This window comes from Marisediminitalea alba, from assembly GCF_002993365.1.
Lineage (GTDB): Bacteria > Pseudomonadota > Gammaproteobacteria > Enterobacterales > Alteromonadaceae > Alteromonas > Alteromonas alba.
The window spans coordinates 1-57,671 of the sequence record NZ_PVNP01000033.1 but is presented as its reverse complement, the minus strand read 5'-3'; the positions used below and the strand labels follow the sequence as shown (position 1 = coordinate 57,671).

Annotated in this window: 54 protein-coding genes (1 of these 54 running past the window's edge); 1 reads left to right on the top strand and 53 read right to left on the bottom strand. The window is 49.0% G+C overall.

The annotated features are described in order from the left end of the window. The 45 genes from C6Y40_RS04470 to C6Y40_RS04250 all read right to left on the bottom strand — a co-directional run. A protein-coding gene (locus C6Y40_RS04470; RefSeq protein ID WP_105933543.1) for a DUF2802 domain-containing protein crosses the window boundary here: on the bottom strand, positions 1-166 show its 5' portion. Its footprint begins 251 nt before the window's first position; the window shows 166 of its 417 coding nt (coding positions 1-166); its start codon is at positions 164-166; the stop codon falls past the left edge of the window. Positions 167-190: 24 nt separating this feature from the next. Continuing rightward, positions 191-679: a chemotaxis protein CheW gene (locus C6Y40_RS04465; RefSeq protein WP_105933542.1), complete on the bottom strand. Its 489-nt coding sequence runs from the start codon at positions 677-679 to the stop codon at positions 191-193. 18 nt (positions 680-697) lie between these two features. Further along, the gene (locus C6Y40_RS04460) at positions 698-1,450 is read right to left on the bottom strand and encodes a chemotaxis protein CheW (RefSeq protein WP_105933541.1); all 753 of its coding nucleotides are present in this window, start codon (positions 1,448-1,450) and stop codon (positions 698-700) included. Between the two features lies 1 nt (position 1,451). Then, a complete protein-coding gene (locus tag C6Y40_RS04455) occupies positions 1,452-2,219 on the bottom strand; it encodes a ParA family protein (RefSeq protein WP_105933540.1) in 768 nt (255 codons plus the stop codon). A 31-nt stretch (positions 2,220-2,250) separates the two neighbouring features. Continuing rightward, on the bottom strand, positions 2,251-3,423 hold the full coding sequence (locus C6Y40_RS04450) for a protein-glutamate methylesterase/protein-glutamine glutaminase (protein WP_105933539.1): 1,173 nt from the start codon (positions 3,421-3,423) through the stop codon (positions 2,251-2,253). 27 nt (positions 3,424-3,450) lie between these two features. Then, entirely contained in the window at positions 3,451-5,706 is a 2,256-nt protein-coding gene (locus tag C6Y40_RS04445; protein ID WP_105933538.1) for a chemotaxis protein CheA, read from the bottom strand. A 12-nt stretch (positions 5,707-5,718) separates the two neighbouring features. After that, on the bottom strand, positions 5,719-6,468 hold the full coding sequence (locus C6Y40_RS04440) for a protein phosphatase CheZ (protein WP_105933537.1): 750 nt from the start codon (positions 6,466-6,468) through the stop codon (positions 5,719-5,721). 34 nt (positions 6,469-6,502) lie between these two features. Beyond that, entirely contained in the window at positions 6,503-6,886 is a 384-nt protein-coding gene (cheY, locus tag C6Y40_RS04435) for a chemotaxis response regulator CheY (RefSeq protein WP_105933536.1), read from the bottom strand. 44 nt (positions 6,887-6,930) lie between these two features. Further along, positions 6,931-7,659, bottom strand: a complete 729-nt coding sequence (locus C6Y40_RS04430) for an RNA polymerase sigma factor FliA (protein ID WP_105933535.1) — start codon at positions 7,657-7,659, stop codon at positions 6,931-6,933. Between the two features lies 1 nt (position 7,660). Next, positions 7,661-8,521 carry a MinD/ParA family protein gene (locus C6Y40_RS04425; protein ID WP_105933534.1) on the bottom strand — a complete coding sequence of 287 codons (861 nt, stop codon included), beginning with the start codon at positions 8,519-8,521 and terminating at the stop codon, positions 7,661-7,663. Beyond that, positions 8,518-9,873: a flagellar biosynthesis GTPase FlhF gene (flhF, locus tag C6Y40_RS04420; protein ID WP_105933533.1), complete on the bottom strand. Its 1,356-nt coding sequence runs from the start codon at positions 9,871-9,873 to the stop codon at positions 8,518-8,520. The genes C6Y40_RS04425 and flhF overlap by 4 nt, the downstream gene beginning before the upstream one ends. Before the next feature lie 33 nt (positions 9,874-9,906). Next, entirely contained in the window at positions 9,907-12,009 is a 2,103-nt protein-coding gene (flhA, locus tag C6Y40_RS04415; protein WP_105933532.1) for a flagellar biosynthesis protein FlhA, read from the bottom strand. A gap of 176 nt (positions 12,010-12,185) precedes the next feature. Continuing rightward, complete coding sequence (gene flhB, locus C6Y40_RS04410; protein ID WP_105933531.1) at positions 12,186-13,310, bottom strand: flagellar biosynthesis protein FlhB; 1,125 nt, start codon at positions 13,308-13,310, stop codon at positions 12,186-12,188. Positions 13,311-13,325: 15 nt separating this feature from the next. Next, positions 13,326-14,108 carry a flagellar biosynthetic protein FliR gene (fliR, locus tag C6Y40_RS04405; RefSeq protein ID WP_105933530.1) on the bottom strand — a complete coding sequence of 261 codons (783 nt, stop codon included), beginning with the start codon at positions 14,106-14,108 and terminating at the stop codon, positions 13,326-13,328. Then, the gene (fliQ, locus tag C6Y40_RS04400) at positions 14,109-14,378 is read right to left on the bottom strand and encodes a flagellar biosynthesis protein FliQ (RefSeq protein WP_105933529.1); all 270 of its coding nucleotides are present in this window, start codon (positions 14,376-14,378) and stop codon (positions 14,109-14,111) included. Positions 14,379-14,382: 4 nt separating this feature from the next. Continuing rightward, on the bottom strand, positions 14,383-15,132 hold the full coding sequence (gene fliP, locus C6Y40_RS04395; RefSeq protein ID WP_105933528.1) for a flagellar type III secretion system pore protein FliP: 750 nt from the start codon (positions 15,130-15,132) through the stop codon (positions 14,383-14,385). A gap of 1 nt (position 15,133) precedes the next feature. After that, entirely contained in the window at positions 15,134-15,625 is a 492-nt protein-coding gene (gene fliO, locus C6Y40_RS04390; RefSeq protein WP_105933527.1) for a flagellar biosynthetic protein FliO, read from the bottom strand. After that, positions 15,585-15,995 carry a flagellar motor switch protein FliN gene (fliN, locus tag C6Y40_RS04385; RefSeq protein WP_105933526.1) on the bottom strand — a complete coding sequence of 137 codons (411 nt, stop codon included), beginning with the start codon at positions 15,993-15,995 and terminating at the stop codon, positions 15,585-15,587. Before fliN ends, fliO begins: the two co-directional genes overlap by 41 nt. A 34-nt stretch (positions 15,996-16,029) precedes the next feature. Next, positions 16,030-17,088, bottom strand: coding sequence for a flagellar motor switch protein FliM (gene fliM, locus C6Y40_RS04380; RefSeq protein ID WP_105933525.1), 1,059 nt, complete (start codon positions 17,086-17,088; stop codon positions 16,030-16,032). A gap of 12 nt (positions 17,089-17,100) precedes the next feature. Continuing rightward, on the bottom strand, positions 17,101-17,631 hold the full coding sequence (gene fliL / locus C6Y40_RS04375) for a flagellar basal body-associated protein FliL (RefSeq protein ID WP_105933524.1): 531 nt from the start codon (positions 17,629-17,631) through the stop codon (positions 17,101-17,103). A gap of 82 nt (positions 17,632-17,713) precedes the next feature. Continuing rightward, on the bottom strand, positions 17,714-19,936 hold the full coding sequence (locus tag C6Y40_RS04370) for a flagellar hook-length control protein FliK (RefSeq protein WP_105933523.1): 2,223 nt from the start codon (positions 19,934-19,936) through the stop codon (positions 17,714-17,716). Between the two features lie 110 nt (positions 19,937-20,046). Further along, complete coding sequence (gene fliJ, locus C6Y40_RS04365; protein WP_105933522.1) at positions 20,047-20,511, bottom strand: flagellar export protein FliJ; 465 nt, start codon at positions 20,509-20,511, stop codon at positions 20,047-20,049. Positions 20,512-20,516: 5 nt separating this feature from the next. Then, positions 20,517-21,851: a flagellar protein export ATPase FliI gene (gene fliI / locus C6Y40_RS04360; RefSeq protein WP_105933521.1), complete on the bottom strand. Its 1,335-nt coding sequence runs from the start codon at positions 21,849-21,851 to the stop codon at positions 20,517-20,519. After that, complete coding sequence (fliH, locus tag C6Y40_RS04355) at positions 21,841-22,623, bottom strand: flagellar assembly protein FliH (RefSeq protein WP_105933520.1); 783 nt, start codon at positions 22,621-22,623, stop codon at positions 21,841-21,843. Before fliH ends, fliI begins: the two co-directional genes overlap by 11 nt. Before the next feature lie 11 nt (positions 22,624-22,634). Then, positions 22,635-23,675, bottom strand: coding sequence for a flagellar motor switch protein FliG (gene fliG / locus C6Y40_RS04350; protein WP_105933519.1), 1,041 nt, complete (start codon positions 23,673-23,675; stop codon positions 22,635-22,637). A gap of 15 nt (positions 23,676-23,690) precedes the next feature. After that, complete coding sequence (fliF, locus tag C6Y40_RS04345) at positions 23,691-25,379, bottom strand: flagellar basal-body MS-ring/collar protein FliF (protein ID WP_105933518.1); 1,689 nt, start codon at positions 25,377-25,379, stop codon at positions 23,691-23,693. A 14-nt stretch (positions 25,380-25,393) separates the two neighbouring features. Further along, the gene (gene fliE / locus C6Y40_RS04340) at positions 25,394-25,732 is read right to left on the bottom strand and encodes a flagellar hook-basal body complex protein FliE (protein ID WP_105933517.1); all 339 of its coding nucleotides are present in this window, start codon (positions 25,730-25,732) and stop codon (positions 25,394-25,396) included. Positions 25,733-25,973: 241 nt separating this feature from the next. Further along, positions 25,974-27,320, bottom strand: a complete 1,347-nt coding sequence (locus tag C6Y40_RS04335; RefSeq protein ID WP_105933516.1) for a sigma-54-dependent transcriptional regulator — start codon at positions 27,318-27,320, stop codon at positions 25,974-25,976. Positions 27,321-27,323: 3 nt separating this feature from the next. Then, entirely contained in the window at positions 27,324-28,478 is a 1,155-nt protein-coding gene (locus C6Y40_RS04330; protein ID WP_105933515.1) for a sensor histidine kinase, read from the bottom strand. Between the two features lie 205 nt (positions 28,479-28,683). After that, positions 28,684-30,117 (bottom strand): sigma-54 dependent transcriptional regulator, encoded by a 1,434-nt coding sequence (locus tag C6Y40_RS04325; protein WP_105933514.1) that lies wholly within the window; start codon positions 30,115-30,117, stop codon positions 28,684-28,686. 294 nt (positions 30,118-30,411) lie between these two features. Then, positions 30,412-31,212: a flagellin N-terminal helical domain-containing protein gene (locus C6Y40_RS04320; protein WP_105933513.1), complete on the bottom strand. Its 801-nt coding sequence runs from the start codon at positions 31,210-31,212 to the stop codon at positions 30,412-30,414. Positions 31,213-31,392: 180 nt separating this feature from the next. Then, entirely contained in the window at positions 31,393-31,863 is a 471-nt protein-coding gene (locus C6Y40_RS04315) for a GNAT family N-acetyltransferase (RefSeq protein ID WP_240621841.1), read from the bottom strand. A gap of 50 nt (positions 31,864-31,913) precedes the next feature. Continuing rightward, positions 31,914-32,939 (bottom strand): UDP-2,4-diacetamido-2,4,6-trideoxy-beta-L-altropyranose hydrolase, encoded by a 1,026-nt coding sequence (pseG, locus tag C6Y40_RS04310; protein WP_105933511.1) that lies wholly within the window; start codon positions 32,937-32,939, stop codon positions 31,914-31,916. Beyond that, positions 32,936-34,009 (bottom strand): pseudaminic acid synthase, encoded by a 1,074-nt coding sequence (gene pseI, locus C6Y40_RS04305; protein ID WP_105933510.1) that lies wholly within the window; start codon positions 34,007-34,009, stop codon positions 32,936-32,938. Before pseI ends, pseG begins: the two co-directional genes overlap by 4 nt. A gap of 4 nt (positions 34,010-34,013) precedes the next feature. Then, the gene (pseF, locus tag C6Y40_RS04300) at positions 34,014-34,715 is read right to left on the bottom strand and encodes a pseudaminic acid cytidylyltransferase (protein ID WP_105933509.1); all 702 of its coding nucleotides are present in this window, start codon (positions 34,713-34,715) and stop codon (positions 34,014-34,016) included. Further along, on the bottom strand, positions 34,712-35,857 hold the full coding sequence (gene pseC, locus C6Y40_RS04295; protein WP_105933508.1) for a UDP-4-amino-4,6-dideoxy-N-acetyl-beta-L-altrosamine transaminase: 1,146 nt from the start codon (positions 35,855-35,857) through the stop codon (positions 34,712-34,714). Before pseC ends, pseF begins: the two co-directional genes overlap by 4 nt. After that, entirely contained in the window at positions 35,854-36,858 is a 1,005-nt protein-coding gene (pseB, locus tag C6Y40_RS04290) for a UDP-N-acetylglucosamine 4,6-dehydratase (inverting) (RefSeq protein ID WP_105933507.1), read from the bottom strand. The genes pseC and pseB overlap by 4 nt, the downstream gene beginning before the upstream one ends. Beyond that, the gene (locus tag C6Y40_RS04285) at positions 36,858-40,259 is read right to left on the bottom strand and encodes a motility associated factor glycosyltransferase family protein (protein ID WP_105933506.1); all 3,402 of its coding nucleotides are present in this window, start codon (positions 40,257-40,259) and stop codon (positions 36,858-36,860) included. Before C6Y40_RS04285 ends, pseB begins: the two co-directional genes overlap by 1 nt. Beyond that, positions 40,260-40,580, bottom strand: coding sequence for a hypothetical protein (locus C6Y40_RS04280; protein WP_105933505.1), 321 nt, complete (start codon positions 40,578-40,580; stop codon positions 40,260-40,262). Next, the gene (gene fliS / locus C6Y40_RS04275; RefSeq protein ID WP_105933504.1) at positions 40,577-41,005 is read right to left on the bottom strand and encodes a flagellar export chaperone FliS; all 429 of its coding nucleotides are present in this window, start codon (positions 41,003-41,005) and stop codon (positions 40,577-40,579) included. The genes C6Y40_RS04280 and fliS overlap by 4 nt, the downstream gene beginning before the upstream one ends. Before the next feature lie 27 nt (positions 41,006-41,032). Continuing rightward, the gene (fliD, locus tag C6Y40_RS04270; RefSeq protein ID WP_105933503.1) at positions 41,033-42,493 is read right to left on the bottom strand and encodes a flagellar filament capping protein FliD; all 1,461 of its coding nucleotides are present in this window, start codon (positions 42,491-42,493) and stop codon (positions 41,033-41,035) included. An 8-nt stretch (positions 42,494-42,501) separates the two neighbouring features. Beyond that, positions 42,502-42,948, bottom strand: a complete 447-nt coding sequence (locus C6Y40_RS04265) for a flagellar protein FlaG (RefSeq protein ID WP_105933502.1) — start codon at positions 42,946-42,948, stop codon at positions 42,502-42,504. Between the two features lie 106 nt (positions 42,949-43,054). Further along, the gene (locus tag C6Y40_RS04260; protein ID WP_105933501.1) at positions 43,055-43,876 is read right to left on the bottom strand and encodes a flagellin N-terminal helical domain-containing protein; all 822 of its coding nucleotides are present in this window, start codon (positions 43,874-43,876) and stop codon (positions 43,055-43,057) included. 1,750 nt (positions 43,877-45,626) lie between these two features. Beyond that, positions 45,627-46,454, bottom strand: coding sequence for a flagellin N-terminal helical domain-containing protein (locus C6Y40_RS04255; protein WP_105933500.1), 828 nt, complete (start codon positions 46,452-46,454; stop codon positions 45,627-45,629). A 347-nt stretch (positions 46,455-46,801) separates the two neighbouring features. Next, positions 46,802-47,623, bottom strand: coding sequence for a flagellin N-terminal helical domain-containing protein (locus C6Y40_RS04250; RefSeq protein ID WP_105933499.1), 822 nt, complete (start codon positions 47,621-47,623; stop codon positions 46,802-46,804). A 236-nt stretch (positions 47,624-47,859) separates the two neighbouring features. Between C6Y40_RS04250 and C6Y40_RS04245 the strand changes: the two genes are divergently transcribed. Further along, positions 47,860-48,804, top strand: a complete 945-nt coding sequence (locus C6Y40_RS04245) for a hypothetical protein (protein WP_105933498.1) — start codon at positions 47,860-47,862, stop codon at positions 48,802-48,804. Here C6Y40_RS04245 and flgL read toward each other — a convergent pair. The 8 genes from flgL to ltrA form a co-directional block, all read right to left on the bottom strand. After that, complete coding sequence (gene flgL, locus C6Y40_RS04240; protein WP_105933497.1) at positions 48,792-50,015, bottom strand: flagellar hook-associated protein FlgL; 1,224 nt, start codon at positions 50,013-50,015, stop codon at positions 48,792-48,794. The two genes, C6Y40_RS04245 and flgL, sit on opposite strands and share 13 nt — an antisense overlap. Positions 50,016-50,020: 5 nt before the next feature. Then, a complete protein-coding gene (flgK, locus tag C6Y40_RS04235; RefSeq protein WP_105933496.1) occupies positions 50,021-52,063 on the bottom strand; it encodes a flagellar hook-associated protein FlgK in 2,043 nt (680 codons plus the stop codon). Between the two features lie 45 nt (positions 52,064-52,108). Next, the gene (gene flgJ / locus C6Y40_RS04230; protein WP_105933495.1) at positions 52,109-53,062 is read right to left on the bottom strand and encodes a flagellar assembly peptidoglycan hydrolase FlgJ; all 954 of its coding nucleotides are present in this window, start codon (positions 53,060-53,062) and stop codon (positions 52,109-52,111) included. After that, on the bottom strand, positions 53,062-54,171 hold the full coding sequence (locus tag C6Y40_RS04225; RefSeq protein ID WP_105933549.1) for a flagellar basal body P-ring protein FlgI: 1,110 nt from the start codon (positions 54,169-54,171) through the stop codon (positions 53,062-53,064). Before C6Y40_RS04225 ends, flgJ begins: the two co-directional genes overlap by 1 nt. Positions 54,172-54,182: 11 nt before the next feature. After that, entirely contained in the window at positions 54,183-54,866 is a 684-nt protein-coding gene (gene flgH, locus C6Y40_RS04220) for a flagellar basal body L-ring protein FlgH (protein ID WP_105933494.1), read from the bottom strand. Positions 54,867-54,882: 16 nt separating this feature from the next. Continuing rightward, entirely contained in the window at positions 54,883-55,671 is a 789-nt protein-coding gene (flgG, locus tag C6Y40_RS04215) for a flagellar basal-body rod protein FlgG (protein ID WP_105933493.1), read from the bottom strand. Between the two features lie 42 nt (positions 55,672-55,713). Beyond that, positions 55,714-56,457, bottom strand: a complete 744-nt coding sequence (gene flgF, locus C6Y40_RS04210) for a flagellar basal-body rod protein FlgF (protein ID WP_105933492.1) — start codon at positions 56,455-56,457, stop codon at positions 55,714-55,716. Between the two features lie 184 nt (positions 56,458-56,641). Next, positions 56,642-57,671, bottom strand: a 1,030-nt coding sequence (ltrA, locus tag C6Y40_RS04205) for a group II intron reverse transcriptase/maturase (RefSeq protein ID WP_105933439.1), incomplete at its 5' end; no start/stop codon positions are given.

Genomic DNA, 57,671 nt, shown 5'->3' with positions numbered 1-57,671 from the left:
TGATATGGAGTTGCTTTTTAAGGGCGCTGAGTTGCTGTTGTTGCTGAGCCAACGCTTCGGTCAGTCGTGCATTACTGCGACGACTGACAATCCAGAGGACGATGGTAAAGAGCACCGAAAGGCATAAAGCAGCAACGGCTATCAGTAAAGACAGATTAACTTCCATGTGAAGAAAGAACGGCCGTTATATTTACAGACTGCTTAGCTCGTCCCATTCCTCATCGCTGAGAAGTTTATTGAGATCAACCAAAATAAGCAGTTCACCGTCGCGATTACTGACACCCTGGATAAATTTAGCACTTTCTTCGGTACCGACATTTGGCGCGCTGTCGATTTCTGAAGACTTGAGATAAACCACTTCGGCAACACTGTCTACCAGAATGCCCACCACCTGTTCATCAGACTCAATTATGACCACACGGGTGTTATCGGTGACTTCTTCCGGCGGTAGCCCGAAGCGGGCGCGGGTATCAATAACGGTTACGACGTTACCACGCAGGTTAATAATACCTAACACGTAATCCGGGGCTCCAGGTACCGGAGCGATCTCAGAATAACGTAATACTTCCTGCACCTGCATTACATTAATGCCGTAGGTTTCATCGCCTAACCGATAGGTTACCCATTGCAATACCTGATCGTCGACATTGCCTGCGTTATTATTTCTGTCATCACTCATGCACTTGGCTCCACTTGACTATAGTACCTGGTCTTTACTGCCCAAGCCGTTATTCAGCATTGATATTAGTTCATCAACATCCAACAATGCACACATTTTATCTTTTACCATACCGGCGAGCCAGGGACGCTTTGCATTCGCCTGACGCCATTTTACGTCGTCCTTGTTTAAGGTCACCGTATTCACCAGTTTTTCGCTGGCTAACCCCCACGGACTATCACCTAACATAATGAGATACTGATAGTTTAGCTTATCCGCCAGAGTTTGGTCGTATTTTTCCGGCATAACCCAACGCGCGGTATCCACAACGCTTAATTTTTCTTCCCGATGCAGCATTACCCCCATAAACCAGGCTGGTTTACCAAATAACGGACCAATCTTAGCCAGGTTATGAATACCGCCCAGAGTGATCAGTGGCACAGCCAGCGTTAAGCCAGCCACTTCAAAAAACAGTGCCTGGAAAGCATTATCGAGACGCTCTTCAAGGGGTTTTAAAGGCACTCCCGGTGGCGGTACCGAGGCTTTCTCCTCAACGCTCGCTTTCACTTCAGCGATGACTTCTTCAGCCACAATTTCGTGTTCGGCTTCAACCGGCTCGGTTACTGATGGAGGAGCCGCTTCCGGTACTTCCGGCGTCAGCTCTACCGTTGCCTTTTCCAACAGTTTGGCGGTGCGCGCCGTTACGTCTGCCGGATCGTCGGCATCGCGTAACAAACTGCTGAGGTATTCTTCCATCACCTCTTCTTTAGCAAACGGTGTATCTTTGCTCATATTAGTCACTATCCAGGACGTTGAGTAGTTTCTCGTAAGCGAACACGCCACGGGCTTTGGGATACACTATGGACGCCGGCGCCTGTATCTGGCTGGCGTCGCGGAATCGGGTATCCACCGGTATCATACCTTTCCAAATCCGTTCTTTGTAGTCCAGCAGCAATTGCTTTTGGGCTGCTATAGCCGCGTTGATACGCCGATCGAACATGGTCGGCACTATGGTTGTATCAAAATCCCGGGACAGGGTTTTACCCATAATTTTTAGCGTATGCATCATTCTGTCGAGCCCTTTCAGCGCTAAAAACTCAGTTTGCACCGGCACAATCACTTTCTGACACGCCGCCAGCGCATTCACCATAAGGACACCGAGTACCGGCGGACAATCTATCAGCACGTAATCGAATTGCGACTCAATTTGTTGCAGTGCCTTTTTCAGTACCAGCCCCATACCAATCTGGTTGCCCAGCGACCGATCTAAGGTAGCCAGAGCCATGGTGGATGGCAAAATAAACAGGCTGTCTAGCTTACTGGGACATAAACAATCCAGTACCTTATCGTCACTTAAACCGGAAGGATTAGCAAAAATGTCATATACCGAGCTGGAAAGCTCTTCTGAATCAATACCAAAGTAATAACTAAGCGAAGCATGGGGATCCATATCTACCAGTAAAACGTTATAGCCACGTTTTGCCAGTATTCCTCCCAGAGTGACCGTCGTGGTTGTTTTACCGACGCCACCTTTCTGATTGGCTATGGTCCAAATTTTCAACGCTTTTCTCCCGCCTGCCAGTAATTATTGATCAGGACATTTCGGTTTTAATGCATTCACCAATGTCATTAATGTCAATATTCACTTCGGCAAGTCTGTCGACCGTTACCGCCTGTGGCATACCATACACCACGCTGCTGTCTTTATCCTGCGCCCAGACCTTCGCGCCGAGCGACTTGAGTGTCCGGCACCCTTCCCGGCCATCGGCCCCCATACCGGTCAGAATGACCGCCAGGGTATCGCCACCATAAATTTGTGACAGGCTGTTAAAGGTGATATCCACACTGGGCTTGTAACCAATATCCGAAGAGTTTACCTCTTTGATCACAATATAAGCATGACCGGCGCGCTTTTCGACTTCCATTTGCTTACCGCCCGGCGCCAGATAGGCACATCCCGCCTGCACTACCTCGCCGTGTTCAGCCTCTTTGACCTGAATCTGACAATGCTGATTCAAACGTTCTGCAAACGCATGGGTGAAGGTACCCGGCATATGCTGAACCAAAAAGATCGGAAAAGGAAACCTTGCAGGTAAATGGGTTAACACTTTTTGCAGTGCAACGGGGCCACCGGTTGAAGCACCAATTGCCAGACACCGATAGCGTTTGCCACTGCGTTGAACCTGCGATACCACAACCGGTTCAGCGGCATCCTGACTACCACTAAGCAGGGTAGAACTTCTGACAAAGATCGACTTGGGCGCATTAGACGGCATCGGTCGCGCCGGTTTAGCGGGTGCCGGCGGGGCTTTTTTCAGCAGACTGCCGGGGCGCGGCGTGGGCCGAGGTCGAAGCGATGCAACCGGAGCACGGCGCGCCAGCAAGCGCACTTTAGTTCTTAACAGCGTTGCCGCATCACTGCGATCTTTGGCGATATCCTCAAAACGCTTGGGCAGAAAATCCACCGCGCCGGCTTCCAGTGCGTCCAGCGTGGCTTTAGCACCTTCATGGGTCAGTGAAGAAAACATGATAATCGACACCGGACATTCGGCCATTATCCGCTTGACCGCTTCAATGCCATCCATCAACGGCATCTCTACGTCCATAGTGACCACATCCGGACGCAGCGATTTGACTTTTTCTACGGCTTCGCGCCCGTTGGCGGCTTCACCGACCACTTCCAGTGATCGGTCTTCGTTCAGAATATCTTTGACCCGACGGCGATAAAAGCTGGAATCGTCAACAACCAGGACTTTAAAAGCCATTCAATAACAATCCTCTTCTCTACGCCGTTACTTGATCGCTTTGCGGGCGTATCGCTTAAGCAGGCTCGGAATATCCAAAATCAGTGCAATACCACCGTCTGAGGTAATGGTTGCCCCGGCCATACCAGGCGTACCTTGCAGTAAGGCATCCAGCGGTTTAATCACCACCTCTTCCTGACCGATTAAGGCATCCACCACAAAGCCCACCTGCTTGGTACCCATTTGCACCACAACCACGTGACCTTTGTCGCGCTCAATATTTTTAGGGCCACGGATCAGCCATTCGCCAAGGAAAAACAAAGGGATCGCCTTAGAACGCACTATCATGGTTAACTGACCATCAACGGTATTAGTCTTTTTAATATCCATGTTAATGATTTCGCTAACTGCGCCCAGCGGTAACGCAAAGGTCTGTTTGCCTAAAACGATCATCAGTGTTGGCAGAATCGCCAGCGTCAGCGGTACCTTGATTTCAAGGCGGGTACCACGACCAAGCTGTGAATCAATATTCACGGTACCGTTGAGTTGGTTGATCTTGGTTTTCACCACGTCCATACCAACGCCACGGCCAGAGATGTCACTGATTTCCGTTTTGGTTGAAAACCCTGGCGCAAAGATCAGATTAAACGCTTCAACATCTGACATACGCGCTGCCGCATCGGCATCGAGCACGCCGCGGGAAATCGCAATGTCTTTGAGCTTGTCAGGGTCCATCCCCTTACCGTCGTCTTCGATGACCAGTAAGATATGATCCCCTTCCTGAGACGCTGACAACTTAACTTTACCCATGCGGGGTTTGCCGGCTGCCTGACGGTCATCGGGCATTTCGATACCGTGATCCACTGAGTTTCGCACCAGGTGAACCAACGGATCGGCCAGTGCCTCTACCAGGTTTTTATCCAGATCGGTTTCTTCGCCTTCCAGTTCAAGAGTAATTTCTTTCTTCAGGCTACGCGCCAAATCCCTTACCACCCGGGGGAAGCGACCAAATACTTTCTTGATTGGCTGCATGCGCGTTTGCATCACAGCACCCTGCAGGTCGCCGGTCACAACATCCAGATTAGCAATAGCCTTGGACATTGACTCATCGTTAATGCTAATGCCCAGGCTAATCAGTCGGTTACGCACTAGCACCAGCTCACCAACCATATTCATAATCTGGTCAAGGCGGCGGGTATCTACCCGTACTGTTGTTTCTGGCTGTGGCGCTGTAGGCGCGGCTTTTTTCTCTTCTTTTTTAGCGGCTGGTTCTGCCGCTTTAGCCGGTGTAGCCGGCTTACTTTCAGCTTTCGCTGGTGCAGGCGCTTTAGCGGCAGGTTTTGCCGCAGTCGCTTCTGCCTTAGCCGGTTCTGGTTTGGTGTTTTCGACTTTTACCCGAGGCTTCTCAGCCGGTTTGTCTTCTTTGGGTGCGCCGACACCCGGACCTTTACCCTGCCCATGTAATTGATCGAGTAAGGCTTCAAATTCGTCATCAGAGATTTCTTCATCGCCTGCCGACTCTGCGGCCGGAGCCGGACTGGCCGGTGGCGGGGTAGCAGGTGCAGCAGCTTCGCCGCCAAACTGGCCCTTACCGTGTAACTCATCGAGCAGCGCTTCAAACTCATCGTCGGTAATGTCTTCCTCACCGCCACTGCTGGCTGTAGGCGCAGGTGTTGGTGTAGGAGCCGGAGCTGGCGCTTTAGTGGCCGATGCGCCCGGTGCTCCACCGGTGCCATGCAGTTCATCCAGCAACGCTTCAAACTCATCTTCTGTGATGTCTTCAATCAGCTCTGCTGGGTCTTCTGTAGCAGCGGTATCTTCTTCCAGTTCGAACGTTTCTTCTTCTACAACAGGTTCGGGTTCGGCAACGGGCGCTTCTTCCTGAGTGTCGCCAAAGATATTTTCTCCGGGTGTTTCGGGATTACTGAGTTTATGCAGGGTTTCAACCAGCGTCGCATCAGCCGCTTCCAGCGGCTCGCGCATTTTGACCTTTTCAAACATATCAACCACGACATCAGTGGCCTGCAGGATGGTATCCATTAACTCTGGTGTTAACGAGCGCTGACCATTACGCATGACGTCAAAAACGTTTTCCGCACCGTGGCAAATCTCGACCAGTTCGGTCAGTGACAAAAATCCGGCACCACCTTTTACCGTGTGATAGCCCCGGAATATAGCATTGAGAAGGTCCTTATCCTCTGGATTGTTCTCCAGCTCGACTAACTGCTCCTGGAGTTGCTCAAGAATTTCTCCGGCTTCAACCAGAAAATCCTGCAATATATCTTCATCGACATCAAAAGACATGTATCCGCTCCCCTAAAAACCCAGGCTGGATAAAAGGTCATCCACATCATCCTGGCCAGACACCACATCGTCGCGCGATTCGGCATCAATAATTGGCCCTTCAGCAACAATTGCTTTTTCGACCTTCGGCTGCGATGTTTTGGCAGCTTTTGTCACTTCTGCTCCGCCGAACACAGTAAGCATGTGGACCAGACTGTCTTCTACTTCTTTAACCAGCTCTATTACGCGCCGGATAACCTGACCGGTTAAGTCCTGATACCCTTGCGCCATCAGCACTTCGGTGAGTAGCCCCATCATCTTATCGGCATCTGTCAACGAAGACTCAAGATGTTTATCCAGGTCAAGACACATGGATTTAAATTCGTCGAGTTCGATTTCGCGGTTCATTAATTTTTTCCACTCAGGCATCAGACTGTCTAATTGCCCTTTCATGGTTTCCACAATCGACATGCTCTGTTCAACAGCATCCATTGTAGTATTAGCCGCTTTTTCGGTTTCTTCAATAACGTAGGTTAATCGGGTTTGCGCATCCGGGATATCTTCGTTTGCCAAACCGGCAATCCGTTCATCCAATTGAAAATTATTTAATGAGTCGTGCAGCTGACGGGTAAGCTTACCCACCTCAGCGAATAATTCGACAGACTCTTTCATGGTGACAGCGTCAAGCAGGGCATTAGCAGAATCGGTATCACCTTCTTCCAGAAAGGTAACCAACTGCTTCGCTTCATCCAGCGTAATGGGGACTTTCTTATTTTCAGTCATCCAGTTGTCCTCGGCGGTTAAACACGTTACTGGATTAACCTAAACGTTCAAAAATCTTTTCTAGTTTTTCTTTTAGTGTAGCGGCAGTGAACGGTTTAACTACGTAGCCATTAACACCCGCCTGGGCGGCTGCTACGATTTGTTCCTTTTTCGCCTCGGCAGTCACCATCAGTACCGGTAGATGCTTCAGGCTATCGTCAGCACGAATCGCGCGCAGCAGGTCGATCCCCTGCATGCCAGGCATGTTCCAGTCGGTTACTACAAAGTCAAAGTCGCCCTGCTGCAGCATTGGCAGCGCAGTACTTCCATCATCGGCCTCCTGAATATTGGAAAAGCCGAGATCTTTGAGTAAGTTTTTGATAATACGTCTCATCGTAGAAAAATCATCTACCACGAGAATTTTCATATTCTTATCCAAAATTGCCTCCAGTGAGGATAGTCATATTGTTAGTATAGTTAATGTTACTCACCAGTCTGCCAGGACCGCATGCGCGCTTTAAGTTTTAACATCGCCTGGCTGTGAATTTGACTGACCCGTGATTCACTTACCTCGAGAACCTCGCCGATTTCCCGCAGGTTTAATTCTTCGTCATAATACAAGGATAGTACGATCGCTTCACGTTCTGGTAATGTAGTAATAGCATGCGCCAGCGCTTTTTGAAATGAACCTTGCATTAAATCTTCCAGCGGTGAATCCGTGCCCCGCGACTCATCCGTCGCTATCACGTCTTCAGACACGCCTAAGTCTTCAATACCAACCAGTTTGCCGGCATTGACCTCCGATAACATCTGGTGGTATTCGGGTAACGACACATTGAGTTTAGCAGCAATGTCGACATCCCGTGCATCCCGTCCGGTTTCGCGCTCTACCTGGGAAATCGCATCGGCAATGGCGCGACCATTTTTGTGCACTGACCGGGGCGTCCAGTCACCCTTGCGAATTTCGTCCAGCATGGCACCACGGATGCGAATTCCGGCAAACGTTTCGAAACTGGCTCCTTTACTGCCATCAAAGTTTTTCGCCGCCTCAAGCAGGCCAATCATACCGGCCTGGATCAGGTCATCAACAATTACACTGGCTGGCAGCCGCGCCATTAAATGGTGAGCAATACGTTTAACTAAAGAAGCATGTCGCTCAACCAGCTGCGCTTTATCGGTTTGTTGTTTGTACGCTGCAGCTTTGCTATTCACGCTATCTCCCTGCCACCTTCGACGCGATCAATTGCTCGACGAAGAACTCAAGGTGTCCGCCAGGCTGCGCCGGGATAGGCCAGGTCAGTGCTTTTGTAGCCAGTTGACCAATGGCGACCGATGCCGGAGATGATGGGAATGCATCAACAATGGCGGTTTGTTTACGAACCGCCCGGCGAATATTTTCATCAAAGGGGATAGTTGCCACTAATTCCAACGCCACGTCGAGGAAGCGACCGGTAACTTTCGACAACTTACTGAACAACTCCTGCCCCTCACGCACGTCCCTGACCATGTTAGCCACTATCTTAAAACGGAAAATGCCGTGATCGCGGTTAAGGATCTTGATAAGTGCGTAGGCATCAGTGAGTGAGGTGGGTTCGTCACATACCACTACCAGAATGTCCTGGGATGCTCTTGAAAAGCTCAGCACCATGTCAGAAATACCCGCGGCCGTATCGACAATAAGCACGTCGATTTGCGAACGCAGTTCACTGAATGCACGAATGAGCCCCGCATGCTGAGTGGGCGACAGCTCGGTCATCGACTGGGTACCGGAGGTCGCCGGGGCAATTTTGATCCCATGCGGACCGGTTACCAGTACTTCGTCAAGCGTGCATTCGCCGGACAACACATGAGACAGATTCTTCTCTACGCGTAATCCCAGCATCACGTCTACGTTGGCCAGGCCAAGGTCTGCATCCAGAACCATGACCTTTTTGCCCTGTTTTGCCATTGCAATAGCGGTGTTCAGAGTAACGTTGGTTTTCCCTACTCCGCCCTTTCCGCCAGTTACGGCTATTACCTTGATTAATCGTGATTGATTCATCTTTCGTAAGCTACTCGCCTGGTCTTCAATCATACTGCCTGTGCTGTGTTTACATCGGAACTGCTATTAGTATGATTCAAACCATACTTTTTATAAAGCTTTGCTGCTAAAGAGATTATAGATTTTGCATTAGCAACATGAATATCCTCAGGCACCTGTTGGCCATCGGCAACATAACTGACTGGCAACTGCGCTTCAATTACATTACTGATCACCTCACCTAAACTATAGCACTCATCCAGCTTAGTGATGATACATCCTTGCAAATCAATACTCTTATAGGCATTTATTATGTGCTTAAGTGTAGCCTGTTGCGTGTTACCCTGCACAACTAAATAGTTTTTTACCTGCTGACCGCTCACCTGGCCGAAGGTAGCCAACTGACTGATCAGGCGACTATCGCGCTGACTAAAGCCTGCGGTATCAATCAGTACCAGGCGTTTATTACGTAACTGGAACAGCAAATCGGCTAATTGTTCACCAGACTGCGCTTTACGAACCGGGCAGCCAATTATTTTGCCGTAGGTAGCTAACTGCTCATAGGCAGCAATGCGATAAGTATCAATTGTAATCAGAGCAACCTGGTCGGCACCGTACTTTTGTGCATAACGGGCAGCCAGCTTGGCAATGGTAGTGGTTTTGCCGGTACCGGTTGGCCCGACCAACGCCACCACACCCTGTTGGGTAAGAATATCATCGTTGTTAGTGGTCAGACGATTGGACAATAGTTTTAGCAGATACAACCAGGCTTCACGCTCGTTGCACTCGGCCGGGGTATAAGTGACAAGCTGAGCTGCCAGCGACTGACTGATGCCCATATCGCAAAGCTGCTGAAGCAGGTAACGCTGTTGCGGTTTAAGCCGCGAGTGTTGCTGTTGTTGCATATCAGCCAACTGGAACTGCAATACGTTACGTAGCGAGGCAATTTCGGCACGAATATCGGCCAGGCTGCCACCACCGCTAAGCTCGGCTTCTTCGTTTTCGGCATCAAATAGCGGGGTTTCCGGCTTAGCCGGGGCAACCTCAGGAGCGGGTTTGGCAGGCGCGCGTTTTTCTGCTTCCGCATTGGCTGCTTCAACGCGCTGGGCAACGGCGGCCTTCTGCTCAGCCTGCTTTTCCAGCAGAGCACGCAGGGTATCCGGACCATCATCACCAATAATTTCACTCAACGTCGGCAAACCACCTTCGCTTTGCTTAGCTACCGGCGCTTTGGGTTTAGGCGGTACCGATAATTTAGCGACCGGCTCTTTATCGTAGGCCGCTACCAGTTCGATGCCGTCGGCCACTTTGCGGTTTGACATGATCACCGCATCACTACCCAGTTCATTTTTTACCTGGCTTAATGCTTCACGCATGTCTTTGCCAAAAAATCGTCTAATTTTCATAATGACCTCTTAGGTATCAGGGTGCCTGTCAGATTACTGACCGACGGACGAAACAATGCGTACCTGCTTATCATCCGGGATTTCCTGGTACGACAATACATGCAAGCCACTCACTGCATTCTTTAAGAATCTCGACAATACCGGGCGTAACATGCCCGATGTTAATAATACGGCTGGCTCACCCGCCAGTTCCTGCTGCTGACCAGCCTGTTGCAACGACTGTTGCAGGCGCTCAGCCAGCCCCGGCTCGATACCGGCACCATCATCGCCGCCAGCCTGTAATGACTGATGTAACATCTGCTCTAATTCAGGCGCCAGGGTGATCACCGGCAGTTCTGCTCCACCGCTGTTAATTTCCTGCACGATTAAGCGTTTCAGGGCAATGCGAACGGCGGAGACCAATACGTCAGGATCCTGACTCTTCGGGGCATACTCAGTCAGCGTCTGTACGATAGTACGCATGTCACGAATAGGCACGCCCTCGTACAACAAGGTTTGCAGGACTTTTACCACGGTTGCCAGCGACAACAGATCCGGGATAAGCCCTTCAACCAGTTTTGGATTATGTTTGGCCAGCATATCCATTAGTTGCTGCACTTCTTCAAAGCCCAGCAGTTGATAAGCATTGTTGGTTAATAACTGGCTCAGATGGGTTGCAATCACAGTCGCCGCATCAACCACGGTATAACCCAGGGTTTGCGCATGCTCACGCTGCGCTGGCTTAATCCACACCGCATCCAGGCCGAAGGCTGGATCACGGGTAGCCCGTCCCTCGAGCTTGCCAAATACCTGGCCAGGGTTTATCGCGAGTTCTTCATCATGGCTGACTTCGGCATCGCCAATGGTCACACCGAGCATGGAAATGTTGTAAGCGTTAGGATCGAGATCGAGATTATCGCGGATGTGCACCGGCGGGATTAAAAAGCCCAGTTCCTGGGACAGTTTCTTACGCACCCCTTTAATCCGCGTCAGTAATTCGCCGCCCTGGGTTTTATCCACCAGCGGAATTAAACGGTAGCCGACTTCCAGACCAATGGTATCCACGTGCTGAACGTCATCCCAGCCCAGTTCTTTAATCTCTGCCGGTACATTGTCTTCAGGGTTATCGCTGACTACCGGAGGGGCTGGTTGCTCAGCCTTGCGTTTTTCAGCATAGCTTTGATAGTACGCATAGCCGCCGGCCAGCGCCGAAAAGCCGAGGAAGGCCAGATGAGGCATACCGGGGACAATACCCATAACAAACAGGATCCCGGAAGAAATATACAGCGCCTTTTTGTTACCCAACTGGGTGGTAATCTCGCTGCCCATTTCCTGGCTTTCATTTTCACGCGTCACAATAATGGCGGTGGCCACTGACAGCAGTAACGAGGGAATTTGCGCCACCAGACCGTCACCGATGGTCAGGATGGTGTAGACCTCCAGCGCATTGCCGAAAGACAGATCATGCTGAATCATACCGATAAACAGGCCGCCGACGATATTAATAAGCATAATGAACAGGCCGGCGATGGCATCGCCCTTTACAAATTTTGACGCACCGTCCATAGAACCGTAAAAGTCGGCTTCAGCGGTGATATCTTCGCGACGACGGCGAGCCTCGTCCTGATCGATATAGCCAGCGTTGAGGTCGGCATCGATAGCCATTTGTTTACCCGGCATGGCGTCGAGGGTAAAACGAGCCCCTACTTCGGAAATACGTCCGGCACCAGCGGTAACTACTTTAAAGTTAATAATCAGCAAGATAGCAAAGACAACCACACCCACAGCGTAGTTGCCGCCAATCACCACTTCACCAAATGCTTCGATAACTTTACCGGCAGCATCGCCCCCTTCGTGGCCATACAGCAAGACCACCCGGGTCGACGCGACATTGAGGGCAAGACGTAATACCGTTGCAATTAGCAGGACCAGCGGGAAGATACCAAAGTCCACCGGCCGGTTGGTCAGTACCGCAACCAGAATAATTACCAGTGACAGTGCGATGTTGAAGCTGAATAGTACGTCGAGCAAAATCGGCGGCATGGGCAAAATTACCATACCCATAATGGCCAGCAGAACCAGAGGTACGCCTAAGCCCTGACTTAACTGTTGAAGCCGGGTTTTATCAACACGCTGCAGATATTCTGTTAACACCATAACGAGACGTTCTCAATCACCGATTTTTGACACTAAAATTCGCTTACGGGGACTACTTCAATCCCCGTGCCAGCTTTTTGTGACCACGGTTTAAGTGCTCGAATTATCGTCAATTGCGATATTTGGGGCCAGACAGACTGCTCTGAACAGCCTGTCAGGGTATAAGATACCTGTAGTTAATAACGCATATCAGGTGGGATTGGCAGGTTACGCGACAGTGGCTTAGGCCGCTTGGCTTTACCTGCTTTGTATTTCTTAAGCTGGAATACGTAAGCCAAAACCTGGGCGACCGCCATAAACAGTTTGTGCGGGATTTCTTCATCCACTTCGGTGGTGTAGTAGATCGCCCGGGTCAGCATAGGCGAAGGAATGAGTGGCACATCATGAGCGGTGGCAATTTTTCGGATATGCATAGCCAGTTCGTCGGAGCCTTTAGCGATAACCACTGGTGCCCGCACGCCGTGTTCATCATATTTAAGCGCCACAGAATAATGCGTCGGGTTGGTAACAACTACATCAGCTTTAGGCACTTCCTGCATCATTCGCCGCGCTGCCGCCTGATATTGCAGTTTACGGATGCGCCCTTTTACCTGGGGATCCCCTTCTGAGTTTTTACGCTCATCCTTAACCTGCTGCTTAGTCATTTTCATTTGTTCATTGTGCTTATAGGACTGATACGGCACATCAAATAGCGCAATAGGCACCATGCCGAGGGTGAGCAGAAAAAAGGCCCACTCAATCATATCCAGCGCGTGGAAAATATTCAGCGGGTATATTTCCTGATCCAAGTGTAGCGCTTCATCCTGAAATAAAGACAGCGATATCAGCGCCATAGCGCCAATTACAATAAACTTGGCAAAGGCTTTTAACAGTTCCACCAGGCCGTTTACGCCAAACATCCGCTTCATACCACTTAGTGGATTAAGCTTGGAGAAGCGAGGCGCGGCAGAATACCAGGTAAAGTTATAGCCACCCAATGCGATAGAGCCATAGATACCGGCAATCATTGAAACAAACATAAATGAAAGTACCGGCGTACTGACTTCGGTGATAGCCACACCCCAGGCGGAAAACATGTGGGTGGGATCGTAGGTTTCGTCCCGCGACAGGGTAAACATCCGCCCAGAAATGGCAAACAGGGCTTCGGCGATAAAACTGCCAAACAGCAACAGCATCAGACTACTCGCCACCAGCACCAGTGTGGTGGAGAGCTCTCTGGAACGAGCAATCTGCCCCTTGCTGCGGGCATCCTGTATTCGTTTTCCCGTGGGGTCTTCTGTTTTTTCTGAAGAATCAGCCATCGTCGCTCAGCCTTATCAGCTTGGACAAATCAGTAGCAGCTCACACATAAACTGTTGAGCCCGTTGCCACTGATTAGCAAAGTGAGTAGAAAAATTATCCAGCGTTAACCAGATAATAATTAAGCCCATTATCTGCGCGATGGAAAAACCAATGCTGAAGATATTGAGCTGTGGCGCGGCTTTGGTCATAACCCCGAACGCCAGATTAACAATTAACAGCGAAACAATCGGAGCCAGAGACAAGGTTAATGCCGCCACAAACATCCAGCCAGCCCAGTGGGCAATATCACGGAGTTGTTCTGCGGCAAACCAGGCTTCGCCAATGGGAAATGCTTCAAAGCTCATCACGATCATTCTGATCATGGCCAGGTGTCCGTCCATGCCCCAGAACAACAGCGTAGCCAGGATCAGATAAAACTGGCCTACCGCCGGCACGTTAATACCATTTACCGGATCCACAATGCTGGCAAAACCAAGGCCGGTTTGCATTGCAATGACCTGCCCGGCCAGCACAAAGGTATTGAGCACCATCATTGATAAAAAGCCCACGGCAATGCCAATTAACAACTGCTGGATGCCAATTACGAATGTACCTAAATCAACCATTTGAGTGACAGGTGTAGGCGGTACCACCGGCATGATAACCAGTGTCATAAGCATCGCCAACAGCGCTTTTACCTGAGGCGGGATGGACTTGGCGCTCAGTCCAACCATCGCGGCAAACATCCCGCTGATACGCATAAATGGCAGCAATAAATCAGCCAGAAACTGATTAATGGCGGCTAGTTCGACTTCCATTTAGCCCACCACCTGCGGAATTTGCTCAACCATATGGAAGGTAAAATCCATCAGCTTCTGCACCAGCCAGTTTCCCCCCCAGCTCAGCGCCAGCAGCGTAACAATTAAACGGGGCAGGAAACTCATGGTTTGTTCGTTGATTGAGGTGGCCGCCTGGAAGACTGCCACCACCAGGCCAACAATCATGCTCGGTACGATCAATGCCGACACCAGCAGGATCACCATAAACATAGACTCACGCAGGATTTCAACAAAGACCTCTGGGCTCATCGGGTCAGACTCCCATTCCGAAACTGGTGGCCAGGGTGCCGAAAATCAGATTCCAGCCATCCACCAGTACAAATAACATCAGTTTAAAGGGCAATGACACGATCATCGGTGACAGCATCATCATCCCCATCGCCATCAGTATCGAGGCGACCACCAGATCGATAATCAAAAATGGAATAAACAGCATAAAACCAATCTGAAATGCCGTTTTTAATTCACTGGTGACAAAGGCCGGAATAAGGATGTTCAGCGGTACTTCAGTTGGATCGGCGTATTTATCTTCCTCACCGGCAATCGACACAAAGGTTTCTAAATCCTTGACCCGGGTTTGCGACAGCATAAAGGCACGCATGGGCCCTTTTGCCTGCTCAAAGGCCTCCATGGAGGTCATCTCTTCATCCAGATAAGGCTGTAATGCGCGAACGTTAATTTCATCAAACACCGGTGTCATGATGAACAGTGACAAAAACAGACTCACGCCAACCAGAATCTGGTTAGAGGGTGACTGCTGCAGACCAATAGCCTGACGCAAAATTGACAGTACCACGATGATCCGGGTAAACGAGGTCATCATCATGATAAATGCCGGGATCAGGCTCAGCGCGGTCATGATAAACAGCGCCTGAAGGGTCATGGTGTAATCCTGGGTACCATCGCCATTATTAGTAACGGTAACGGCCGGGATACCTTGCTGAGCAACGGCTGGTAGTGATAACAACAAACCGCCCAACAGGAGTATGACGATGGCTTTCATTCTATTTGTCATCGTTGTTGTCCTTCATACCCGGATTCATTTTTTGCGCCATGGCCTGCACCAGCTTTTGTTTAAAAGCCGCGCCACCACCGCTGCCAGCGGCATTGCCGGTCACGTTTTCCAGGGGCTGCTCGAGTTTGCTGAGGTGATTGATGTTTTGGGCGGTCACGCCAATCAGGTGTTGCTCATCGCCTACCTGTAACACCATAACCCGCTCGCGGGCACCGGCCGACAGGCTGGCAATGACTTTTAACTGACCGGAGCTGCCGGGAGTGACATTAAACCGTCGCATTACATATGCGAGGGAAAATATAATCGCGACAATCAGCAGCAATGATAGAAAAATTGACAGTACCGAGCTGGGATTGGTGATGGAGTTGGCGGCCTGCGCCTCAGCACAATACAGGGTTGAAACCAGGGAGACAAAGCATCCCCCTGTTTTGAAAGGAAATTTACCTGAGCTTTTTGATTCTCTCGATTTGACTAATAACATCCGTTAACCGAATCCCGAACTTGTCGTTGACCACTACTACTTCTCCATGAGCAATCAGCGTGCCATTTACAAGAACGTCTAACGGTTCACCTGCCACCCGGTCAAGCTCAACCACTGAGCCCTGGTTTAATTGCAACAGGTTACGGATACTGATCTGACTACGGCCGACTTCCATGGAAATGGTTACCGGGATATCCAGAATGGTATCGAGTTTCTTTTTCTCTTCCTGGGTGATGGGCGCGTCATCAGACAGTTCGTCAAGTTCAGCTACGCGGACGCCGTCGTCGTCACCCCCTTCGCTTTCGGACTCAGCATCGGCCTGTTCAGCCATGGCTGCAGCCCAATCGTCCATACCGTCTTCTTCACTCATGATCTCGCCTCTTATCTCTTAACTTGACTTGCGATTATAAATCTTCTTCCAGTACCTGCAGTTCGGCATCGTTATCGATGATCCGGCCACCACGGGTAAGTAACTGTAACTCAGACTTCACCGAAGTAGGTCTGGGTATCTTCTCGGCAATCTTCAGGGCCAGATTCTCCCTCGACCGACCCAGCTTGGCCCGGAAGGTGGGTAAATCTTCAATCAGCACTGTAATATGCTCGGGCATTTCAATGGGGATAATATCGCCGGGCTTGAAGTTCATGACATCCCGTAATGACACCTCAAAATCTAGCATGTGCGTGCTGAGTTCCACATGCACGTCCATAATTTCATCCCGCAGCGCTTTACTCCAGCGCAGATCCGTATCTTCCTTATCGCTCTGCACACCGGCATCGAGCAGTTCACGGATGGGTTCCAGCATTGAGTAAGGCAGTGACACGTGGAAGTCACCGCCACCGCCGTCCAGTTCAATATGGAACGAACTGATCACCACCACTTCCGTGGGGCTCACGATGTTAGCCATGGCAGGGTTAACTTCGGAGTCGAGATATTCAAACGACACATCCATGACCGGCGCCCAGGCTTCCTTGTAATCCTCGAAGATGATTTTCAGCAGCATCTGAATAATACGCCGCTCAGTGGGCGTAAACTCCCGCCCCTCAATTTTCGCGTGGTAACGGCCATCACCACCAAAGAAGTTATCCACCAGAATAAATACCAGGCGCGCTTCCATGGTTATCAGGCCAGTGCCTTTTAACGGTCTGAAACGCACCATGTTCAGGCTGGTTGGTACAAACAGGGTGTGAATGTACTCACCAAACTTAATCATCTGAATCCCGTTAATCGACACTTCCGCACTGCGGCGCATCATATTGAACAGACTCACCCTTAAGTGCCGGGCGAATCGCTCATTAACAATTTCCAGTGTTGGCATTCGGCCACGAACGATACGATCCTGTGATGAAAAGTCATACTCGAGCGCCGACGAGTCTCCCGGATCATGGGCGACTTCTTCTTCCTCGACGTCGTCTACCCCATGGAGCAGCGCATCAATTTCATCTTGTGATAATAAATCGCTCACAGCGAACTCCTGCTATTGCATAACGAAGTCGGTAAACAGAACCCGTTCAACCACTTCACCACCGGCAATGTCCTTCAGTGCGTTTTGCACCGCTTCCAGGGCATTGTCTCTTAACTCAATTTTACCCGGCTCTGTTACCAGGTCATCAGCGTTGCTGGCGCTGAAGGTTTGCAGCAAGGTACCTTCGATTAGAGGAATATGCGTTTTTGCCTTTTCCTCGTTATCGGTGCCACGCACCATTAACTGAACCTTAATCTGTACCAGTCTGTCACGGCCTGAGCCCGGCACATTAAATACAATCGGCCGTGGCATTGCCACATAAAGCGCTGTGCCCACACTGGCGTTAGCCTCTGGCATTGCGGCCGCCTGACCACCACCTTCGGCCGCCAGTTGCTCGGCTGCCGTTGGTTCGTCGCCGCCGGCAAATAAGAAGAAGTACGCTGCACCACCACCGCCAATCAGCACTACGGCGATAATGATGATCAGCATCAGCTTGCTTTTCTTACCACCGGTTTCTTCAATCTGTAACTCTTCTTCAGCCATTTTCCAACCACTCTCACCTACACAAATTAGGCGTATTATGTCTGCTCACCAATAAATGGCAACGGCAAACGTTATGTTTTCATTAAACATAGTCGTCAATCAGGCCGTTTGCAGGTCGGACAACGTGAGTTTCCTGACTTTTTGTCTCATCTTCAGCCGATTCACCAAAGCCACCGCCTTGCTGATCGGCAAATTCTCCGTCGCCGGCTTCACCACTGTTTTGCTGACTGACAAAGGACTCGCCTAAATCCAGCCCCTGCTCTGAAAACATATCCCGCAAACGCGGCATAGCTTCGTTCAGTGCTTCTTTAGCCTGCTGAGATTGCACCACAAAACTTACCGATGCGCTGTCGCCGGACACGTTCAGGCGAATTTGCATGCTGCCCATCTCGGGCGGATCCAGGCGTATTTCAGCCATCGACTGACGGCCGTTTACCATCCAGCGGATCTTCTCGGCAATTTGTTGCTGGCCCTGTGTCTGCTGCACGTTCACCGGTTTATCAAAGGCCGTCTGTTGCTGTATGGATTTAAGGGTATCACCATGCTGCTGGCGGGTTTCATGAACCAGCACATCCCGGGCTACCGTGACCAGCTCACTTAATTGCTGTTCCTGCCCGGGGCTCATGCCTGCCATAGAAGCCAGTTGAGTGAGTTGCTGAACATCCTGCATCACCGGCATCACTATATTCTGACTACTCTGGGGGGCGACATCCTGCACGGTTTGTTGCACCAGTGCTGCCAGGTCAATCCCCGGTTGATGGCCCTGCTTTAACTGCGTGCGCATTTCTTCAAGGCCGCTGGTTAACTGGCTGCGCATCTGACTTAACTGGGTATCGGTGAGTGCCGGATTGGCTTTACTGGCACTATCGCTCATCACCTGCGCCAGTTCCTGTAACGTCTTATCGTTACTTTCGCTAAGCATCGATGTCAGCGCATCGAGGTCGGTTACTTTTACGGGCGCTTTGTCGGCATTAACGGTAGTCTCGGTTTTCGCAGTTTCTGCATTGTGTTGAGCCTGACGCATGAGACTTACCAGCAACGCAGCCTGATTAATTAACGCTTCGTCTGTTGCCTCTGCCACGGCAATCGGTTCTTCGGCCAATTGCACGTTAGCCGCTACTAGTTCAGGTAATAACGCCTGTTCACCTTCCTCGGCGGCGGGGTTGGTATCATTATTTGCGTTCTGACGCTCACCGGGTAATCCCTGTAACAATGCCATGGCCAGAGCTACCAGGTTTTCTTCTGACAGTTGCGCATCTTCAGCGGCTTTATCTGCTGACTCTGCCGTCACGTTCTCTACAGCCGCTAGTAAAGAAGAGTCAGAGGTAGATATGCTGTTTTCGGTTCCCGCCTCTTCACTTGCTGCGCCGGCTTTGACCTGCTTCACCAATGCCATCAGATCGGAGAGTACCTGTTCAGCACCGCGCATTTGTTGCAGTGGTGAGGCCTGAATATCCCCTGGCAACTCACCTGGCAACAGACTGTTCAGCCAGTCCTGCAATTTGGTTAGCACGTCCCCCTCTATTGGTTTGCCCATATCGGTTGGCAGCATACTGATAATATCTTCGCTACTAAGCGGTTCTTTGGTGGGTGCCAGTTTTTCGCTGGCCGGGATTAACTTATCCTGCAGGGCTCGTACGGCGTCTACCATGGCAAGATAATCCGGTTCGCCATCGGCCGTGAGGGTAGCATTGCCGCCCAGCAACATGGCAATATCCGCAATATCCTCCTCGGCAGCGGCAATGTTGTCGATGCGCTGTTGAGCTGTCTGAGCGGCAGAAACCTGACGCTCGTTAGTCTCTATCTGCTCTTCAGCGCTGCTGGCCATTTTACCTGACGTCGCGTTTGCGTCGCTTTCTGAATCACTGGCAAGTTTGTCTGATGATTCACCGTCTGTTTTACCGACTGGTTCACCGGATGGTTCACCGGATGGTTCGTCGGCTGAAGCGCCGCTCTGTTCACTGTCTGTTCTTACCGTACTGTTTGTCTCAGAAGCTTCTTGCTTGCCTTGCTGAGCTGACGACCTGGCCGCTAGCTCCTCACTCTCAGACGCTGAATTACTCTCTTTAGCGGCTATGCTTTTTGCCTCAGCAGCTTGTTCGTCGCCACGCTGGCGATTAAGTACCTCGGCAAAGCTATCTTTTGCCGGCGCGCTTTTGGCTGACTTTGCCGTTACCGGCTGATCAGGGCTGACAGGTAATACAGACTCACTGGTTTGAGCCGGATCACGTTTGGCAGCACTTTCCGGCAATGTCTCCGGGAAAGCGGCAATTTGTGATCGTTGCGTGGCAAGCTGTTGCATCATAACCGAGTCCTCAATACCTAACTGCTTGAATTTGATGTGTTGTTACATCAGTATTAGTCGCTTCAGTAAAGATTTTGCAAAGAGTGCGCCACTTTTATCAATGGCGGGATTCAGGAAATAGAACGGCGGAGCAGACGCTGGGTAGCCAGCTCATCCATCATCTGTTGTTCGATTCGGTTGTCAATAACCTGCAGGGTCTGGTCTTTCTTTTCGATGAGCTTTTCAACGGCCTGACGTCGGCGCTGCTGAGCCAGCCACTGAGTACGACGCTGGTCGGCCGCCATTTTACACTGGGCAATAACGTGCCCCTGCTGCTCACAGGCTTTATCCAGCTTGGCAACAAAGGACAAACGCTGTTGATAGTGATGCGCTTTTACGCCACCACTGCCTTCCTGCTGGAGCTGCCGCACATAGTCCATACGGTACTGTTGCAGGCTGGTGAGTTTAGTACGCTGTTGCTGATGATAGTCCTGGGCCAGACGAAAGGCATTTAAGGCTTTGTTTTCTTTTTCCAGCTCCATACGTAATACGGTGGCTAGCTGCTCTATAGAACGGGTGACATCGTTACGGGCCATCGATGTTAGCCTTTACCTAAGCCGCCAGCCAGCTTACTCATGGCCTCCAGGCTTTCGTCATAAGCGGTAACCTGTTTCATGCCCTGTTGCAGTAACGCTTTGATGGCCGGTTCGGCATTGATGGCTAAATCAACCCGGGCATCGGTGCCGCGTGTATAAGCCCCCAGGGTAATCAGGTCGCGGTTTTGCTGATAGGTCGAATAAACCTGGCGAATACGACGAGCCTGAAACAGATGCTCTTCACTCACAACCTGCGGCATAACCCGACTGATAGAGGCTTCAATGTCGATGGCCGGGTAATGGCCGCTTTCCGCCAGCGAGCGTGACAGCACAATATGACCGTCAAGAATCGCACGGGCGGAGTCGGCAATCGGATCCTGCAAATCATCACCTTCCGTCAAAACAGTATAAAAAGCTGTGATTGAGCCCTGACTGTCACTGCCGTTACCGGCGCGTTCCACCAGTGCCGGCAAGCGGGCAAAGACCGAAGGCGGATAGCCTTTGGTGGCAGGCGGCTCGCCTACTGCCAGCGCAATTTCACGCTGAGCCATGGCATAACGGGTTAAAGAATCGATAAGTAACAGCACATTCATACCCTGATCGCGGAAATATTCGGCAATAGTAACGGCGGTTTCACAGCCTTTTAAACGCATCAGCGGCGAGGTATCGGCAGGGGCTGCAACAACCACCGCGCGCTGACGTTCTTCTTCGGTAAGGATATCGTGGATAAATTCTTTTACCTCGCGGCCCCGTTCACCCACCAGACCAACCACGACCACGTCTGCCTTAGCGCCCCGGGTCATCATTCCCAACAGCACACTTTTACCCACGCCACTGCCGGCGAATAGTCCCATACGCTGTCCGACCCCTACGGTAGTGATGGCATTAATTGCGCGCACGCCCACATCCATGGGTTCGGCGATAGTACGGCGGGCCAGCGGATTAATTGGCGGTTTGGTCGTAGGCACTCGTTCAGTAGCTTCAATGGGCCCAAGCCCATCAAGCGGCAGGCCATTGCCATCCACCACTCTGCCGAGCATCCCTAACCCCACGGATAATCCACTGTCCCGATTAAGCGGTAACACCCGTGAGCCGGGCACGATACCGCGCACCGCCTCGGTAGGCATTAAATAGGTAATATGATCGCCAAAGCCAACCACTTCAGCTTCAATTTCCCCGTCGATGGTTTGCACCATACACTGGCTACCGACAGGTAATTGACAGCCTACCGCCTCAAGTGTCAGACCAATACCACGAATAAGCTTACCGGCTGCGACAACGGGGGGAGACGGTACCTGTTTCTGGAGTTGCTGTAGATGGGAGGCCAGGCTAACTGTCATCAGATAAGCCCTGCTCTAACAGGAATTTATCAAGTACATTGCGACTGCGCCGTTCAATGGAAAGGTCCACGGCATTGTGTTGGGTAACAATGTCGCACCCGCCGCGCTCCATACCCGGGGTATCAATGAGTGTCCAGCCGCGTTCTTTGATCGTTTCTTCGCCAAAATGCGCCTGTACCAGTTGCACATCTTCAGGATGAAGATGAATACTGTAATGGTTTTCTTCCACCGGCAGCGCTTTAAGCCCTTCGCTGAGCGCCTGAAGAATAATGTCTTCATTGGTTCTGACTTCCGTGCGCACTACCGAACGTGCCAGCGCGACGGCCAGTTTAACCACTTCTTTGCGAACTTGTTCATCCACCTTCGTTAACGGCTCATGAAGCTGAGTGACCAGCGATTCCCATAATTCGGTTTGCTGGCTGATTTGTGCCTGGCCCTGCTCAAGCCCCTGTGCCAGCCCTGCCTCATGCCCCCTGGCCAGTCCTTCTTCGTGCCCCTGCCCATGGCCTTCGGCTTTACCCTCTTCAAAACCGGCTTGTTTGCCTTCGTTGTAGCCTTCTTCATAGGCTGCCTGACGAATGGCTTCAATTTCCTCGGCGGTAGGCGGTTTAATTTCTTCCGGCTCTTCCGGCGGCTCATATTTCCAGTCGCTGCGGCGATTCAGCGCATTCGTTTTGCCTTCATCGGTCGGCTCTGGTTGATCAACATGTGGCAAATCCCAGCCTTTGGCGTCTTCGAGTTCTGCAACCGTAAATGATTTATAGGATTTCATAGCTTATCCTGTTAAAGGAACTCTTCGCCGCCACCGCCGCCAAGCATAATTTCACCGGCATCAGCCAGACGTCTGGCCACCGATAGAATTTCTTTCTGCGCAGTTTCCACTTCACTGATCCGTACCGGCCCCATGGCTTCAAGATCATCTGTAAGCATTTCTGCAGCGCGTTTCGACATATTATTGGTGATCTTATTCTTGAGCTCTTCGTCGGCGCCTTTAATAGCCTTAAGAAGCGCGTCCTGCTGCACTTCGCGCAGGATTGCCTGAATGCCTCGGTCATCCACATCCACCAGGTTGTCGAACACAAACATCAGATCCTGAATTTGCTGACTGAGTTCTTCGTCCTGCTCGCGAATCGCATCCATCAGTTGGCCTTCAATACTGGTATCCAGGTAATTCATAATATCGGCAGCAGACTTCAGGCCGCCCATTTTAGCTGCCTGGGTACCGGCCTGACCGGCAAACTGTTTCTCCATGATCTCATTAAGCTCCTGCAACGCAGCAGGCTGAACTTCTTCGAGGTTGGCTACCCGCATCAATAAATCCAGGCGAACTTTTTCGGGGAACTGCGACAAAATCTCGGCAGATTGCTCGGGCTCCAGATAAGACAACACGATGGTCTGGATCTGCGGGTGCTCGTTGCGAATAATACTGGCTACCTGCTTGGAATCCATCCATTTCAGAGAGTCCAGTCCTTTGGCGCCGGAGCCCATCAGGATCTGATCTATCAGGTTAGCGGCTTTATCTTCACCCAACGCTGCAGTTAATGCCCGTTTAACAAAGTCCTGACTCTGGAAGCCAATGGTTGAGTAGTTCTGAATTTCTTCAATAAAGTGTTTATGCACAGAGGTAATTTTTGCCTGTGTCATATCATCGATACGGGCCATGGCCGCACCGAGTTTTTGTACCTGTTTTGGCTCCAGATGTTTAAGGATCTGGGCAGCATCTTCTTCCGACAGGCTCAGTAGCAGGATCGCGGCTTTCTCAACGCCTTCGAGCTTACTTACGTCGTAAGTTGGTTCTTCTTGTGTGGCCAGTTCTTCTGCCATGTTACGACCCCTTAATTACTCATCCTGCAACAGCCAGCCCTTCACTACCTGGGCAGATAGTTCAGGTTCATTGGCCACCAGTGCACGCACCGCTTTTAACACATCTTCATCTTTATGCAGATCCGGCAACATTAACGAGCCATCCGGTGCAAAGCCAACCTGACCGGCATCAAACTCGCTGGACAGCATATTAATGGTATCATCACCCAGATCCAATCCTTCATCAGCATCGAATTCGTCACTGGCCTGACTATCCGCCGGATTAATGAGTTTTGACAGCATCGGTCTGATGACGGCAAAGATCAGCGTGATAACGACCAGTCCGCCCATTACCCACTTAAGTATAGGCATAAAGAAAGGTTGTTCCCAAAGTGGTAGCTCTTCCATATCACCGGCATCGATGCGACTGAACGGCATGCTGACCACTTCGAGGCTGTCACCACGGGTAACGTCGAAGCCGATACCGCCCTGCAGTAAACGGCGAATGCTCAGTAACTCTTCCTGACTGCGGGCTTCGCTGCTAACGGTTCCGTCTTCAGCTGTGCTTTGCTGATAGTCCACCGCCACTGACACACTCAGACGACGGATCACACCAGTTTGTTGCTTGGTATGGCTAATAGTGGTGTCCAGCTCGTAATTGCGGGTCGACTCTTTGGTGGTTCTGCCGGGGACCGGCGCAACCTGAGCATTGCCGATAGCGTTTTCAGGGATATTCGCGTCAAGTGGCGGCTGGTTGCTGATCGCGCCGGGAATACCAGCGGCAACCGAACCCACAGAATTTTCCTCGACCACCATTTCACTGCGCACGGCGGGTAAATCCGGGTTATACCGGCGCTGGGTTTGTTCCACCGCAGTAAAGTCCATGCTGACATCTACCTGCGCTGTGTAGTTACCAATACCCAACACGGGGATCAAAATAGCATCAATTTTTTCCTGATATTCGCTCTCACGCTGACGTTCGATTTCATATTCTTTTCGTGCCCTGGCACTGACTGAATTTTGCGAGCCGGAGTTGAGTAACCGGCCGTTACTGTCGGTGACGGTCACTCTCTCTGGTTCCATGCCCTGCACCGCCGAGGCCACGATATCGACTACCGCGTCAACTTCTTCACCGGTTATTGCCGAGCCCCGTTTTGCGGTTAATACTACCGTAGCGCTGGCTTTTTTCTCACGGCGGGCAAACACGTTTTCTTTCGGCAATGCCAGCAGTACGCGGGCCTTTTTGATGCTGGCCATGTCTTCAATCGTGGCAGCCACCTGCATTTCCCGAGCGTGTTTGAGGCGTTCCATTTCCACCCGCTGTGACACGCCAAAGCCCATGTCCTGCATGATAATGTCGCTGCCAGCCTGTTCGGCCTGCGCCAGACCTTCACGGCTCATACCCAGTTTAATTTTTTGGTATTCGTCGACCCGAACGTGAACGATATTACCTTCCAACTGATATTCAATCTGGTTGGCATCAAGGTAATCGAGGGTTTCAATCAGCTCTTCGGTGTCCATTTTAGCCAGCGGACGGAAATCCGGTTCCTGGATAAACAACACCACAAAGATGGCAATGGCCACGCTGATGACTAGCACAACCACCAGCGTCATCTGGCGCACCATATCGGTACTGCCAATGGTGTCCATAAACCCGGATTTTTGCTCGTTATCGGAATCCGCCGCGTCAGAGACGGCCAGATTGGTTCCCGTTGCTTCAGCCACAGTCAGTTACTCCACTACACCGGCATATTCATGATTTGCTTGTACGCTTCAAGTACTTTGTTGCGCACCTGCACGGTGGCTTCAAACGCAATACCCGACTTCTCTTTGGCCAGCATCACTTCAGCCAGGCTGAGGGATTTATCACCCATTTCGAAACGCTGGGTCATTTCTTTGGATTCAAGCTGCATACTGTTTACTTTCTCAACAGCATTGCCCAGCATCGCAGCAAAATCGCTTTTCGACGTATTTAACTCTGTACTGACTTCAAGATTTTGCTGTGGATTAACGTCCAGACGAGTCTGCGCGATCATAGCCTGCATTTCCTGATACAAACTGTTGGCTTTAACGTCCATAACGGCTCCTGATGTGTGTTGATTGCCTGTCCGGTGGTGCCGGATTTATGGCTTTAATGGTACTTACAGAGATCTACAGCAAGGACCAGACCAACTTTTATTATTATTTAATATCAGCAACTTATGTATTTATGCCAAATTTATGACGGCAATCAGGCACAGGGCTACGGGTTATCGGAGGGGAATAGCAAACAGGGCGCTTATATAGGCGCCCTGTAGGTAGGTAGAAATAGTGATGAAATCAGGCCGGTACTTCGATGCCCTGCTCACGCATGCGCGCCAGCTTATAGCGCAGTGTGCGCGGGCTGATGCCGAGCTTTTCGGCCACATCCTTGCGTTTCCCCTTGCAGGACGCCAGGGTATCCAGAATGATCTGGTGTTCCTGGTGACGCAGCTCCGAGCCCAGGCGGCTGTCATCTTCTTCATAATCGGCTTCACTGTCTGGCGCAAAGGACTGCCCGCTCATGGGTTCAATCATCAACTCGCTGCCATCAATCACCTCTGATTCACACAAGATAAGCGCCCGCTGGCAGACATTTTCCAGTTCGCGGACATTGCCTGGCCAGCTGTGCTGTAACAGTTTACTGCGTGCCGAAGCACTCAGTTTAAACTGCCCTAACCCTTGCTGGGCAGCATGGCGATTAATCAGGTGTTCAGCGAGCGGAATAATATCCCCTACCCGCTGCGCTAATGGCAGCCAGGTAATTGGAAACACATTTAAGCGGTAATATAAATCTTCACGAAACTCTCCTCTGGCCACGGCTTCTTTTAGATCGCGGTTACTGGTAGCTATAACGCGGACATCCAGTTCAATGGTTTTGCGTGCACCGAGGCGCTCCACTTCTTTTTCCTGCAACACACGGAGCAACTTCGCTTGTAGCGCCAGGTCCATTTCGGTGATTTCATCAAGCAGTAAAGTGCCGCCCTGGGCTTGTTCAAATTTACCCGGACACGCCTGCACTGCACCGGTAAAAGCCCCTTTCTCATAGCCAAATAAGGTGGCCTCCAGCATATTTTCAGGAATAGCCGCACAGTTAATCGCCACAAAAGGTGACTGACTGCGCTGTGAGTTGTCGTGGATATAGCGGGATAACACTTCTTTACCCGAACCACTTGGCCCCAACACCATCACGGTTGCCTCTGAGCGAGCCACTTTGCGCGCCAGTTGGAGTAATTCCAGACTGCTGCTATCGCCAACAATGGGTTGTCGGGACTCGACTTTTTGCGCCGGTGCGTAACGACCAACCAGATTCAATAGTACTTCCGGGGCGAAAGGTTTGGACAAATAATCCGTCGCGCCGTCGCGCATAGCGCTCACAGCATCATCCACCGTGGCATAAGCTGTCATCAGCAGCACCGGCACATTGGCATCTTTGCTCTTAATCGCTTTTAATAGCGCCAGGCCATTCATTTCGCCCATCTGAATATCACTGACCACAATATCCACCGACTGCTTACCAAGCAGCATGATCGCCTGCTCTGCTGAATCGGCGGCGACCACCTGATAATCAGCCAGTAACAGCGTATCTACCAGCGCCTCGCGCAGGCCTGCATCATCTTCGACGATCAGTACGGTTGTTTTTGGCATGGGTTATTCCTCTGGTTGGGTGTCGGCAATTACCATGTCACTGGCAAATGCGCGGGGTAACATAATGGAAAAACAGGCGCCTTCATCGGCCAAATTTTCCACATTAATGCGGCCCTGATGTGCTTTCACTACCGACTGCACTACGGCCAGGCCGAGGCCGGTGCCGTGCGTTTTGGTGGTGTAAAAGGGTTCGAAAATTTTGTCTTTCAAGGCGTCAGAAAGACCCGGCCCCTGATCGCTGATGGTGATACACAACCAGCGGTTTAACACGCTGAACTGCACGGTCACGTCACTGCCCTTCGGGCTAATCTGGCTGGCATTCTGGATCAGGTTGAGTAAAGCGCCCTGCAAGGCGGTAAGGTTACCGGTGATCGACGCATTAATATGCTGACCTTTATAGATAACGAGCTGATCCTGGCCCTGAGTAATGGTTTGCGCTGTCGGCGCAATTGCCTCATACAGTTCTTGCACTGAGATATCATTAACGACCTGTTGCTCACCGCTTTTGGCAAACAGCAACATATCATTAACCTGGCTCTCCAGCTCTTTGAGTCTGTCCTGCAGTTTATGCGCAAACTGAACGCCGGATTCCGGCTGGAGGTTTTTGCGGGTCAGATTGGCCGCATACAGCATTGCCGCTGACAGTGGCGTACGAATTTGATGGGCCAGAGAAGCAACCATTTTGCCCAGTGAGGACAAGCGCTGCAGGTGACTCAGCCGCGCCTGTAACTGACGGGTTTCGGTCAGGTCGGTAAGCACAATCAGCTGACCCGGCTCATTGACCAGCGGTGTAATAGACAACTTAACGCGGCGCCCATCAAACAACGACACTTCGTGACCATCATCGGCCCGGGGTTTAAAAGAGCGGGCAATAATGGTTCGCCACAACTCACCTTCGAGCGGTTCGCCAAGCAACAAAGACGCCTGTTCGTTGGCTTGCCTCACAAATCCTTTGCCATCCAGCACGATAACCCCGGCAGGCATAACCTGTAACAGGTGATTAAGGCGGGACGCTTGTTGCCGTAAGGAGTCGAGTTCCTGCTGCGGTGATTGAGCAGTTTCGCGTACCAGCGATAAATCGGCCGCGGCCTGACGGCTTTTCCCCGGCTTTATCGATACTTCTTCTACGGTATTGGCAACACGACTATTTAATGCCATACATTCCTCGTCAATTTGCAGACACTTGTTGGACTGCTAAGGAATTAGCATTAGTCGTGCCAGAAATTTAGGCATTAAATTTCAATAAGATAAGTGATTTCTGACGAAGTCTTCGCTGTCAATATAATGACAAATGGAGGGTATCGGCGTTTACCTACAGAGATGGAGCTAACCGAATGATTAACTCTTTCTCAGGCCAACGGTGTTAGTCACGCTGAATATTGTACTTGCGCATCTTCTCAACCAGGGTGGTTCGGCGCATTCCCAGCTTATCGGCAGCCCGGGCAACAACCCACTCCTGCTGATCGAGGGCTTGCTGGATAAGATTAATCTCCAGCTCCGAAAGATACTCTTTAAGGTTTACTCCTTCATCCGGCAAATATCCGTTGATAGCCGGTTCAGGCTCCTGTGAATCATCATCGTACCCGGCCGACTCAGCAAAGAGTTCGTTGAAGGCATCCCGCTCGAGCACTTCTTCCGGGTAATCCGGCTCAAAACGCTCCATATCACCATACTGATATTTCTGCGGCAGATCCTGCACATCGACAATCTGGCCTGGATAGAGGATCATCAGCCGTTCCACCAGGTTAGACAATTCTCGGACATTGCCCGACCAGGGGTGTTCCATCAGTGAACTGATAGCACGCTCGGTAAATTTCACCGGGTCAACACCATCCCCCTGAATGCGGCTGATCAACTCCTGCAATAGTAACGGGATATCCTCACGGCGTTCACGCAGGGCCGGACTGTCGATAGGGAACACATTCAGGCGGTAATATAAATCCTCGCGGAATTTATCATCGGCAATCATCTTTTCCAGATCGCGATGGGTGGCGGCGATGATTCGCACGTCACACTGTATGGGCCGGTTACCACCGACTCTTTCAAACATTCTTTCCTGCAGTACCCGCAGTAATTTCACCTGCATCTGCAAAGGCATATCGCCGATTTCATCGAGAAATAATGTGCCGCCTTCGGCCAGTTCAAAACGGCCTTTACGGGCACTGATAGCACCGGTAAAAGCGCCTTTTTCGTGACCAAATAGCTCACTTTCCAGCAACTCACCGGGAATAGCGCCGCAGTTTACCGGGATAAACGGACCGTCTTTACGTTCTGACAGGAAATGTACATTACGCGCGACAACTTCCTTACCGGTTCCTGACTCACCCAGAATAAGCACCGTGGCTTCAGTGGGCGCAACCTGCTCTACCAGGCGACGAACGCCTTGAATTTGTTCGCTTTTACCTACCAGACTGCGGAATAACCGGGTTTTGGTGGGTACCGCGCCGTTACGAACAGGGTGACTGCGGATGTATTCCTGACAACGATGGATAGCCTGTGTGAGCACCGGGTATGTAATAGGCAAAGTAATATGCCCAACCAGGTTCCCCACATTGGGATGAGAATGGTTAGCCATATTCACCGCGACAAACGGATGTTGTGGTGAAGATTTAATCAGCGATAATGCCTCACCCCCACTTTCAACATCAATGACAACTGCGGTGGGCGTTTTACCGTTTAGCTTTTCTTTAGCGTCGGAAACAGATAGCGAAACACACGGCTCCCCCAAGAAGGTCAGGATGGTGTGCAAGTTTTGTTTTAATGCGTTGTTATCACTAACAAGCAAGATATCCTTCATTCATTCCCCGAAACGCTATTGTTATAAGTACTAGTTTATACCAAACCACTGTTGAATGTCTGTCCTGCGTCAAAATTCAGGCACAAAATTAATCGGTCTTTTCGTCGTTACAGAGCCTTCCGGGCAATTAAGAACGAGCGAGATAAATTACGCAAAATGCTTTAAAACCAAGATCATGGATTGATATAGCGTTAACGCAATTGTAGCTCTAACATTGTGAATCGCAATGAAAATATAAAGTTTTGGCAATAAAAAAGGCAGGTAAACCCTGCCTCTTATTCTATTTCATGTGCGTTAGCTATTGAGTAAGCTTAATACTTGCCCTTGTCGCTGATTAGCCTGCGTCTGCACGGCAATGGAAGCCTGCCCCAAAACATCATTGGATGCTTGTTGTGATACCGCCTGCGCATAATCAGTATCCTGAATCCGGCTACGGGCAGCCGCCTGATTTACATTAGTCTGGGTTAGGTTACGTGCTGCTGATTCAAACTGACTTTGTACCGCGGCTAAATCGCCACGCACTCCGTCCACGGTTTCAATAGCGCTGTCAGCGGCTGCGAGCGCCTGCTCAAGAGGCTGTGATGTGATATCCACTGACAAAACATCCGACAACTGACCGCCGATATCCTGTGTATCAACACTTATTTGCTGGCCAGCCTGACTGCCCACCTGAAAATCCAGTGAGCCCTCGTCAGATAAAAGCGATTTTCCAGCAAAGGTGGTTTGCTCAACGGTCTGAGCGATATTATCCTGAAGCTGCGTTATTTCGGCCTGAATAGCATCACGGTCGGCATCATTTAATATCCCATTGCCGGATTGAATAGTGAGCTCTCGGATACGGTTTACGTCGTTGTTAATACCGTCTAAACCGCCTTCAGCAACCTGTGCCAAAGCTAGACCGTCGTAAGCATTACTGACCGCCTGTCGGTTACCCTCAACCTCTGACGTCAGTCGATCAATAATCTGCTGCGCAGCAGCGCCATCGGCTGCGCTGTTTACCTGCTTACCCGATGCGAGTTGTTCAGACAGCTTTTCCTGACGCTGCTGAACCTGGTCGAGCAACGTTACTGGCTTGTCTGCGTTAAAATTAATCATACCTTTCACCTCAGGCTCAGTGTAGCAGTTGTACAAAGGTTAGCCAATAGAGACCATATCTCGCAAATGGCACAATATGTATAGCAATAAATACGAAAGTATAAATACAAAGAGGTTACAGCTTGTTTGGTACACAGCGGTCTGTCTTGCACACCGGCATACTATAAGGGGTTAGCAATACTATATGTCGACCTTCTGAGTATCGGCTGTAGTGCTATACTCGAAACACAACAGGGACTCTGACTGATTCGTTTGAGTAAAGTTTGCATTGAGGAATGAGTGCTGACTCGCCGTATTTTCAGGCTTAATTTCAGCTTTAACAACATGAATATTGTCGAAGCGGCTATTCAGCAAAGCGATCCCTTCGGTGATACAGGTTTTTGCCAGGCCCCGGCCACGTTTATCGGGGGCGATATTGATTGAAATCAGTGCGCGGTTACCTTTAACTTCAAAGTGCACAATTCCTATTTTTTCGTCGCACTCATCTTCACATATTACCAACAACCGTCGTCTGTTTTTCAAGGACGCAGCAAACCATTCCTTATGGTCCTTAAGTGCTACTTTGTCGGTCGTTTGAGACATTTGCCTGGTTAGTTCGTCATTACGCCACCGGTATATGTCTAAACAATCCTCCGGCGATGCTTCTCTCACTTTTACCACAGCGATATATACTCCACATTACTCACACTGGCTTGAAGCAACTATGAAAGATCCAGTATCGAATTCAGCAAGCAAAACGCCCCGTCTTTGGTTGCATAGTCTGAGGCTGCCAAACTCATGTCGCTTAATTTCTCATCATCGTGCCATAACGACGCCACCTGAGAAGAGATTTGCTCTAAATCAATACCATTAGTTGCATCATGCATCATGCACCATCCCTGCGTTACAGATTGTTCGGTTGTATTTCGCTGATTTTCGGCAACTACCAGCAAAACGGCTGGTGTGTGGCAGGCTGCCAGCTCAAACTGACTCCCTCCGGCAGCGGTGATAGCAAGACGGGAGTTGCTCCATAAATCGGCCATATCCTGGCAGTTGTGCACATGCTGAATGGCGTAACCGGAATCGTTTATATAAGCTTTTATCGCCTCAAGCTGCTCACTATCCATACCCGGACCGGTAACAACTCTGATGGGAGCATCAGTTACTGTTTTATTTATTGCCTGCAATAACGGCAATGTATAACCAAGCGGATCACTGCCCCCTAAATTAATGGTCAGACTAAAGCGACGTTCTATTGGCAAGGGGATTGTAGCGGTAAATTCCCGTCTCAGAAGGCGATATTCGGCACCCAAACATAGTGTCGCCTGCGGATTGTGCTGTTGATAATATTCCTGCCACTCACGCCCTGCCGGATTACAAATCAGACTGGCAAACTGAATGCCCGGCTGACATATGTCATCAAGTAATACCAGAGGGAATACACTCTCCCCTAACGACTGCAAAAATGTCTCATTAAATGCATAGCCATCCACAACGATAGCGATGGCTCCGATATCACGCGCAACAGCCAGTAGTTGTGCAGCTAATTCATTTTGCTCAGCCGGCGCGGTTATCTGTTTCCCGCACCAGTCATGTCGGCTTAAGGCGATTTCTCTGGCGGCTTCATTCACCACAAAGACAGCATCAATTCCATGCTCCTGAGCTGCCTGCGCTAACGCCTGACAACGCATCAGATGGCCAATTCCACTCGCTTTGTTACCGCCGGTGCAAAACAACAAGCCACTCATTGGCTGATATGCTCCCAACTCAGCGCGGTGCCTTTTTTAATAAAGTCAGCGGCTTTCTTATGTAACACTGAGTCCCAGTGCTTTGGCGCTAAACCAAAGGCCGGTCGGACAATTTTAAGATTGTCCGGTCCCAATGCTTCACCGGGCTGGATATCCTGACTGGCATAAATGGAACGACGGTATTGTTTGGATTTATCTTCCGCCACCGTACCACCGTACTTCACCTGGCCCAACGCCTGCCAGGCACGTTCACTTTCCACTACTAAAGAAGTAAGTTCTTCCGGCTCCAGGGAAAACGCCGCATCAACGCCACCACCATTACGATCCAGTACAAAATGTTTTTCGATGACGCTAGCGCCCAACGCTACAGAAGCAACGGCAGCGCCGATGCCACCAGTGTGGTCACTTAACCCTACCTCACAGCCAAACGCATCCCGCAAATGCGGTATCGTCAGTAAATTGGTATTCACCGGCTCCGCGGGGTAAGTGCTGGTACATTTTAATAAAATAATATCCTCACACCCGGCATTGCGAGCGGTGTCGACGGCCAGCTCAATTTCGCTCAAACTCGCCATGCCGGTCGACATAATCAAAGGCTTGCCTTTACTGGCCGCTTTGCGGATAAGGGGAATGTCGGTTAATTCAAATGACGCAATTTTAAAGCACGGTACATTCAGCTCATCAAGAAAGTCTACAGCGGCTTCATCAAAGGGCGAGCTAAACGCCAGCATGCCAAGGGAATTGGCATAGTCAAACAATTCGGCGTGCCATTCATAGGGCGTGGCCGCTTTTTGATACAAACGATATAAACTGGCACCATGCCAGAGGCTGTCCTGCTCTTCAATAACAAACCCTTTATCCGTGACATCCAGTGTCATGCTGTCCGCGGTATAAGTTTGCAATTTGATCGCGTGCGCACCGCTTTCTGCCGCAGTTTTAACCATCGCTCTGGCCGTGTCCAGTGACTGACTATGATTGCCACTGAGTTCTGCGATGATAAAAGGCGCTTGTCGGGCACTAATTTCACGATGACCGATATATATCGGGTCAGAAGATACGCCTTTAGCCATATGACTACTTATCTCCCTTCGTTTGCATGTAGGCCCGATACATCAGTTCGGCCCGGATCCAGTCTTCTTCGGTATCGATATCCTGGACCAGATAACGAGGTAAAAATACCGGCATACTCTGTTTGGAAAACAAAGGGTTATTGTCCAGCCAGGCATCCTTTTTTCCCCAGTAAAACTGGCCTGCATCGTGATAGTATTCTTCTAAATCCTGCGAGCGTTTTTCCATCTGACTGGCATCTAACGGTTCAACGCCCTTATCAGCCAGTCTGATAGCCCGTTGAATGGGAAACTCAAAGGTGGTCACTGAAAACGCAAAATCCATGGTTTGTTCGCTTTCCAGTTTGCTTAATGCCTGTGCTAATACATCACCATTCAAAAACGGCGCAGTGGCATAGATACAACAAACATAATCCGGCGAATCATTTTGCGATTGATAACTCTCGATAGCATGCCTGACGACAGGAGAAGTACCGGTATAGTCGTCAGCTAAGGCCGCCGGCCGCTCAATGACAGATGTCGCTCCCCATGCTTTGGCAACGCGGGCAATTTCGTCTGAGTCTGTAGAGACCACAATATCATCAAACACCCCGGCTCGTTTGGCGGCATCAATAGAGTATGCAATGAGTGGTTGGCCGGCAAATGACCTGACATTTTTACTTTTGATACGCTTACTGCCGCCTCTGGCGGGGATCACTGCTATATTCACGATAACACCTCTCTTAACTGCGTAATAACCTCCTTCTGGTTATCGGCAGTTAGTGCGGGAAATAAAGGTAAAGTCAGGGCCCGTTCGTAATAGGTTTCCGCATGCGGAAACTGACCCAACTTAAAGCCTAGTTGCTGATAGTATGGTTGTAAATGAATCGGAATGTAATGCACATTCACGCCAATACCACGTGCTCGTAGTTCATTAAACACGACTTTGCGATCATGGGTGGTTAACTCAATCATATACAGGTGCCATGCACTGTTAGTATCCAGCACAGGTTTAATAACGGGGAGTTCTTCAAGGGCTTCATCATAGCGCTCTGCGAGCGCCAGACGCTGAGTCACAAACTCATCCAGATGCTTAAGCTGGGAACGACCCAGCGCGGCATGTACATCACTTAAACGGTAATTAAAACCTAACTCATGCTGGGCATAAAACCAGGGCTCGTCATTATGTGACTCCCCAAGCATTGCCGGGTCGCGGGTTATCCCATGACTGGCATAACGGCGTAATAATACCGCAAGTTCTTCGTCATTGGTGAGCACAGCCCCGCCTTCGGCGCTGGTAATGGATTTTACCGGATGAAAACTCAGCACGGTCATTGCTGAATATTTACAGGCACCGACTTTATGCTGCAGGGAATCGTTTGCCCCCAGCGCATGTGCTGCATCTTCAATCAGTGTAATACCATAGGGCTCGGTGATTTCGGCAATGGCGGCCATATCACAACTGCTACCGGCAAAGTGCACCACCACGATAGCCTTAGGTATTTTATTTTCGGCCAGTGCCAGATGGAGTTTATCTACCAGTGCATCAACACTCATATTGCGGGTCACAGGATCGATATCAACAAAATCAATCTCCGCACCGCAATACAGGGCACAGTTAGCCGAGGCAACAAAGGAAATAGGCACGGTCCATACCACGTCACCGGGTTTTACACCTGCCGCCAGACAGGCGATATGTAAACCTGATGTACCGCTATTACAAGCCACACCAAACGCTGCGCCGGTATACTGGCACAATGCACTTTCAAATAAGGGCACCTGCTGTCCCTGAGTTAAAAACCCATGCTCAAGAACATCCGTCACTGCCCTGACATCATCGGCAAATATCCGATGCTTACCATAGGGGATCATAACGTGTCCTTGTCCAGTGCTTTTAACTCATCAATAGTCAGAAAATGTGGATTGGTACCAGAGTGATATTCAAACTTATCAGTAACGGGATTGCCTTTTTCGCCAAGCCGGTTGCTGCGGTAATCAATATTCTTATCGAAAAACGTAATCGCTGGGGCAATCACATAATGATCGTCAAATTCAACCGTGTGGTGCGCCATTTCTTCCGGCACCATCACTTCATGCAGCTTTTCACCGGGGCGGATCCCAACCAGTTCATAATCGGATTTGCCACTCATTGCCGTAACCAAATCAGTAATACGGATAGACGGAATTTTGGGGACGAAAATTTCCCCACCCTGCATTCTGGCAAAGTTTTTAACTACAAATTCAACGCCTTCATCAAGGGTAATCCAAAAACGGGTCATTTCCGGATGAGTCACCGGTAACTCGTCACAACCTTCCGCCAGCAATTTACGAAAAAACGGTACTACCGAGCCCCTTGAGCCTACGACGTTGCCATAGCGAACCACTGAAAAGCGCGGTCCGGAGGCTCCTGAGATATTGTTTGCGGCCACAAATAGCTTGTCCGAGGCTAATTTAGTTGCGCCGTAAAGGTTCACCGGATTTGCCGCTTTATCTGTAGACAGGGCAATAACAGTAGATACATCATTTGCCATGGCTGCATCAATCACATTTTGCGCACCATTGATATTGGTCTTAATGCATTCATTAGGGTTGTATTCGGCGGCTGGCACTTGTTTTAGTGCAGCAGCATGCACAACATAATCAACGTCTTTCATGGCTATTTTCAGACGTTCATTATCTCTTACGTCACCAATAAAATAGCGCATACTCGGCGCATTAAATTGCTGCTGCATTTCGAATTGTTTAAGTTCATCACGAGAATAAATGATTATTTTTTTCGGTTCTGACTTGGCCAGCAAATACTCGACGAATTTCTTGCCAAACGATCCTGTGCCACCAGTAATCAATATCGTTTTACCGTTAAAATCATTCATTATTTATTCTCATTTAGTGATGTTGACTGTTCACTGAAAACTTCTTGTTGCAGCTTAGCAGGCATTTCAGTGGCGACCAGTAATTCAGGTGTAAAGTGAGGGACAAACCTTGCACGATCACCCAGCCCAATCAGTTTATTATCTTCAGCGATAGGCGCTGGGCTGAATATAAAAAACAATGGCAAATCGTAAGCATAATAATCGTCTAAAAACGCTAAATCGTAAAGTTTATCAGCGACTAACAGAGACTCTCCCGCCGGAAGCTTAGGCACCACAATACAGGCTCCGCACTGCAAAGTCGCCGCCGCCACTGCCAGCAAGCATCCATAATACAGGTTGTTATAATTAGATAATTCATTCACCGGACAATACAAAGTAATTACGTTTGACTGAGTTAGCATTGACGCAGACGGAAGCGCTTTGTCGGTATGCAGATAAACCTTTGTCACATCGCTTTGATGAGCGGATTCGATATACTCAATGTCTTGTGTGATAACAACATTGAAATCATCATCAGCCAGGGTATTCGCGATACCCCAATAGTCCAGAGCGGACTTTAATAAGTCGTTGAGATCGCTATCGGCGGCTGTATATTTGATCTGGTTACTGGCGATATACTGAGGAAACACGACATCTTGCCGGGTATCATAAAACGCATACACCGAGTCAAATGCATAGGGCTCTGCCGTCACCGATATTAAAAATGTATTGAGTGACTCATGCCACAGACTAAGTACTTCAGATGCTAGTGTTAATGCCAGTTTCTCATCATCAATTGACACAATTTTTGTCAGGGCGCTGTTCACAAAATTCAGCGAACCATTCAAATAAAAATACAGCAAACTATGGCTACCCTTTACAGATAACAATAACACTGTACGTTGCGTCTCTATTAATTCTTCAACATCCTCGACTGACTCTACGTCCCGTTCGGTCAGAGATATTAAACGTCGAAAATCTTTACTCAAATCATCTTGTTGATATTTAGCGTTAAACCGGGTTTGAAACTCGTCGGCATCGAGGCGCTCAAACCCTTTGGATTTGATACTGCTCAGACAAGCTTGTTTTATCTCAGGTGTAGATAAAATAAGCGTATCTTCTTTATGCAAAGGGCGTGTTCCTTCGAATTTAGCACCATCACTGAGGTTATACACCTCATCACAGTCTTTAACAGCTCGCTCCAGAATTTCTTTGGCTAATTTAAATTCATATTTGGTATTCACAAAAGGTCGGAAATTTCCCGCTACTGTTAACGAGGTATTGTGTACTTTGCTGTATTCATACTGCTCTTTACCATCGTTCATGTAATAGCCGGAGGCTTTAGAGTGGTGGTGTTTTTCATCAATAAACCCTAAATCCACCCCAAGCAAGTAAAGCTGCGAAAACCCGAACTGACTGGCAAAGGCCAAAACAAAGTTGGTTACGGTCGGGTAGGCATTTTTTGTCAATGCAAACGGAAAGCTTTCATACAATCGCTGCACGGCGGTTGTACCGGATTCACCGGGCTTAAAGGTTAAATAAACATCCTTAAACAGGTCACTGATATCGGGATGTATCCCATTACAACTGATCAGGCTGACTTGCTTAAGAAAACTGAGGTCAGCACCTCTGCTTATCCAGTCATAGGGAGAGCGATTAGCCTCAATTTCAGCGTGAAAGTCCGGCGTTATGCCATGGCGATATAAACTTTGTAACGCGGTGCCACAGGAGATGATAATCACGCTTTCCTGAGATTCTTTCAGGGTATCAATCAAGCCATCGAGCGAGGGGCCGTTACCGACAATAAAAACAGGTACATTTCTTTCTGCCTGGCTGAGATACTGAGCCGGCTTTTCGCGTAAATGTGGTATACCGTCCAGTATCGCCTGGCGCGTATGGGCAACCAAATGACGGGAGTGATCAAAATAATCCCCCATCGCTATCAGCACTTGCAGTTGCTCTCTTAACTGCGCGATAGCATTGACTAAATTTTCGTTGTAGTAGGCCTGATAAAAAAACGTGTTGGCTAACACGTAAGGGCCAACCACTTGAAATTGCGTTACTAATTCATGAAAAGTATGTGTACCATCGTCACCGATATTCAGGTACAAGGAACCGCCTTGTTCATCTATTCGGTGTAAAATAGTATGCCAGTCCAGGGCATAAAGTGAGGCGTAAAATAAATCGCGATTCGGTTCACAAATAAATAACCTATCCAAGGTGTAGGCATTACTCAGCAACTCAAACTGGTAACCAACCCCCAGGCCAAAAATAATCAGCGACCGCACTTTTTCTGGCAGCTCTGCCTGTTTATCTTCAAGCTTTTTCAGTAATGGCTCAACTTTGCTGACTAATTGGTAGTGAAAAAAATTACGCTTTTTTTCGCCCCCCGTGCCCGTTGCTAATGTGTCTTTATGAGGATGTGAGGCAAAGAATTCAAAGCTATTGCGGCATTCCTGTAACGGAGAATCGCCGTACAAATTAATATTCTTTACTTTATGAAACAGGTTTACTTCTGCATTGGCGTTCGCTCTGGGCAGCCAGCACTCAGGCTCATAGTCGGCAAACTCTTCATAAATGTCGTTAAAAAACTTTTTAAACGCGCTAAGGTTTTTATTAAACCTTTCCTGAGATAACTGAGTCGCTGTCCAGGCGTCACTATCCAGCGGGACTGACCAGCGCGGTGAAAGATCACCAACACTTTCTTTTTCCAGAGCATAAAGGGATAAACCCGAAATACTGAACAGGCCATGCTGCTGAATTTGCGTAAGCAGTGCATCAAACACGATATGATTATAATGTTTGTAAAAATAACACTCGTTTGCCTGGGTATTCTGCCTCAACTCAGCTAAATCTTGCTGGACATTACGCCCGTCTTCCTCAAGTTGAAAATAGAGTGCGGTGCCTTTTTTTTGCGCCAAACGCAGAATATTCTGCCACGACAGCATGCTCATTGAACATTTGAGATACTGATGTTGTGGTTCATAAATGATCAGATGTTTGATGGTATGGCGTTCAATTAACTGCTGGATGTGATAACCCGCGCCAAGACCAAATACCACTAATGCATCCAGCGATAAAGGTAAAGCGCGCTGTGCCCATTCCCCGGAGTTTAAGTTAACCAAATCGGCCTGCTGTGCCACCTTGTTAACCTGTGCGGTGACTTCCCTAAGCGGCTTATCCCCATAAAACGTTTGACCTGAACTATAGTCAACAATATTCAGTTCCTTTGCTTTATTGCAAAAAATGGAAATATTGCTTTTTACCTGGGCGAACACATAAGACAACAACGACGGAATATAACGCTTTAACGCATTGATGCCCTCACGCTGGTTTTGCTGAATCTGAGACGACACGGCAGCCTCATTACGAGACTGAAGCTGCTCATCACTGCAAAGCTGCAAGCGAATATCATTTAACATTTATTTATACCTATTTACCGCCTTTCGACCACGTATAAACTGTACCAGGTCATCCTTTACCGATGAAAGCAAAGACTGCGCCATTTCTACAAACTCTTGATTTAATTGATATTCAGCTTTAGCAAATTCACTTAATTGAGGTTCTTGTAATTCCGATAACCGTTTTTTGACTAATTTGTCACGCGTTTCAGTAAGCTGCGTAAACTGTTCATAGTTATCTGGGTTTTCGGAGTCTTGATTACTCAGAAGTTGAGCGAGTTGCAGGTTTACTCGCTCAAGCTCCGGTGTAGTATGTGGGGATTTAGTATTAACTGGGTTCAAATGGCTTGTTGTTTTTGACGCTGAATTTCGTACGCTTCCTGTTTTGCTGATTCAGGAATCTGTACCCACGCATCACGAATTGTTGTTAATAGGCTAGACACTTCATCCAAATACTGCAAGCTGTTAGTTATATGGGCTTCATTGATACGATTGATCATGTAGTCATACAGCTCAAACAGATTTGCCGCCATCTCCTGCCCGGCTTCAAGATCGAGTGTATCGCGTAAGTTAATCAGGATTGCAACAACCCGTGAAATAAACTGCGCTTTTTGCTCATATTCACGACGTTCCATTGCTCCTTTTGCATAAGCAATGCGATCCAGCGCGCCCTGCATCAACATTAAAGTCAGCTTATGCGGATCGGCATTGGCAATATCCTGTTTAAGATTACCCTTGCGGTACGCATTGATGCCTGTAAGTGCCATTATAAATTCTCCTGCTACTTCTTAATATTAATAATATGAGCCTAACGAAGCCAATAAAGCCGAGCCCGTCTGGTTAAGTCTCGATACCGTTTGATCCAGATTCAGATACTTAGCTCTGACCATAGTCTCGTAACCCAGCATATGCTGCTCCAGGCGTGCGCGCGCATCTTCGATCTGACTTTGATTATCTTGCGCCGCTTTTTCCCGTGAGCTAATCAGTCCTCCTGAAGAGGCGTATTCATCAGCGATATCATAAAGCCGGGTCGCAATACCCTGAGTTTCGTCGGTAAAGATCTTAGCGATATCATCAAAGCTATTTTCCAGTGCATCGTCAAAACGCGACTCTCCGGATCCCAAACCAAAATCGGTGGAACTAATTTCTAACTTGCCATCAGTGGTCAATTCAATACCGATTGCAAACAATCCGCCCAACTCAGAACTTTGAACACTTGACCCAACTATGGTTGCCATCCGGCTGCTTACGCCGCGCAGTAAGGAGTCACCAGCCAGTGCACCATCTTCTTCAAGCTCAGACTCTCCGTAGCGGGTCACATTTTTGATTTCATCAATAATACCGTTATAGCTATCAATAAAATCATTGATCTTGGTTTCCAAACCCTCTTTGTCGTAGCCAATTTCCATGGTTGACGATTGTCGTGTTACGCCATCGCTGTTAAGCGGTGAAACTTTATTGGCAGTAAATGTGACATTCTGGATGGTGTTATCAAACGTATTAGTCTCACTCTCGACCTGAATACCGTCGATAGTGGCTTTTGCATTTGCAGCGGTGAGTACTGGCGTTAAATTGGTCGCCGTTTCTGCAGAGTCGGTTGTCGTCAGGCGATCTAATTCAGCGCGATCACCATCGTTGACGATGACCAGATCATTACCTGTGCCGGTTGTATCAGACGTAAAAACTAATTTAGCGCCTCCGGTCGCTGTGCCGGTATCGATAATATTGGCATTAACGCCAAAGTTATCTGCATTATTGTTTATTGCCTCTCGCAACTCTGCCAATGTCATATTTTGGGTGACATTAACCGTGAAACTGTCCCCGGTACTATCAATTTTAAATGTCATAGTGGTGTCACCAGCACCATCGGTAAGCACTGCATCAGTGGGGCTGGTAAAGGCGGCGTCAGCGGTTTCTATGCGTGAACCAGATGCAAGTTGAGAAACGCTTATGTCGTACGAACCTCGTAAGGCCGTATTGGTTGCTTCTGCGCTGAAGATTTCGATATCTTCAGAGGGGTGAGTTATCGTCGGTTCCCGGCCATTGATACTGGCGTCAGTACGTAAGTCATCCACCGCGTCTTTAAATGCGGAAATCTTGGATTTGATCTGTCCGAGTGCGGAAATTTCATCCTGCACTCTTTCTTCTCTGGCATCAAGACGCTGCTCTTTAGGCGTCCGTTCTGCACTGATAAGCTGCCTGACCAAATCATCAAGCGCAAGACCGGACCCAACACCTAACGATTGTATAGTCATAGCTCACCTCATACTTGTTTATTAAAAAGTACTCCTACCTTGCTTCCTATATCTTGTTGGAGTTCTTTTATTCTTTCCGCTAACCTCAACACTTCTTCGGATGGAATTTGTCTTATCACATCACCTGAAGAAGAGTCTTTAACAGTGACTACAGGCCTTCTGGAACTTTCATCCACAGAAAAAGCCAAATTACGGTTTTGTACCTGCAAAAAGCTCTGAACTTCTTCGACTGCAGTATCCAGAACTTGTCTCTGCCCCTCTCTTGAAAGGTTATCGGCAGATTCCTGTTGACCTTGAGCACCTTCTGTCTGAAGTTCAACCTTATTTTGCTCACTTGCCTTCTGGGTATCAGCAATACTCTGGTTAAGTTTGACTTCCACTCCAGGCTCACCAGGAGAATTGACTTTAACATTCGCTGCAAAGTTCTGGCCAGTTTGTGTAGCTTGAAGATCCACAATTAATCCCCCGTATTAAAACAGGTAAAACGGGCCTGCTTATCGCAGTCGCCCGCTCATTCAATGTTTAACATTGGTATGTTAATACCACATTGTTAATTCAATTTTAGCCTAATAGCGACAATGCGGTTTGTGGACGCTGATTGGCCTGACTCAAAACAGAGACTGACGCCTGTTGAATAATCTGGTTACGGGTCAACTCGGCGGTTTCCGCAGCAAAATCTGTATCACGGATTTGCGAGCGCGCAGCCGACACGTTTTCTGAAATATTACTCAGATTACGAATAGTTGATTGAAAGCGATTTTGCAACGCCCCCAGATCAGCGCGAGCGCCCCCGATAGCAGAGATTGCATCATCAATATCAGCTAACGCAGCTGACGCCGCAGCTGATGTACCCACGCTCACACCATCAATCCCTAAACCAGATGCGCCATAAGATTGAGCACTTAATGACACAACGATTGTTTGTCCAGCGTTCGCTCCTACCAGGAAGCTTGCGCCAAATGTACCGTCCAGTAGCGATTTGCCGTTAAAATCTGATTCAGATGCAATCCTTGAAATTTCGGTTTTCAGTGCGGTAACTTCTTTGTTTAAAGCACTGCGATCTGCAGCACTATTCACACCGTTTTGCGATTGCACTGCCAATTGACGAATACGCTGCAATGCAGTGGTGGTCTCATCCAGCGCACCTTCGGCAGTTTGCGTCAGTGAGATAGCATCGTTAGCGTTACGTACTGCCTGGTTCAGGCCCTGAATCTGCGTTGTCATACGATCAGTGATCTGTAATCCCGCGGCATCATCTGCAGCACTGTTAATTCTGAAACCTGAAGACAAACGTTCAAAAGATGTACCCAGCTTGCTGCTTACATCAGATAACTGACGCTGTGCATTCAAGGCCGATACATTTGTATTTACATATAAAGCCATAATAAACCTCCTGGGATTATAACTGTCAGAATTGTTCAAATTCCGTTAAGTTATAATCTTCATATTCAATTTAGCTAAACAGTATTCAGCTAAATCACCTCATCGTTGTAGCGCCTCTCACAGCGGCCACGCAATTCATGAATGAATTACCCCTCAACTATAGGTATCGGCCCAACCTTGAGATTCTTTAGTTTTTTTTCTAAAAAAATTAAAAAAAACGAACAATAAAAACCAACCATTTGTTTTAAAAGGTTTTTCCTTGGAGGATTATTCATAAGGACGTCTGAATAATATTCTCAAACCGGTATATATCGCGCATTTTAGCGCTAATTTTTTAGGCGAAGGACTTACGATTAAGGAAGAGTGGAGAGCAGAAAAGTCGATGGTGACTACGTCGCTGTGCCGTCCCTTTTGCATGAACAACATCTCTCTGAGAGAAAGATCTAATAGTGCCAGCCACCCGACCCAACCTGTACAGACCAAATCCTGTAATGATTGTCAGGCAGGTCGTGAATCTGGGCGAAAACACTAAGCGAACACAAGAGTAAAAGGCTGGCATCAATAATAACAACAACACATTTTAATTTCGGCCATGCATACTGAACAACCTGAACAACACTGGTGATATTGCAGTTGGATAAAAGCGGCAAAACCAGGGCACTTATTCAGGATAACAGGCAAGTCTTGTCCGCTTTTATTGCGGATTTAAGCTATTTCTAACTGCTGATTTTTAAGAGTTAATGCAGATTGGCAATACGAGAATACGACCTTAACCAATAATATAAAAAATTGGCATCACTGTTGCTTTATCTTTAATGTAAGTGACGGGAAACGATTTGGTAATTACAATAAAAAAGGCCGAGTCAACGAAGTGACCCGGCCAGCTTGCTCACGTTAGGAGAAGGAGCAAATTCGGTTTTAGTCGGCTTGCAGAATAATAGTAGATAAATACTGGCCTCTCAACCAACTATTCTACACTCTCAATTCTGCTAGTCGGCGTTTTAATCCTTGTTTTGGTGGCCTTACGGCCGCCATCCCTGGCAAGGGTTGGCCTCTCAATTCCACCCTCTTATGGTATTTTTCACAACTTTCATCTCCCGGCTTATCATTGGCAATCGCAGCGTACGACCTGGCGCTCAGGTTTTGTCAGCGCTTTGCGTTAATGCGGGGGATCGCTTTATTTATATCAAAGGCAGTTTCTGCCGCTCAGGTGGCAAAACATGTAAAACAGAGGTTTACCGTTGCCGCCTGCCAGTTTCTCTGGACCCGGTATGAACAACTAGTAAGCTTATGTCTAAGCCTCTATGTCGCAGGTGGTAGCTCTGCCATACTCCAGTGCATTAATCAAACAACTCAATTTATTTAATTGGCACACCTTATGCTTTAAGAAGAGGGTCAGTGTTAATTTACTGACGCTTTGCTTGGCTTATGTATAAAGTTAAGTAGTGCTAACTGAGCTTAGGCTCATGCTGACTGCAGGTATGTTGTTCAGACCTCATACCTCTCACTACCTCCTGGCTTCATTCCTGTCAGTCGGCAGCTTAGCTCAACACCTAACGCCCTTCAGGGTTTATGGATTAGCCCGCTTATTCTTTAATTACCTTGCAAATACTCTCTACTCATCGGTCGATTGCAGTCTGCCCCCACATATTGCAACTCGACCGTTTTTCTTTATCTACTCATCGTTTTTTGTTTATCAACTGCAGTCTGCCCCCGCTTTTTGCAGTCATTAGCGATGCCATTCACTCCACTATTGCAGTAATTGTAATGCTGCTTGTGGTCGTTGGTTGGCTTGCGACAATACATTAGTACTGGCCTGCTGAATAATTTGCCAACGGGTTAATTCTGCAGTCTCTTTAGCAAAGTCGGTATCGCGAATACGTGACCGCGCAGCTGACGCATTTTCAGAGATATTACTCAGATTTCTGATGGTCGACTGAAAGCGGTTTTGAATCGCACCCAGTTCTGCCCGTTTTGCATCAATAGCGGAAATCGCAGCATCAATAACCGGCAACGTTCCCGATGCACCGGAGGTGGTAGATACCGTCGCATTATAACCATTGGTTAACCCCGAAAAACCGAAGCCACCCGCCCGGGACAAATTAAAGTCGATAAACTGTCCGGCCTGTGCTCCCACCAAAAATGAGGTGGCAAAATCTCCGGTCAGAATATCACCACCGGCAAACTGCGAGTCAGACGCAATACGGCTGATTTCAGTTTTAAGGGCAGATACTTCTTTTTGCAGTGCCTGGCGATCAGCATCGGTATTAATACCGTTTTGCGCTTGAATGGCCAGCACCCGGATGCGTTGCAGCGCCGAGGTTATTTCTTGCATGGAGCCTTCCGCCACCTGAGCCAGAGAAATACCATCGTTGGCGTTCCGTACGGCCTGATCCAGCCCCATAATTTGTGACGTGATCCGGTCAGAAATCTGTAAACCCGCCGCATCGTCTTTTGCACTGTTAATGCGATAGCCCGATGACAAACGCTCAAATGCGGTGCTCAGATGGTTACCAGAGGTAAACAGTTGTCGCTGTGAATTTAGCGACGACACATTCGTACTTACATATAAGCTCATTTTAATCTCCTAACGATTTTTGATAACTCAGGTTTTATTATTTTTATTAACCTGATTTTTTGACCGCTCATATTATTGTTATTAGTTGAGCTGTCAGGCATTTTTGCGTCTTTATTATTATTGTTCGCAGTGCCTTTGTAATAGTTATCGTACGCGCAGGAGAAATCCTTTAGCTTTTTTTTGCTAAATTTAAATAAACTTAATAATCAGTATCTTAGGTTGAATAACAAGCCGGACTTTTGTCCGGCTATGCTCACAGTTTTGAGAGTAAGCTCACTCCCGGGGTCAGGCTGATACCTGGTTCACTACCTCCTGGCTCCATTCCCTGACTCGTTCGGAGTAGCCAGTTATCCCAGTAGCTGTAATGCTGCCTGCGGGCGCTGATTAGCCTGCGCCAGCACAGTGGTACTTGCCTGCTGAATAATCTGATTACGCGTTAAGGCAGCGGTTTCTGCCGCAAAATCAGTGTCTTTGATTTGTGAACGGGCTGCTGAAACGTTTTCTGAAATGTTACTCAGGTTACGAATAGTAGATTGGAAACGGTTTTGCAGTGCACCTAAATCTGCACGAGCTCCCCCGATAGCAGAGATTGCACTATCAATCGCAGCTAACGCACCCGACGCCGCAGCTGATGTACCCACGCTCAAATCATCAATTCCTAATCCAGATGCGCCATAAGACTGACCGCTCAAGGACACTTTGATATTCTGACCGGCATTTGCACCAACTAAAAAGTCAGCGCCAAACGTACCGTCTAACAGGGCTTTACCATTGAACTCTGAATCGCTTGCGATACGTGAGATTTCCGTTTTCAGCGCAGTCACTTCTTTGTTGAGTGCACTACGATCCGCGTCACTGTTTACGCCGTTTTGCGACTGTACCGCCAGTTGACGAATACGCTGTAACGCAGTGGTGGTCTCATCCAGCGCGCCTTCCGCAGTTTGGGTGAGTGAAATCGCATCGTTGGCATTGCGTACTGCCTGGTTCAGACCCTGAATCTGAGTCGTCATACGGTCAGTAATTTGCAGACCAGCCGCATCATCTGCCGCACCATTAATGCGGAAGCCCGATGACAGACGTTCAAAAGACGTGCTTAAAGAATTAGATACATCAAACAACTGGCGTTGCGCGTTTAATGCAGACACATTGGTATTGACGAACAAAGACATAAGTCTCTCCTACACTCTCAATCCAGCTAGGGCTGGCTGCCAGAATATCCGGCAATTACATTGTAATAGTAGTCATCAACACCTGAGGGGTAATTGATGAACTGGCTCTCTCAGAACCTTTATCGACAATTCCCAAATTCCCTTTAATAAAAATTAAAAATATTTTTATGCGGTTGTGTTCAGACCATAATCAGGCAAACATTGAGACTGAAACAACCGTATAACAAGACAGGACTATGCAACTGAAACTACTCGACGTGCAGCGGGTTTGTCGGGGACACGGCCATAATGCCTTTGGTGATATCACTCGCTTTAAGGGGAAATTACTGGTGTGTTACCGTTCAGCGCAAAGCCATATGAGTGAAGATGGCCGGGTTGTGATATGCGAACTTGATGAGCACAGGCGACCAATTCGCTTTCAGTACTTGTCAGAATCTGGCTGCGATCTGCGTGATCCGCACTTTTGTCTCGATGGTTCCCGGCTTTTTATACTGGCCCACCAGCGTGTAACCTGCAACTCCCCTCAGGCTTTCACTTTTAGCTGGTTTTCAGACAATGGCTTGTCCTGGTCGGGGCGGCATGCCCCGGGACCGAAAAACTGGTGGTTATGGCGTGTTTGCGTGCACAATCACCGGCACTGGGGACTGGCCTATCTGCGCCGGGCAGACAGACTTGATCTCTATTGCGGGCATTTACGTTCAAGCATGCAGCAGGTGAAAACTGGCGTATTATCCAGGCAACGACATCATTTGGGCTATCCGAATGAAACAGACTGTTTCTTTGCTGATAACGGTCAGTTGTACGCGTTAACCCGACGAGATGCCGACTCCTTTACCGCTCAGTTTGGTGTAAGTAAGCCGCCCTATGCACGCTGGCACTGGCATGATCTCAAGGTATATATTGGCGGTCCGGCAATGTTACCTGTTGATGACCGAACAGCTCTGGTGGCCGGACGTCATAATACAAATAAAGGCTTTGTTACCCGGTTATGGCGTTTGGATTTAAAGACCGCCCGGCTAACCACTCTCGTCACACTGCCAAGTGGCGGGGATAACAGTTACCCGGGCCTGGTCAAGCATAACGGACTATTGTATGTCAGCTATTACTCCAGCCATATTGATAATCAAAGTCGTATGTATCTGGCCGTGCTACATATCACTGATACCCATCAGGATAGATAATTGAATAGCGATAATCCTGAGATACGCGGGAAAGTGCTTAGTGCCGCGGTAAGCGCAGCTTCCTGCTTAGCAAATTCAGCTGAGGCCTCGGCATAGTCGACATCCTCAATCGCCGAGCGGGCTTCCTTGGTGCTGACTTCTAAATCGAGGTTAGTTTCGTACACCGATTCGGCCACATTCAACCGGGCACCAATGGATGATACCTCAAATGCAATTTTTTCCAGAGAGTTATCAATGCCCACCGCCGCATCGTTCAGTGCTTCCCGATAAGTAATATCGGTAAACGATGGATCGTTTAACGCCTGTTGCAGTTCGTGGAGTGTATTAGCGATGTTTTTCTTTTCAGGCGGATCCAGCTGAAAATCCAGTGTATCGCCCACGTTTCCATTAAGAGTGAAGTCGATTCCGGCAAATGAAAAGGGCTCTCCGGATGTAAACCCCTGAGTACTCAATACGGTATTTGTACCAAGGTTTCTAATTTCAACCTGATTAGGCGCAGTGACTGTTACCCGAAAGTTATTATTTGCAGTGGTAATCGGATCATAGTTATTTTTGTAAAATGTATCGAATTCACTGAGTCCCGAGACTAATGCCTCATCAACAATGACACCTGCCGTCCCTGTCACTGTGAAGTTTCTGCGCGCGGCCACATCTTCAAAAACAGTTTGACCGGACGCCGTGCTCCGAATAGTAACACTATTAGATAACTGAACCTCATTGGTCCCACTATCGCCCTGAAAGGCATAGGCATTTCCTGGCGTGCCACTCGCCACAAAGGGGCGTATTTCAGACTGGTAACCGGCAAAATAATAATCACCATCTGCGGTTTGAGAGTTCATAAGATCAATGACTTCTTCTTTGATTTGGCCGATTTCCGCGGCCAACGCTTGCCGATCCGAATATAACAGTGCCCCGTCACCAGCCTGGATGGTCAACTGACGGGCGCGATTTAGCGCATTAGTAATATTTCTTAAGATCGTTTCCTGCTGATCCAACGAACCTGTTACCAGATCATTATTACGCTGAAACTGCGCCAGGCTATCGAGCTCTTCGGTCATTCGAACCACTTTAGCAGCGCCCACAGGGTCATCCGATGGCCGGTTGATTTTCTTACCGGTACTCATCGACTCCTGCGTACCCGCCAGCCCCTTCTGGTTATCCATAATGGCGCGGATATTCTGATCATAAAGTTGGTTGGTTGAAATACGCATGATGATTACCTGACCGATGACAAAATAGTGTTAAACAAATCCTGGGCAGTCGTCAGTATTCGGGCGGCGGCGGCGTAAGACTGTTGATAGCGAACCAGGTTTGCCGCCTCTTCATCCAGACTAACGCCCGACACCGAATCAAACCAATCCTGCGATTGGACTTTCATTGTTTCTGCTGCCTGTAATGCTATATCGGCAGAGGCTGCTTGTTCACCAATGCGGCTCACCAATGTTGAATAACTTTCATGGAAGGTACGTGGTGTGCTGTTTGCGTTGGTACTTAACTGAACCAATGCCTCGCGCTGCAACCCGGCCAGCGCTAACGCGTTTTTGTTGTCAAAACGCCCATCGGTATTGTACTCAATGGTAAAGGTATCACCCGCTACCGGCTCGCCTTCAAGACTCAAATCATAACTGCCGTCGAGTCCACCACCCGCCTGGGCCAGCAAGTTGTTATAATCAGTTGCGCCTGTCACTGTCGCGAGCACGCCACCCGCCGCATCAAGCACCTCATAATCGTTAGCAGAAGTGAAACGAATTTGTGCCGGTGCGTTACTATCAAGACCGCCAGCCCCATTAAAAAATGACCCGGCGACATTAGTATCATATACCCGGGTATCCGTAACACTCGCATCCCCCAGATTATTTAACCCGGTTTCCGCTCTAATCGGACTGGCAAAGGCTAAATCTTCGGGCCGGCTGGTTGCCATCGAAATATCGCTGGCGGTATATTTGGTCGGCTGAAACAAAAATTCATTATCAACGCTGTATCCACCAGCAGACTGAAAATCAATTTCGATGCCACCCGGTATTTCTGTATAGCCCGCGCCAACCCCAATTCCCGAATATATTACCGGTTGGTTATTCTCATCGAGCTTAGGCGTACCATTGGCATTTAAAAATTCAACTGTCACTTCGCTGGGTACGCCAGCCGCCACCGCGGTTACGGTGACTTTAATATCGGCATCAGTAACTTCAGTACCACGCCCGGGGGTAAACTGACCGGCCACTTCCAGTGTGCCAGGTGTGTCGGTATAAGGCAGCCCGGTTAACTCAGGCAGAGTAAAAATGTCACTGCCAAGTTGAAAATCCAGATCCATACCAAACCGGTTTTGCTGATTAACGGCATCGGCAAACGATACGGCTAACTGGCCAATATCGCGTTGTGCTGGGCCTAATATGTCATCCCGATAGCGAAACAGACCGCCCAATGAACCACCTAAGTCATCTTCGGTGATGCGAATATTGGTATTCGGTTTTGAGCCCTCAAAGTTTGTTGAAAGCTGCAACTGCTTTTGCATAAAGTCGGCATTATCAGTAAGCTCAAATAAGTTAAAACTGCCGTCTTCAAGCACCAGAGACTCGCCACTGCTTAAGTTAACTAACAACGAACCGGCGGCGTTTTTACTTTCACGTACCGAAATATCCATAAGTTCGGCTAAATTATTGATCGCGTTGTCACGCTCGTTAATCAGCGCAGTTGGTTCATCCCCGGTCGAATTGCCTTTAAGCACCATAATGGATTTATTTAAATCACCGATGGTCTCAATGAGGTTATTAGCCCGGTTGACCATGCTGGTAAATTCCAGATTGAGCTCTTCTTCTTTGAAGCTCATAAAATCCGAAACAGATGTTAAGCGACGCAGTAGTGACTCACCTTCACTCAATACCAGACTGCGGGTAGCCAGATTAGTGGGATCGTCTGCGGCGGTTTGCATTGACGCAAAAAAATCACTTAACCCGGTTGAAATAGAATTCGCCTCATTCGCCAGCATGTTGTCGATGGCGGCCGTTTTGTTAGCAAAGGTTTCCCATTCGCCTACCTGGGTAATATCGCGACGCAACTGGTTTTGCGCAAACTGGTCGATAATACGTTCGGTAGTGACCCGTCCTACGCCACCATATAGCTGATGAGCCACTGATGAGCGTTCACGTACATACCCTTCAGAGTTAACATTAGCAATGTTATTACTGGTGGTAGACAGTAGCTTGCTACTCGCATTGACGCCGCTCGTCGCAATAGTAAAGAGATCGACATTTGCACTCATATCAATCCTCACCAGCCAGTGTAATCAAACTAAAAACGTGACGCATCATGGTAAAAAGCTCCTGAACGTCTCACTGTTAAATACCGCCATCACTTTGTCGGCATACTGAGGATCCGTGGCGTATCCAGCCTCCTGAAGGGCTTTAAAATAGGCATCCGGATCTGACGCCTGGTCAACGGCATTGCGATAACGATCCTGCTCCTGAATAAATTTAACGTAGTCGCTAAAACCATGCTCCAGACTCTCATATGCACGGAAAGCTGCTTTTTGCGGACGCGCAACATTGCCATCAAACTCTAATGTCTTAACCGTAGCTGACTCACCCTGCCACTGAGAATTGGCCTTGATACCAAACAGGTTATTGGCACTGGTACCATTACCATTATGAATAACGTATTGCCCCCAGCCAGTCTCAACAGCGGCCTGTGCCAGCAATGCATCAGGTGAAATGCCTAACTGCGCCGCTGCTTGCTGAGCAGCTGGATACAGACGTTCTACAAATTCCTGCGGGTTAGCAAACGCGGCCGTTTTAAATGCCTGTCGTACTGTATCGTCAGTTAACACATCAGCGGTTGCCTGCGCCTGTGCGGTCTGTTGCTGACGCTGCCAGTTTAATGATGACAAGTTACCATCACTGCGCGCCACACTGGCCGGGATGTAATCTTCAATTTTATGCTGACCCAACTGCTGAACAATAATGTCAGCCAGCCCGACACCGCCGCTCGACGATAAGTCCTGCGCCAGTTGTTTATCGTGCATATCACGATAAAACTTCACTTCCTCAGAATTAAACGGACTGTCTTTATCTTCCATCGCATCCTGCGCCTGACGCATGGATTTCAGCATCATTTGCACAAAAATCGCTTCGAACTGCTGGGCCGCTTCTTTTAACGCTTTATCGTCTTTGCTGTAAGCTGCCTCACGTAAACGGTCCAGACTGGATAAGTCATGAACGTTGCGGGCCGACTCTAACTGCGATTTTGTATTCAGTACGTCCATCAGATCACCACCAGCTCGCCCTGTAACGCGCCGGCCTGGCGAAGCGCTTCAAGAATAGCCATCAGATCGCCGGGCGCTGCGCCTACTTCGTTAACCGCACGCACCAATTGATCAAGCGTTACGCCAGGTTCAAACTTAAACATGCGACTATCGGCCAGATTGACATCAATAATAGACTGCGTAGTTACCGCTGTTTCACCATCGGCAAGCGCATTAGGTTGTGTCACCTGCTGGTTCTCACTGATGGTCACAGTAAGGCCACCATGAGTGATTGCGGCCGGCAATAAACGCACGTCGCGACCAATAACAATGGTGCCGGTGCGGCTATTAACCACCACTCGCGCCGGTGCATCTGCGGGAGTAAATTCAAAGTTTTCCAGCGTGGCTAAAAAGCCCACACGCTGACCCGGATCGCGAGGAGCAGTCACTCTGACCGACGCTGCATCCAGGGGCTCAGCAATGGCATAGCCTTTTTCCGGTTGAGCTCCGAGGCGCTGATTAATCACATCGGCCAGTGCTTTGGCGGTAGAGAAATCCGGATAATGTAAATTTAAGGTCAGGCTGTCTCCACTGGCAAAACCACTGGGTACCGCACGCTCGACCAGAGCGCCGTTGGCAATACGTCCAACGGTGGGTGTATTAACGATCACCCGCGAGCCATCGCCGCCCTGAGCGCCAAAACCACTGACCACCAAACTGCCCTGAGCCACGGCGTAAATATTGCCGTCGATCCCTTTTAAGATGGTTTGCAATAATGTGCCGCCTTGCAGACTGCTGGCTTCACCGACCGACGACACGGTGACATCAATTGTTTGACCTGGTTTTACAAACGGCGGAAGTTCAGCATGCACTGCTACCGCTGCAACGTTTTTGATTTTAGGTTTAATATTCGGATCCAGGCTAATCCCAAAATTGGTCAGCATGGTCCTGAAGCTCTGCTCGGTAAACGGGCTTTGCTCACCGGTACCCGGCAATCCCACTACCAAACCATACCCAATCAACTGGTTACTGCGAACGCCCTGAACACTGGCTACATCTTTTATACGCTGCCCGTGCGCTATAGTGCTAATCATGACACAACACAGCAATAACCCTTTTAGTATTTTCATACCATTACCCCTTAAAATGGCCACCATTCAGACGAGAAGAACTGCGTTAACCAGCCCTTTTCCTGAGCGCGGGCAAAGCTGCCCGTTCCACTGTACTGAATACGGGCATTGGCTATGCGGGTAGACAGAATTTCGTTTTCGGGTGAAATATCCGATGCGCGTATAATGCCGGTCAGGCGGATATATTCGTCACCATGGTTTAAGGTCAGCCACTTTTCACCACGAATGACCAGGTTTTGATTCGCCAGCACATCGACCACGGTGACCGAAATACTGCCGTTTAAACTATTACTTTGGTTAGCCTGAGCATCGCCGGTAAATTCGTTAGTCGAGTTAACCCCCAGTTGAATGGACTGATTACCAATATTGACCGGGTTACCGCCTAAGCCCGTGATCGGTTGCACATCAACGCCGGTTTCTTTAGATGTTGTGGTACCGGCAGTTTTACTGGCGTTGGTATTTTCACTTAACGTTACGGTGATAATGTCACCCACGCGTCGTGCCGTTACATCAGAGTACAAACTGTTTGCCATATACGGGCGAAACAGGCCGCCATCTTCAACAATGTTCTCTCTGGGCATATCCGGGATCACCGGTGCAAACGACGGATCATTTGCCTGGGCATGATCTGCCGCTGTGCTGGCGCAACCACTAACAATTAACACCGACGTGATTAACAGGACTCTGCGGAACATAGATCACCCATTAAAATTAAAGTTGCTGAATTACCTGACCAAGCATCTGATCAACCGAAGAAATCACTTTGGAGTTCATTTCATATAAACGCTGACTTTCAATCAGATTAACCAGCTCTTCGGTGACGTTCACGTTAGAGGTTTCCAGTGTCCCCTGAGCAATTGTCCCCAGCCCCTGAAGACCGGGAATTCCCTGCAGCGGTGCGCCGGACACAGCAGTTTCAACATACAGGTTCTGACCAATCGGCTGTAAACCGGTAGGGTTAACGAAATCAGAAATATTGATTTGGCCAAGTACCTGAGGTTCAGCCTGACCACGGATTTGTGCTGACACTTCACCATCCTGTGAAATAGTGATCTGCTGCGCATCTTCAGGGACGGCTATTTCTGGTTGCAATAATAGGCCAGCCCCGGGGGTGACAATTTGCCCCTGGTCATTTAGCGTGAACTGACCGTTACGGGTATAGGCTATCGTACCGTCAGGTTGCAGAATTTCAAAAAAGCCGCGCCCCTGAATTGACATGTCCAGCGCATTTTCTGTCGTCAGCAGATTGCCCTGAGTATGGGCTTTTTGCGTTGCCACGACTTTCGAACCTGCCCCGAGCATCAGCCCGGAAGGCAACTCGGTATCAGCCGATGAACGGCCGCCCGGCTGGTTAATATTCTGATAAAGCAAATCTTCAAAAATTGCCCGGTCTTTTTTAAAACCGACTGTCGATGCGTTGGCCAGATTGTTTGATACCACCGACACATCGGTTTGTGCCGCATCAAGTCCGGTTTTACTGATCCAAAGTGCAGGATGCATACTTGTCTCTCCTCTGCCTTTACTGAAATTCGCTGCGGCTTATTAAATAATCCGTAACAGCATGTTGCCACGCGTATCCAGCGTATCGGCTTTCTTCATCATTTTGACTTGCAACTCATAGTGACGCTGCAAACTGATCATATTGACCATTTCATCAATGGCATTAACGTTTGAACCTTCGAGCATACCGGTCATTACCGATACGGTTTCGTCTGCCGCAGCGATAGTGCCATCTTTCTGACGGAACAATCCGTCATTGCCGCGTTGCAAATCACTGTATTCAGGTTTAACCAGTTTTAACCGGCCTACTTCTTCGTTAACCGCAGCTGGCGCGCCTTGTGGGCGAACGGAAATTGTGCCGTCTGCGGCAATGGTTAGATTGTCCAGTGGCACCGGCAAAAATATTGGGCCGGCATCGCCCATCACTGGGTTGCCGTGCACATCTTCCAGGACTCCATCCGGCCCTAACTGAAAATTACCATCACGGGAATAGGCTTCGTTACCCTGCTCATCCTGTACCGCAAACCAGCCGTCCCCCTGAATGGCTACGTCAAGATCCCGACCCGTTTGAATCAGCGGGCCGTCTTCATAGTTGTTGGCAGGGCTTTCCGTCATGGCAAATACCCGGGACGGCAAACCTTCGCCGTATACCGGCATCGACCTTGCCTGTTCAAGCTGTGCTTTAAAGCCATTGGTTTGAGCATTCGCCAGGTTGTTAGCCCGTATTGACGTGCCTAACAGGTCCTGCGACGCACCACTGCTGGAGATATAGAGTAATTTGTCCATGACTGCCTTTTGACGCTCAAAGAATAGATATAAGGATCATTGCAAAGGCAATGCCAATAAGTAAAAGGCAGAAGAAAAGAGGTGTAAAAGGTAAGATAAATACATCGAGTAGGGTGAGGCGTCTCCGCCTCATCCCTCTCACAGAACCGTACGTACGGACCTCGTATACGGCTCATGTACTGATTTATCCAGCGTAAATGCTGGGCACATTCCCCGTTCTAACATCTTCCAGATTCACCAGTCCTAGTTCGTTGAACCAGCTGTTTGGCATCGCGTAGCTTGCTAACGGGCTTCTTGCGCTTCGCCAACTCGTCATGTTCATGCAGACGAACTTGCCTTTGTATCCTCGCTGTCGTAGCCAGCGATGCAGGCGGCTCGTCTTCTTCCATAACTTAAGTTGAACGCTTCGCAGTCTGCGTCTTAGCCAACTCGCAATTTGTCTGAATGCCCTGCCGGCATCGGCAATCCTGAAGTACTGGCTAAACCCTCTTAGCAATGGGTTCAGTCCTTTGATGACACTTTGCAACGGTTTTCCTCCATTGCGTTTTGTCATCTGCTTTAGCTTCCTTCTGAACGCCGCCAGTTTCTTCGCTTGAATTCGGGTATGTTTTGTCCCGATTTCCACGCCAAGGAACCTGACTCCCGCATCACTGTGCGTGATATGGGTTTTCTCTGTGTTCACTGTCAGCTTCAGTTTACCTTCAAGGATTTGTGTCGCTTGTCGCTGCGCATTCTCTGCCGCTGAACGACTCCGACACAAGATAAGAATGTCATCAGCGTATCGCACTATGCGGTGGCCACGCTGTTTCATCTCCTCATCAAACGCATCCAGATAGATGTTCGCTATCAATGGGCTGATTACCCCACCTTGCGGACTACCTGCCTCTGTCTGCTGCCAATGCCCATCAACCATTACCCCACTTGTTAAGAACTGACTGATTAAGTTCAGCACGCTACCATCTCGTACCCGTCTTTTGATGCTTTTCAGGATAAGCCTATGGTCCAGCTTATCGAAGCACTTCGACAGATCCATATCCACCACGTGTCGTCGCTCATATCGACGGATGAACATTGTGGCTTTATTGATGGCATCATGACAGCTCCGCCCCGGTCGGTAACCAAAGCTTGATGGATGGAACTGCTCTTCGAAAATGGGACTCAGGATATCAGTCAAACTTTGTTGAACGACTCTATCCCGTACTGATGGGATCCCC

Bases quoted from the DNA above. Each gene is read 5' to 3' on its own strand.
- C6Y40_RS04465 (WP_105933542.1), bottom strand. From the start codon at position 679: ATGAGTGATGACAGAAATAATAACGCAGGCAATGTCGACGATCAGGTA.
- C6Y40_RS04460 (WP_105933541.1), bottom strand. From the start codon at position 1,450: ATGAGCAAAGATACACCGTTTGCTAAAGAAGAGGTGATGGAAGAATAC.
- C6Y40_RS04450 (WP_105933539.1), bottom strand. From the start codon at position 3,423: ATGGCTTTTAAAGTCCTGGTTGTTGACGATTCCAGCTTTTATCGCCGT.
- C6Y40_RS04445 (WP_105933538.1), bottom strand. From the start codon at position 5,706: ATGTCTTTTGATGTCGATGAAGATATATTGCAGGATTTTCTGGTTGAA.
- C6Y40_RS04440 (WP_105933537.1), bottom strand. From the start codon at position 6,468: ATGACTGAAAATAAGAAAGTCCCCATTACGCTGGATGAAGCGAAGCAG.
- C6Y40_RS04425 (WP_105933534.1), bottom strand. From the start codon at position 8,521: ATGATTGAAGACCAGGCGAGTAGCTTACGAAAGATGAATCAATCACGA.
- flhF (WP_105933533.1), bottom strand. From the start codon at position 9,873: ATGAAAATTAGACGATTTTTTGGCAAAGACATGCGTGAAGCATTAAGC.
- flhA (WP_105933532.1), bottom strand. From the start codon at position 12,009: ATGGTGTTAACAGAATATCTGCAGCGTGTTGATAAAACCCGGCTTCAA.
- flhB (WP_105933531.1), bottom strand. From the start codon at position 13,310: ATGGCTGATTCTTCAGAAAAAACAGAAGACCCCACGGGAAAACGAATA.
- fliR (WP_105933530.1), bottom strand. From the start codon at position 14,108: ATGGAAGTCGAACTAGCCGCCATTAATCAGTTTCTGGCTGATTTATTG.
- fliQ (WP_105933529.1), bottom strand. From the start codon at position 14,378: ATGAGCCCAGAGGTCTTTGTTGAAATCCTGCGTGAGTCTATGTTTATG.
- fliP (WP_105933528.1), bottom strand. From the start codon at position 15,132: ATGAAAGCCATCGTCATACTCCTGTTGGGCGGTTTGTTGTTATCACTA.
- fliO (WP_105933527.1), bottom strand. From the start codon at position 15,625: ATGTTATTAGTCAAATCGAGAGAATCAAAAAGCTCAGGTAAATTTCCT.
- fliN (WP_105933526.1), bottom strand. From the start codon at position 15,995: ATGAGTGAAGAAGACGGTATGGACGATTGGGCTGCAGCCATGGCTGAA.
- fliL (WP_105933524.1), bottom strand. From the start codon at position 17,631: ATGGCTGAAGAAGAGTTACAGATTGAAGAAACCGGTGGTAAGAAAAGC.
- C6Y40_RS04370 (WP_105933523.1), bottom strand. From the start codon at position 19,936: ATGATGCAACAGCTTGCCACGCAACGATCACAAATTGCCGCTTTCCCG.
- fliJ (WP_105933522.1), bottom strand. From the start codon at position 20,511: ATGGCCCGTAACGATGTCACCCGTTCTATAGAGCAGCTAGCCACCGTA.
- fliI (WP_105933521.1), bottom strand. From the start codon at position 21,851: ATGACAGTTAGCCTGGCCTCCCATCTACAGCAACTCCAGAAACAGGTA.
- fliH (WP_105933520.1), bottom strand. From the start codon at position 22,623: ATGAAATCCTATAAATCATTTACGGTTGCAGAACTCGAAGACGCCAAA.
- fliG (WP_105933519.1), bottom strand. From the start codon at position 23,675: ATGGCAGAAGAACTGGCCACACAAGAAGAACCAACTTACGACGTAAGT.
- fliE (WP_105933517.1), bottom strand. From the start codon at position 25,732: ATGGACGTTAAAGCCAACAGTTTGTATCAGGAAATGCAGGCTATGATC.
- C6Y40_RS04335 (WP_105933516.1), bottom strand. From the start codon at position 27,320: ATGCCAAAAACAACCGTACTGATCGTCGAAGATGATGCAGGCCTGCGC.
- C6Y40_RS04330 (WP_105933515.1), bottom strand. From the start codon at position 28,478: ATGGCATTAAATAGTCGTGTTGCCAATACCGTAGAAGAAGTATCGATA.
- C6Y40_RS04325 (WP_105933514.1), bottom strand. From the start codon at position 30,117: ATGAAGGATATCTTGCTTGTTAGTGATAACAACGCATTAAAACAAAAC.
- C6Y40_RS04320 (WP_105933513.1), bottom strand. From the start codon at position 31,212: ATGATTAATTTTAACGCAGACAAGCCAGTAACGTTGCTCGACCAGGTT.
- pseG (WP_105933511.1), bottom strand. From the start codon at position 32,939: ATGAGTGGCTTGTTGTTTTGCACCGGCGGTAACAAAGCGAGTGGAATT.
- pseI (WP_105933510.1), bottom strand. From the start codon at position 34,009: ATGGCTAAAGGCGTATCTTCTGACCCGATATATATCGGTCATCGTGAA.
- pseC (WP_105933508.1), bottom strand. From the start codon at position 35,857: ATGATCCCCTATGGTAAGCATCGGATATTTGCCGATGATGTCAGGGCA.
- pseB (WP_105933507.1), bottom strand. From the start codon at position 36,858: ATGAATGATTTTAACGGTAAAACGATATTGATTACTGGTGGCACAGGA.
- C6Y40_RS04285 (WP_105933506.1), bottom strand. From the start codon at position 40,259: ATGTTAAATGATATTCGCTTGCAGCTTTGCAGTGATGAGCAGCTTCAG.
- fliS (WP_105933504.1), bottom strand. From the start codon at position 41,005: ATGGCACTTACAGGCATCAATGCGTACCGCAAGGGTAATCTTAAACAG.
- fliD (WP_105933503.1), bottom strand. From the start codon at position 42,493: ATGACTATACAATCGTTAGGTGTTGGGTCCGGTCTTGCGCTTGATGAT.
- C6Y40_RS04260 (WP_105933501.1), bottom strand. From the start codon at position 43,876: ATGGCTTTATATGTAAATACAAATGTATCGGCCTTGAATGCACAGCGT.
- C6Y40_RS04255 (WP_105933500.1), bottom strand. From the start codon at position 46,454: ATGAGCTTATATGTAAGTACGAATGTGTCGTCGCTAAATTCACAGCGA.
- C6Y40_RS04250 (WP_105933499.1), bottom strand. From the start codon at position 47,623: ATGTCTTTGTTCGTCAATACCAATGTGTCTGCATTAAACGCGCAACGC.
- C6Y40_RS04245 (WP_105933498.1), top strand. From the start codon at position 47,860: ATGCAACTGAAACTACTCGACGTGCAGCGGGTTTGTCGGGGACACGGC.
- flgL (WP_105933497.1), bottom strand. From the start codon at position 50,015: ATGCGTATTTCAACCAACCAACTTTATGATCAGAATATCCGCGCCATT.
- flgK (WP_105933496.1), bottom strand. From the start codon at position 52,063: ATGAGTGCAAATGTCGATCTCTTTACTATTGCGACGAGCGGCGTCAAT.
- flgJ (WP_105933495.1), bottom strand. From the start codon at position 53,062: ATGGACGTACTGAATACAAAATCGCAGTTAGAGTCGGCCCGCAACGTT.
- C6Y40_RS04225 (WP_105933549.1), bottom strand. From the start codon at position 54,171: ATGAAAATACTAAAAGGGTTATTGCTGTGTTGTGTCATGATTAGCACT.
- flgH (WP_105933494.1), bottom strand. From the start codon at position 54,866: ATGTTCCGCAGAGTCCTGTTAATCACGTCGGTGTTAATTGTTAGTGGT.
- flgG (WP_105933493.1), bottom strand. From the start codon at position 55,671: ATGCATCCTGCACTTTGGATCAGTAAAACCGGACTTGATGCGGCACAA.
- flgF (WP_105933492.1), bottom strand. From the start codon at position 56,457: ATGGACAAATTACTCTATATCTCCAGCAGTGGTGCGTCGCAGGACCTG.